Raw genomic sequence first — 53,047 nt, 5'->3', positions numbered from 1 at the left:
ACCGCCGCCGCGAACGGGGCGATCTTCGCCTCCGCGAGGGCACGCACCGACTCCCGGAGCATGTCGTGCTCCTCCGAGGGCCGATACAGGTCGAAATCAGTCGAACCCGCCACGCTCATTCACTCCCACGCTTGCTAACTACCGTTAAGTAACCCAAATGGTAGGGCGTGACCGGGCCCCGGACCAGGGCCCGACTATGCTCGGGCAGGCATTCCGCCCGACGTTCCCTGGAGACCCGCATGGCCCTCAAGATCACCGTGATCGGCACCGGCTACCTCGGCGCCACCCACGCCGCGGCCATGGCGGAGCTGGGCTTCGAGGTGCTCGGCCTGGACGTCGTCCCCGAGAAGATCGAGATGCTGTCCGCCGGACGCGTCCCGATGTACGAGCCCGGCCTGGAGGAGCTGCTCGCGAAGCACGTGGCCGGCATCGAGGGGTCGAGCGGCCGGCTGCGCTTCACCACCTCCTGGGAGGAGGTCGGCGCCTTCGGCGACGTGCACTTCGTCTGCGTGAACACCCCGCAGAAGCACGGCGAGTACGCCTGTGACATGAGCTACGTCGACGCCGCCTTCGCCTCCCTCGCCGGCGTCGTCCGCGACGGGGCCCTGGTCGTCGGCAAGTCGACCGTGCCGGTCGGCTCGGCCGAGCGCCTCGCCGCCCTGCTGCCCGAGGGCGTCGACCTCGCCTGGAACCCCGAGTTCCTGCGGGAGGGCTTCGCCGTCCAGGACACCCTGCACCCGGACCGGATCGTGATCGGCGTGCACGGCTCCGGCGAGCGGGCCGAGAAGACGCTCCGCGAGGTGTACGCGGTCCCCGTCGGCGAGGGCTCGCCGTTCGTGGTGACCGACTTCCCGACGGCCGAGCTCGTGAAGACGGCCGCCAACTCCTTCCTGGCCACGAAGATCTCCTTCATCAACGCGATGGCGGAGGTCTGCGAGGCCGCCGGCGGCGACGTCGCCAAGCTCGCGGAGGCCATCGGCCACGACGACCGGATCGGCGCCAAGTTCCTGCGCGCCGGCATCGGCTTCGGCGGCGGCTGCCTCCCCAAGGACATCCGGGCCTTCATGGCCCGCGCGGGCGAGCTGGGCGCCGACCAGGCCCTGACCTTCCTCCGCGAGATCGACTCGATCAACATGCGGCGGCGCGGTCAGATGGTCGAGATGGCCCGCGAGGCCCTCGGCGGCTCCACCTTCCTGGGCCGCCGGGTCGCCGTGCTCGGCGCCACCTTCAAGCCGGACTCGGACGACGTCCGCGACTCCCCCGCCCTGAACGTGGCCGGTCAGATACACCTCCAGGGCGGTCAGGTGACCGTCTACGACCCGAAGGGCATGGAGAACGCCCGCCGCGTCTTCCCGACCCTCGGCTACGCCTCCTCCGCCCTGGAGGCGGTGCGCGGGGCGGACGTGGTGCTGCACCTGACCGAGTGGCGCGAGTTCCGCGAGCTCGACCCGGCGGAGCTGGCCGGGGTCGTCTCGACGCGGGTGGTCCTCGACGGCCGCAACGCCCTCGACGGGGAGCGGTGGCGGGCGGCCGGCTGGACGTACCGGGCGATGGGCCGCCCGACCGCCTGACGGACGGGACGAGGAGGGGGCGCACCGCCGGGCGGTGCGCCCCCCTCCCGTACGCCTCAGGCCGCCGCCCGCCTGATCCGGTTCGTCCGGGAGAGGAACTCCGTCTCCCGCAGCGCCCGGCTGGCGTTGGCGTGGGCGAGGCCGACCAGTTCCTGCGCGGTCCAGCCCCGGCGGAGCAGCTCGGCGAAGAGCGGCACGTAGCCGACGGCCGGGGCGGTGGTGCCGGAGACGCCGACGCACTGCGGGCCCGCCCCCTCCCGTACCCGGTCGAGGGCGTCGGCGGTGGCCGCCGAGTCCTCGGTGACGGTGACCATGAGGACGGCGCCGTTCCCGCCGAGGAGACGCAGGACGTCGTCCGGCAGGGCCTCCGGGGCCGCCCTGGTCAGCAGGGCGGGGGCGCGGGTGACCGCGAGGGCGCTGCGGACCGTGTTCGGGTCGGCGCCGGAGAGGTCCACGGCCAGGCCGATGCGGTTCATCTCCCGTACGGCGTCGCGGGCGAAGCGGTCGAAGCAGGTGAGGCTCACGGCCCGGACGCCCAGGGCGTGGTAGGCCCGCAGGGTGGCGGCCGAGCCGCCGAGCGCCGTCCAGCCCACCGGGCCGAGCAGGGCGGCGACGCGGCCGCAGTTGCGGGCGTCGGCCAGCTCGGAGGAGGTGTACGCGAGGCGCAGGTCCTCGGGGCAGGTGGCGACGAGGGCGCGGACGGAGTCGATACGCCGCAGGGTCCCGACGACGCCCTCGTCCGCCTCGACGTGCAGGGACCAGAGCTGGGCCCCGGTCTCGCGGGCGCGGACGGGCGGCAGGTCCTCGGGGTCGAGGGACTCGGGGAGCTCGGTGTGCCCCTCGGTGACGGGCTGGGCGGCCAGCAGGGCGCGGGCCCGGGCCGTCTCGTCGAGCGGCGGGGAAGCCGCCCCGTCGAGCGGCGGGGACGGGTCCGGGGGCGTGGTCACGCCGGCGGCGGGAGGGACGGTGGAGAGGGTGGGATGGTCGTCTAGCAGTTCCGCCATGGTGCGACTCCGGACTCGGCGATGCAGTACCGCCCCGCCGAGCGCGGCGGGGCAGCACCGTCCACCGTGCCACCGGCCCCCTCGGGGGGCTCGGTGGGCTGGACCGTCCGGGTGAGGGGCCGGGGCCTGCCCGGCCCCGGTCCCGTCGGACGGGCCTACGGCGCGTCGAGCGTCTCGATCGTCGCGTTCGACGGGGCCGTGCGGGCCTTCAGGTCGCGGGAGACCGCTTCCGCGTCCCGCAGGGCGCGGACCGCGTTGGACCAGGTCAGCTTGGCCAGGTCCGGGCGGGACCAGCCGCGGTGCAGGAGCTCCGCGATCAGGTTCGGGTAGCCGGCGACGTCGTCGAGGCCGGCCGGGGTGAAGGCCGTGCCGTCGTAGTCGCCGCCGATGCCGATGTGGTCGATGCCGGCGGCCTCGCGCATGTGGTCGAGGTGGTCGGCGACCGTGGCGGCGGTGGCGATCGGGCGGGGGTTCGCCTCCTCGAAGGCGCGGTGCAGCCGCATCGCCTCGGCGGTGGTGTCGAGGTGGTCGAAGCCGTGCGCCCGGAGGTTGTCGTCCGCCCGCGCGGTCCACTCGACGGCCGCGGGGAGGATGAACTTGGGCACGAAGGTGGCCATCGCGACGCCGCCGTTCGCGGGCAGCCGCTCCAGGACGTCGTCCGGGACGTTCCGCGGGTGGTCGCAGACCGCGCGGGCCGAGGAGTGCGAGAAGATCACCGGCGCCGCCGTGGCGTCGAGGGCGTCCCGCATCGTCGTCGCGGCGACGTGCGAGAGGTCGACGAGCATGCCGGAGCGGTTCATCTCGCGGACGACCTGCCGGCCGAAGGCGGAGAGCCCGCCGACGCCGGGCTCGTCGGTCGCCGAGTCCGCCCAGTCGTTGTTGTCGTTGTGCGTGAGCGTCATGTAGCGCACGCCGAGGGCGTGCAGCGCGCGCAGGGTGGCGAGGGAGTTGTTGATCGAGTGGCCGCCCTCGGCGCCCTTGAGGGAGGCGATGCGGCCCTGCTTCCGGGCCGCCTCCATGTCGTCCGCCGTGAGGGCGGGGGCGAGGTCCGCGGCGTACCGGTCGAGGAGCTGGTCGACGACGTCGATCTGCTCCAGGGTCGCGCTGACCGCGTCGTCCCCGGCCAGCCGGCAGGGCACGTACACCGACCAGAACTGGGCGCCGACGCCGCCGGCCCGCAGCCGGGCGAGGTCGGTGTGGAGCGCGCCGGTCTGGTCCGCGCCGATGTCCATCCGGTCCAGGTCGTAGCGCACGTGCTCGCGCAGCGCCCACGGGAGGTCGTTGTGGCCGTCGACGACGGGGTGGCCCGCGAGCAGCTCGCGGGCCTCCTCCAGACGGTCGGCCGCGCTCACCTGGCGAAGCCGAAGGACTCCGCGCCCTCGACCTTGGCCCGCAGACGCTTGCCCTTCTCGGTGGCCTGGTCGTTGAGCTCCTGCTGGAACTCGGTCATCCGGGCGAGCAGCTCGGGGTCGTGCGCGGCGAGCATCCGGACCGCGAGCAGGCCCGCGTTGCGCGCGCCGGCGACGGAGACCGTGGCGACGGGGACGCCGGCCGGCATCTGCACGATGGAGAGCAGCGAGTCCATGCCGTCGAGGTACTTCAGCGGCACCGGCACGCCGATGACGGGCAGCGGGGTGACGGAGGCGAGCATGCCCGGGAGGTGGGCGGCGCCGCCGGCGCCCGCGATGATCGCCTTGAGCCCGCGGCCCGCGGCCTCCTCGCCGTACGCGATCATCTCGCGCGGCATCCGGTGCGCGGAGACGACGTCGACCTCGTACGGGATCTCGAACTCGTCCAGGGCCTGCGCCGCGGCCTCCATCACGGGCCAGTCGGAGTCGGACCCCATGACGATGCCAATGAGCGGATTACTCAACGATCGTTCCTCGCAGATAGCCGGCGGCGTGACGGGCGCGCTCCAGCACGTCGTCGAGGTCGTCGCCGTAGGTGTTGACGTGGCCCACCTTGCGACCGGGCTTCACGTCCTTGCCGTACATGTGGATCTTGAGCTGCGGGTCCCTGGCCATGCAGTGCAGGTACGCGGAGTACATGTCCGGGTAGTCGCCGCCCAGGACATTGCACATCACGGTCCACGGCGCGCGCGGGCGCGGATCGCCGAGGGGCAGGTCGAGAACCGCCCGGACGTGGTTGGCGAACTGCGAGGTGATCGCCCCGTCCTGGGTCCAGTGGCCGGAGTTGTGCGGGCGCATCGCCAGTTCGTTGACGAGGATGCGGCCGTCCTTGGTCTGGAACAGCTCGACGGCGAGGTGGCCGACGACGCCCAGCTCCTTGGCGATCCGGAGGGCCAGCTCCTGCGCCTGCCCCGCGAGCTCCTCGTCGAGGCCGGGCGCGGGCGCGATGACCGTGTCGCAGACGCCGTCGACCTGGCGGGACTCGACGACGGGGTAGGCGACGGCCTGGCCGTGCGGGGAGCGGACGATGTTCGCCGCGAGCTCGCGGACGAAGTCGACCTTCTCCTCGGCGAGGACCGGGACCCCGGCGCGGAAGGGGTCGTGGGCGTCCTCGGGCGTGCGGACGAACCAGACGCCCTTGCCGTCGTAACCGCCGCGCACGGTCTTCAGGATGATCGGGAAGCCGCCGACCTCGGCCGCGAAGGCCGCGGCGTCGGCCGGATCGGCGACGATGCGGTGCCGGGGGCTGGGCGCGCCGATCTCGTCGAGCTTCGCGCGCATCACCCCCTTGTCCTGCGCGTGCACGAGGGCCTCGCGGCCGGGGCGGATGACGACGCCGTCCGCCTCCAGGGCCGCCAGGTGCTCCGCGGGCACGTGCTCGTGATCGAAGGTGATCACGTCGCAGCCGCGCGCGAAGTCACGCAGCGTGTCCAGGTCGCGGTAGTCGCCGAGGACGACCTCGCTCACCACCTGGGCCGCGGAGTCCTGCGGGGTGTCGCTGAGGAGCTTGAACTTGATGCCGAGGGGGATACCCGCCTCGTGGGTCATACGGGCGAGCTGCCCGCCTCCGACCATGCCTACTACGGGGAACGTCACCCTCTTAGGGTATCCGCACCATCGGGGAACACTCGTCCGGCTGTGCTTTGGCACAACGTCCAGGGGGTAGGAGAGGCCTGGGAAACGGGTTGTCCACAGCTTTGCGAGCTACCCGGGCGGGTGACAGGGGCCCTGGTTAGCATGGATGGGTTGACGTCGCCCGGACGTCATCCGGACGGACGGACACAGCGATCACCATGAGTGAACCCGGCGCACTGCGTATGCGACTCGAGGGGCTCGTCCGCGAGGTCGCCAAGTTCGGAGCCGTGGGGGCCGTCGGCGTCCTGGTCGACCTCGGCGTCTTCAACCTCGTCCGTCACTTCTCGGAGCTTCCGGTCGTGCGGGCGAGCATCGTCGCCACCGTGGTGGCGATCGTGTTCAACTACCTCGGCTTCCGGTACTTCACCTACCGGGACCGGGACAAGAGCAGCCGCACCAAGGAGCTGGCGCTCTTCCTCCTCTTCAGCCTGGTCGGCCTGGTGATCCAGAACGGTCTGCTGTACGCGGCGACGTACGGCTTCGGCTGGGACACCCCGCTGCAGAGCAACTTCTTCAAGTTCTTCGGCATCGGCGTCGCGACCCTGTTCCGCTTCTGGTCGTACCGCACGTGGGTGTTCCGCGCGCTGCCGGCGAAGGAGGCCGTGCAGACCGCCGAATCGTTCCTGGACAAGGCCCCCCGGCAGGCCGTCCGCAGGCAGCCCGACCACGTCTGAGTCCGACCGGGCCTTCCGGCGGGGGCCTACCGCACGGGGCGCTCCTGCGGCTCCGCCGTGACGCTTCTGACCTCGCGGCTCAGGAAGAGCGCGAAGACCGGCGGCTGCTGCTGGAGCAGCTCCAGACGGCCGCCGTCCGCCTCCGCCAGGTCCCGGGCCACCGCCAGGCCGATCCCCGTCGAGCTCCGCCCGCTCACCGCCCGTTCGAAGATCCGCGCGCCGAGGTCGGCGGGGACGCCCGGGCCCTCGTCGGTGACCTCGATCACCGACTGGTTGCCGGTGACGCGGGTGCGCAGGGCGACCGTGCCGCCGCCGTGCATGAGCGAGTTCTCGATCAGCGCGGCGAGGACCTGGGCGACCGCGCCCGGGGTGCCGACCGCCCGCATGCCCTGCTTGCCGGAGTGCACGATGGCCCGTCCCGCGCTGCGGTAGGCCGGGCGCCACTCCTCGATCTGCTGCTTGACGACCTCGTCGAGGTCGAAGGCGACGGCGGAGCCGGTGCGCGGGTCCCGGGCGTTGGTGAGGAGCCGCTCGACGACGTCGGTGAGCCGCTCGACCTGCGTGAGCGCGATCGTCGCCTCCTCCCTGACCGTGCCGAGGTCGTCGGCCATGGAGACCTCCTCCAGGCGCATGGAGAGCGCGGTGAGGGGCGTGCGGAGCTGGTGGGAGGCGTCGGCGGCGAGCCGGCGCTCGGCGGTGAGCATCCGGGCGATGCGCTCGGCGGAGGCGTCGAGGACGTCCGCGACCCGGTCCAGCTCGGGCACCCCGTACCGCTTGTGCCGGGGCCGCGGGTCGCCGGAGCCGAGCCGCTCGGCGGTCTCGGCGAGGTCCGTGAGCGGGGACGCCAGCTTGTTCGCCTGCCGCACGGCGAGGAGGACGGCGGCGACGACCGCGAGCAGGGCCACCGCGCCGATGATCAGCAGGGTGCGGCCGACCTCGGCGGTCACCGCCGAGCGGGACTCCTCGACGACCACGGTCTCGCCGCGCTCGCCGCGGGCGGTGCCCCGGATGACCTCGCCGTCGGGACGGGTGCCGATCTCGATGGCGTCGCGGCCGGGGATGCCGATCCGGGCGTACCGCTTGGCGCCGCCCTGCTCGGCGAGGATGTCCGGGTTGACCGGCTCGCCGCCGATGAGCCGGCTGTCGACGATGGAGACGAGCCTCAGCGCCTCCGAGTCCACCCGCTCCTGGGCGCTGCTGGAGATCGTGCGGGTCTCGACGGCGACCAGGGAGACGCCGAAGACCGCGATGACGACGAGGACGACGGCGAGGGTGGAGTTGATCAGGCGGCGGCGCACGGGCCCTCCGGGGGCGGGGTCGGGGAGGGCGGGCTAACTCTTCTCGAAGCGGAAGCCGACTCCTCGGACCGTGGCGATGTAGCGGGGGTTCGCCGCGTCGTCGCCGAGCTTCTTGCGCAGCCAGGAGATGTGCATGTCGAGGGTCTTGGTGGAGGACCACCAGGTGGTGTCCCAGACCTCGCGCATCAGCTGGTCGCGGGTGACGACCCGGCCGGCGTCCCGGACCAGGACGCGGAGGAGGTCGAACTCCTTCGCGGTGAGCTGGAGCTCCTCGTCGCCCATCCAGGCCCGGTGCGACTCGACGTCGATCCGGACGCCGTGGGTCGCGGGGGCGACGGCGGGCTCGGTGGAGCCGCGCCGGAGCAGGGCCCGGACGCGGGCGAGGAGCTCGGCGAGCCGGAAGGGCTTGGTGACGTAGTCGTCGGCGCCCGCGTCGAGCCCGACGACGGTGTCGACCTCGTCCGCGCGGGCGGTGAGGACCAGGATCGGGACCGTGTGGCCCTCGGCGCGCAGCCGGCGGGCGACCTCCAGGCCGTCCATGCCGGGCAGGCCCAGGTCGAGCACGACCAGGTCGACCCCGCCCTGGAGGCCGGCGTCGAGGGCGGTGGGGCCGTCCTCGCGGACCTCGACCTCGTACCCCTCTCTCCGCAGGGCGCGGGCCAGCGGTTCCGAGATGGATGCGTCGTCCTCGGCGAGCAGTACACGGGTCATGGGGTGATGGTAGTCCGCACGGCGCCCGGGCCGGGGCGGGATCCACCGGGCCCGAACGACCCCTGGGGATCTTGTGGGCATCCAGCAGATGACCTTCGAAAGATCGCGTACGGTTCCCTGGTCACCTGTGATCCATCTCTCAAGTCCTTCCATATCCGACCCTGTCGTGTCGTATGGTGGCGATACGTCAGTAGCGGTAATCGGGGACCTTTGGCCAGCTTCGCGCGCCAAGGTCCTCTTTCTGCGTAGGGTCGGCGCGGCCGAGCCTGGAGACGGTGAATGACCTGTGGGCCGGGTCCCTGGACGTGTACACGCGTCTGTCGGGGCGTGGATCCCGGTGGAGTCACTCGACCCCGCCGGTGCCGGCCTCCCCCACCGGGCGCATCACGCTCACAAGGCGTGCGTCCCGACAGAGCAAGGATCGACATGGCGTCCAGCCTGACGACGGCTTCGAACGGAACCTCTGGTTCCGGGAAGACGTTCTTCGGCCACCCCCGTGGTCTGGCCACCCTCTTCATGACCGAGATGTGGGAGCGCTTCTCCTACTACGGCATGCGGGCCCTTCTCGTTCTGTACCTGGTCTCCGGCGGCGCGGACGCGGCGACCGGCAGCCAGGGTGGCGGCCTCGCCATGACGGCGGCCACGTCGACGGCCATCTACTCGGTGTACGTCTCGATGGTCTACCTGATGGCCATGCCCGGCGGCTGGTTCGGCGACCGCGTCTGGGGCGCCCGCAAGACCGTCACCATCGCCGGTTTCGTGATCATGGCCGGTCACGCCTCGCTGGCCATCCCCGGTCAGGCGATGTTCTTCGTCGGCCTGGCGCTGGTCGCCGCCGGCTCCGGTCTGCTCAAGGCCAACATCTCCACGATGGTCGGCCACCTCTACGACGGCCCGGACGACCCGCGCCGTGACGGCGGCTTCACGCTCTTCTACGTCGGCATCAACCTCGGCGCCTTCCTCGCCCCGCTGGTCATCGGCACCGTCGGCGAGAACTACAACTGGCACCTGGGCTTCCTGCTCGCGGCCGTCGGCATGGCCCTGGGCCTGGGCCAGTTCCTGTACGGCAGCCGCCACCTGAACGAGAAGAGCAGCGTCGTCCCGAACCCGCTCGACGCCGCGGAGCGCAAGGCGATCCTGGTGAAGGTGTGCCTCACGGTCGTCGCCGTCGCCGTCTTCTACGGCATCGTCGTCGCCGCCGGCGTGTACACCCTGAACTGGGCGCTGGTTCCGATCACCCTCGCCGGCCTGATCATCCCGATCGCCGTGATCGTCCGCATCAAGCGCGACAAGGACCTGACCCAGACCGAGCAGTCGAAGGTCTCCGGTTACATCTGGTTCTTCGTGGCCGCGGCCGTCTTCTGGATGATCTACGACCAGGGCGGCTCGACCCTGTCCCTCTTCGCGGACAGCAAGACCGCCGACCACATCGGTCCGCTCAGCTTCCCGGCCACCTGGTTCCAGTCGCTGAACCCGCTGTTCGTCATGGCGCTGGCCCCGGTCTTCGCCTGGCTGTGGCTGTGGCTCGCCCGCCGCAACCAGGAGCCGAGCACGATCGTGAAGTTCTCGCTGGGCCTCCTCGGCATCGGCATCTCGTTCTTCGTGTTCCTCGCCCCGATCGGCCTGGCCGGCGACGGCAAGGTCAGCCCGATGTGGCTGGTCGGCATCTACATGATCCAGACCATCGCCGAGCTGTGCCTGTCCCCGGTCGGCCTGTCGCTGACCACGAAGATGGCCCCGCAGAAGTACGCCTCGCAGATGCTGGGCGTCTTCTTCCTCGCCGTCACCGCCGGCGACTGCACCACGGGTCTGCTCTCCCTCGCGGGCGTGGACCTGAACGGCACGGGCATCATCGCCCTGGAGGCGGCGGCCGCCACCCTCGCCGCCTTCGCGATCTTCATGTACCGCAAGAAGGTCCGGGCGCTCATGGGCGACGTCCACTGACGTCACCCGCCCGCACGGAGGGCCCGTCGCACCGCACCGGTGCGACGGGCCCTCCGTCGTTCCTCACCGCCTGAGGCGCGCCCAGGGAGTGAAGGTGAAGACCGCGCCGCCGACGAGGACGATCGTGCCCGCGACGAGGGCGAGGGCGCGCAGGGCGCCGTCGTTCTCGGCGCCGGTGTGGGCGAGGCTGCCGCCGTCGGAGCCGCCGGACCCGGAGCCCGAGGCGGCGCTCGTGCCCGTCCCGCCGTCGGAGCCGCCGGAGGCGCCGCCGGCCTGCTTGCTGGTGTCCAGCGTCAGGGAGGCCTGGACGGCGCCCTTGACCTGGCAGGGGATGACGATCGGCGAGCCGCCGAGCGAGACGCTGATGGTGAGCGCCCCGGGGCTGAGGGTGGACCTGCCCGTCGCCCCCGGCGTGTAGGTGCCCTTCATGTCGGACAGGTCGACCGGCTTGCCCGCTTCGAGGGGGGCGGCGTTGGCGGGGCCGGTGACCTTCACCGTTCCGCTGTCGGCGCCGCCGAGCGCGACCGCCATGGACGGCTTGAGGGCGCCGGCGGGCAGGGCCGCCGGGCTGTTCATGACGCCCTTGGCGGTCTTGACCGTGAGGTCGTAGCCGTTGCCGTTCTTCCTGGCGTCGATCGTCACCTTGGAGGCGATCGAGGCGGGGCCGGGGGGCTGGCAGGAGAACTGGACCGCGACCTGCTTGCCGGGGAAGTCGGTCCGCCCGCCGGAGCCGCCGGAGCTTCCACCGGTGTCGCCTCCGGTGGCGGTGGCGCCACCCGCCGTCGAACCCGTACCGCCGGACGCCGAACCCGTACCACCGGACGTGGTGGTCGTACCGCCCGACGTGGTGGTCGAGCCGCCGGACGTCGTCGTACCGCCCGAGGTGGTCGTACCGCCCGAGGTCGAGGAGCCGCCCGAGGTCGTCGAACCACCGGACGTGGTGGTGCCGCCCGACGTCGTCGTACCGCCGCCGGAGGTCGAGGAGCCGTCCGTGACCTTGATCGTCGCGCCGACCGGCACCGTCTCCTTCGGGGAGCACTTGGTGTCCGTCGACAGGGGCTTGGAGACGTTGATCGTGTACTTGCCGGGCGTCAGCGTGATCTCGCCCGCCTTGTCCAGCTTCAGCTTCCCCTTCATGTCGGGCAGGACCATCGGGCTGTTCTTGGGGATCGGCGGGTTCTGCCGCGGCCCCTCCATCGCGACGGTGCCGCTCCCCGCGCCGCCCACCGTGAGGACGCCGGTCGGCTTCACGGTGTCCTTGTCGAGGTCGAGCACGTCGGGGTTCTTCGAGGCGGCCTGGACCGTCTTCCAGACGATCTCGACCTCGTCGCCGACCTTGGCCTCCGCCGGCGCGGTGATCAGCACCTTCGTCGTGCCCTGCACGGGCGGAAGGCCCGAGATCGACGGCGGGACGCACTCCGTCGCGTAACCCACCTCGGCGGCCTGGGCGGGACCGGCGGCGTACAGGATCCCCGCGCCGCCGAGCATCAGCGCGACTCCGGCCGCGCTCATCCTCCGTTGCGTACTCACACCTGTCCCTTCGTCGTCGGGCTGCTGCTCTCTGGCGCTGACGGTGCGGAGTCAGGGCTGAACCACGGCAGGGCCGCGGTCGTCTCCCCGTCCCCCGGTGCGGGGGCGGAAGCGGGTGTACGGGCCGGGGCGCGGCGCCGCGGGCGCGGCCCCGTCCGGGCCCGGGGGCCCGGGGCCCGGCCGGCCCCGGAAGCGGGCCGCGCGCGGTCGACCACGGCCATGCCGATCCGGAACAGCGCGGCGGGCACCACGACGGCGAGGAGCACCCAGAAGAGGGTCACGCCCCAGGGCCTGCCGACGCCCCAGGGCTGCTCGACGAGGACCTTGCCCCCGTACTTCACGGAGACCTGGTAGTCGCCGTGCGCGCCGGCGGTGAGCTCGGCGGGGAGGCGGATCAGGGCCTTCTCGCCGGGGGCGACGGTGCCGCGCCACTGGCGTTCCTCGTACTGCGGGGCGAAGACGCCGTGGCTGGTGCCGACCTGGAAGACGGGATCCTTGACGGGGGCCGGGCCGAGGTTGCCGACGGTGAAGACGACCTCGCGGCGCGGGGGCGCCCCGAACCAGACGAGGAGGCCGCTGGAGCCGTCGAGCCGGACGGCGGCGAGGACGGCGAGGCGGCCGTCGCCGGAGGGCTCCGGGAGCGGGGCGGTGCGGTGGCCGGCGACCGTGAACTCCTTGTCGACGGCGTCCTGTTGTCCGGTGACCCCGGCGACGTGCACCACGCAGGGGCAGGGCTTGGGCGGTTCGGCGACGGGGAGCTTCGTGCTGAACGCGCCCCTGGCGTCGACGGTGGCGGCCCGGCCCTCGGCGTTGGCGCAGGAGTTGGTGCCGCCGATGACGCCCTTGCCGGGGGCGCCCTGGCCGCAGATCAGGAGCATGAGCAGCGCGCCGGGTTTCCAGCCGCTGCCGCTGACGGTGATCTCGCCGCCCTTGCCGCCCTCCGCCTCGGAGAGCTCGACCACCGGTCCCGGGGCCGCCGTCGCCGCGGGGGCGGTGGGCAGCAGGACGAGGGCGAGGGCGGTGAGGAGGGCGGCGGCCGTACGGATCGTCCTCATGGTGCCTCCGGCGCCGGCTGGGTACGGGACTTTCCGCGCCGTCGCACCGCGTATCCGGCTCCGGCCGCCGCCGCGACGAGCAGTCCGGCCGCTGCCGACAGCGCCGGGCCCGAGGCGAAGGCGGCCTCGGCGCGGGCGGTGGCGGGGGCGGCGCCCGGTGCGGTGGCCGTCAGCCGGACGGTGACGGAGTCGAGGGCGGGCGGGTCGGGCCAGGGTTCGGTCCGGGTGGCCCGCTCGCCGGGGCGCAGGGTGAGCGGCAGGGGTCGGTCCGGCCGGTCGAGGAGGGTGCCGAGGAGGCCCTCGGCACGGACCGCGAGGCGTGGGGCGAGGACCGTGGTGCCGCGGTTGACCAGGGTGTAGCGGAGGTCGCCGGTGGCCCCGTCGACGTGGACGTCCTCGACGGTGAGCGCGGCGAGGCGCGGTCCGCTGACCCGTAGCCGCAGGTCGACGCGGACCTCCCGGTCGGCGGCCGCGGCCCGGACGGTGCCGCGGTGTTCGCCGGGCGGGGTGTCCGCGGTGACGGTCACGGCGAAGGGCACGTCGGCCCGGGTCCTGGCGGGCACGCGCACGGTGCGGGCGGCGAAGGACACCGGGGCGCCCTGGCCGGTGAGGCGGACGGTGAGGGGTGCGGCGCCGGGGTTGGTGACCGAGAGGGTGTCCTGGAGGACGCTGCCCGCCGGGCCCTCCAGATAGGCGTACGGCCGTCCGGCGGCGGGTGCCGCCGTCCACTCCCCGGCGCCGGGCGGCGCCGCCGCGACCGCGCCGAGGAGGGCGACGACGGCGGCCGTGAGCCCGGTGCGGGCGGCCGTCCGGTGCTCGGAGCGGTCCTCCGTACGCCGACGGGGGTGCGCCGCCGCCCGCCGTTCCCAGCGTGCCGCCGCCCGCCGCCCGGCGCGGTCCGCCGTCCGCATCAGCGTGCCGTGCGCCGCGTGAGCCAGAGGACTCCGGCGGCGCCGGTCAGCAGGACGGTGCCGCCGAGGGTGCCGAGCGCCAGGGCGGAGTCCAGCGGGCCGGTCTTGGGCAGCTGCTCGTCGGAGCCGCCGCCGTCACCGGCGGGCGGCGGGGTGTCGGAACCGCCGGAGACGCCCGTGACCTGGAGCTCCAGCGACGGCTTCGGGTTGTTCTTCGGTGTGCAGACGGCCGCGTCCATGCCGAGGGCGTGCACGGTGAGGGTGCCCGCCGTGAAGGTGACCTTGCCGTTCTTCTTCGGGGTGAACGTGCCGGTCAGCGTGCCGATCCTGATGGGGGTGTCGGGCGGGATGGCGGCCGTGTTCGGCGTTCCCGTGACCTTCACCGTGCCGCTCGCGTCCCCGCCGAGGACGAGTTCGGCGCGCGGGGTCATGACGCCCTTGGGGAGTTCGACCGGGCTGTCGGAGACCCCTTTGTCGAACGACATGGTGACCGTGTAGCCGCTGCCGCTCTTCACGGCCTTGATGTCGACGGGCGAGACGGCGCTCTTGGGCCCGATCTTCGTCTCGCAGGCGTAGTTCACGTCGACGACGACCGCGTGGGCGGCCGGCGCGCCGGCCAGCACGGTCGCGCCCGCCACCGCGGCCGCCGCCGTGAGCGCGGCGGCCGTTCTCCTCCGGTTCGGCACCTTGGACACCCCGAGCACCCCTCACCGCAACGTAACTGACGGTCTTTCAGATCGGCCGTCAAGGTACGCCCGGGGCCTTGAGGAGGGAAGGCAGGGGAACGGGCGAACTTGTGAAGGTCCTCGGCGGGGAGGAAGTCCTACGCGGGTGCGGCCAGTTCGGCCCAGACCGTCTTGCCGGGGGATCCCGGGGTGCGCTCGATGCCCCAGTCCAGGCAGAGCCGCTGCACGATGAACATGCCGTGCCCGCCCGGCCGCCCGGACCGGTGCGGGGTGCGCGGGGCGGGCTGCCCGGCGCCGCGGTCGGTGACTTCGAGGCGCAGCGTCCGGGACGTCCGCAGGACGCGCAGCCGCTCGGGCCCCTCGGCGTGCAGACAGGCGTTGGTGACGAGCTCGGAGACGACGAGCAGGACGTCCTCGGCGGCGGCCCTGCGGTCGGCGGTGGCGGCCGGCAGCCAGCCCCACTCGTGGAGCGCCGTCCGTGTGAAGTCGCGTGCGAGCGGCACGGTGCCGCTGGTCTCGCCGAGGGCAAGCGTACGGACGTCGGAAGCTTGGTCCATCAACGCTTCACCTCACCTATCGACGGGACGGAGGAGTGGGAATGTACGGGCGCCACGGAGCGTGGCCGAGCGGTCGTGCGGCGTGGCGGCTCAGTCCGGGAGGGCTGTGGCGAGCGTCTCATGGACGGTGAAGACGGCGTCCGCGCCCGTGATGTGGAACACGCGGGCCACGGCGGACGTCATCGCCACCAGATGGACGCCGCCGCCGGCGGCGTCCGCCCTCAGCCGGGCGCCGAGCAGCACGTTGAGCCCGGTCGAGTCGCAGAACTCCAGGCCGGAGCAGTCGACGACGAGCCGCGCGCTGCCCTCGTCGAGGGCCTCGTCCAGGGGCGTGCGCAGCAGGTCGGCGGTGTGGTGATCGAGCTCACCGACGGGCGTGAGGAGCGTGCTCCCCGCCACGTCCCGGACCTCGACCCGCAGTCGCGCGGGCGGCGCGCTGCCGATGTGCTGGCGGTCCATGGCCGTGCCTCTTTCGCTCTCGCGGATGCCGACTGACGTGCCTCGAACCCTACAAGCGGCACGCCCTCCAATGCACACGAGGTACTTCTCATATCGACACGAAAAGGATTATTGCCACTTGCAACGATCCGGGTCGACCCGGTAGGGCTAGAAGGGAACGTCCGACCCGGCCGGCTTTGGAGGCGCCGCAAACCGCAGCGAGAAGCACCAGAAGGAGACCCATGTCACCCCGGCTCGACGCCCCGCGTACCCCCGACGCGCCGTCGGCAACGCTCCCCCCGCACCCCGTCCCCCCTGTCGTCGAACTGCCCGACCGGCTGCACGACATGCCGCTCGACCGGATCGCCCCGGTCGACGCCCGTGCCCTGTCGAAGCAGCTCTTCGCCCGGCTCTCCGAGCTGGAGGAGGGCACCCATGAACACGCGTACGTCCGCAACACCCTCGTCGAACTCAACCTCGCCCTGGTCAGGTTCGCCGCCGCCCGCTTCGGCACCCGCAGCGAGCCCATGGAGGACATCGTCCAGGTCGGCACCATCGGCCTGATCAAGGCGATCGACCGCTTCGAACTGACCCGGGGCGTCGAGTTCCCGACCTTCGCGATGCCGACGATCATCGGCGAGATCAAGCGCTTCTTCCGCGACACCTCGTGGTCCGTGCACGTGCCCCGCAGACTCCAGGAGCTCCGGCTCGACCTCGCCAGGGCCGGTGACGCGCTCGCCCAGCGCCTCGACCGCGCCCCGACCGTCGCCGAACTCGCCGAGGAGCTCGGCATCGAGCAGCAGGAGGTCGTCGAGGGCATGGCCGCCAGCAACGCCTACACGGCGGCCTCGCTCGACGCGCAGCCCGACGAGGAGGACGGCGCCGGCGGCGAGGCCGCGCTCGCCGACCGGCTCGGCTACGAGGACCACGGCCTCACCGGCATCGAGTACATCGCCTCGCTCAAGCCGATGATCGCCTCGCTGCCCCTCCGCGAGCGGCAGATCCTCTCGCTCCGCTTCGTCTCCGGCCTCACCCAGTCGGAGATCGGCGCGGAACTCGGCATCTCGCAGATGCACGTGTCCCGGCTGCTCTCCCGCACCCTCGGCCGGCTGCGGCGCGGGCTGACGCTGGAGGAGTGACCCCCGCCACCGAGCCCTCCGAGACGGCCCCGGAAGGGCCCGCCCACGGTCCGAGGATCCTGGACGGGCCCTTCTCGCCGTCACGCCCGGCCCCGACCGGGCTACCAGCCGATCCGGGCGTCCCCGAGGACCTCGCAGCCGGCGCGGGCGGCGAGCTTCCGCGCGCGGGGGAGGCGGGCCCACTTGTCGAGGTGCAGGAAGACGGTGTGGTGCGGGGTCCACGCCCCGAGCCGGGGCCCGTCGCCGTGCAGGACGAGCTGCACGCCGTCGTACTTCCCGAAGCCGCGGTCGCCCGTCTCGGGATCGTCCGGCCACCGGCCGTGCCGGTCGACGCCGGCGGGGCCGTCCCCGAGGGACCGGACGAACCCGGGCCCCACGCTCGCCGCGGGCAGCTCGGCGGAGAGGCAGAGAGGGAGTGCGGCGCGGATCTCGTCGTCGCCCGCCGTGCCGAGGTCGAGGTCGGGGTACTCCCCCGCCGGGTCGTACGCGGTCTCCACCGGGTCGACCGCCGCGCCCGGCAACAGCCGCGCGATCCGCCGCGCCTCCCCGACGGTACGGACCTCGACGTCGACGTACACCTCGTCCTCGACGTCCTCGAGCAGCGCGACGAGCCGCCGCGCCCGCGCGTACGCCTCGTCGAGGTCGGCGGTCCTGAAGACGGCGTACGCCCGCGAGCTCCCCATGCGCCCCAGGCTCGCACGGAACACGGCGGGCGACCGACGGAATTCAGGTGCCCGCCCGCAGGGCCACCGCTACGGTTCAGGCCCCGACCCCGCGCAGAGAGAGCGAACCGCCATGACCGCCCCTCCCCGTCCGACGACGACCCTGTGGCGCCCCACCGGCCCCGTCGAACTGGAGCTCGTCCGCGAGTCGGGCTGGCGTGCGTGGCCGCCGCGGCTGCCGGAGCAGCCGATCTTCTATCCGGTGCTGAACGAGGAGTACGCGGTGAGGATCGCACGCGACTGGAACGTGAAGCACGACGGCTCCGGGTACGTCACCCGGTTCGAGGTCGACACGGAGTTCCTCCGCAGGTATCCGGTCCGGCGGGCGGGCGGACGGACGATTCTCGAACTGTGGGTTCCGGCGGAGGAGTTGGACGAGTTCAACGCGCACGTCGTGGGCGGGATCGAGGTCGTCCACGAGTTCCACTGACGGCCCCTCGGGGCGGTCCCCTCGGGGGCGGTCCCCTCGCCTCAGTCGCCGAAGGCCAGTCGGAGGCCGAAGGCCGTGATGACCGTGCCCGTGAGGCGGTCGAGGGTGCGGCGGGCCGTGGGGCGGCGGAGCCAGCCGGAGAGCAGGCGGGCGCCGGCGATCAGGGCGGCGGACCAGAGGAGGCCGAGGAGGATGTGCTCCGTGGTGAGGAGGAGGCCCATCGCCAGGTGGTTCGCCTCCGGCGGGAGGAACTGCGGGAGCACCGCCACGTAGAAGGCGCCCACCTTCGGGTTGAGCAGGTTCGTGAGGGTGCCCTGCCGCCAGCCCGCCGTGAAGGTGTCCGGGGTGGCCCGCTCCTGGGCCGCCTCCTGCGCCGGGTGTCCGCCGAACGTCTTCCGCAGCATCTGGACGCCCATCCACACCAGGTACGCCGCGCCCGCCCAGCGCAGCGCCTCGTACGCCAGGTGGGAGGCCGTGAGGAGCGCGGTCACGCCCAGGGAGGTGAGCGCGCCCCAGGCCAGGACGCCCGTCTGGATGCCGAGGACGACGCCCCAGGCCCGCGCGCGGTGGCCGAGGGCCGCCGTGCGCAGGACGAGGGCGGTGTCGAGGCCCGGCGTGAGGGTCAGGAGACCCACGACCAGGGCGAAGGACCAGAGGGCGGTGGTGGTCGTCATGGCACCTGAGGGTAGGGCCCGCCCGTCCCGCCCGTCCGGTCACGGCCGATCGGGACCCGCCCCGCCCGTCCGGGTACGGCCTCGCCGTCCCCGTTCAGACCGTCCGCGCGCCCTTCCGCCAGACCTCCGCGACCAGCGGCACGCCCGGACGGTAGGCCAGGTGGACGTGGGAGGGGGCGTCGAGGACGACGAGGTCCGCGCGGGCGCCGACGCCCAGCCGGCCGACGTCGGTGCGGCGCAGGGCCGCCGCGCCGCCGGCGGTGGCGGACCAGACCGCCTCGTCCGGCGTCATCAGCATGTCCCGGACCGCGAGGGCGATGCAGAACGGCATCGAGGACGTGAAGGACGAGCCGGGGTTGCAGTCCGTGGACAGGGCGACCGTCACGCCCACGTCGATGAGCCGGCGGGCGTCCGGCCACTCGGCGCGGGTGGAGAACTCGGCGCCGGGCAGCAGGGTCGCGACCGTGTTGCCCTGGGCGAGCGCGTCGATGTCGGCGTTCGTCAGGTGGGTGCAGTGGTCGGCGCTCGCCGCGTCCAGCTCGACCGCGAGCTGCACGCCGGGGCCGTACGAGAGCTGGTTGGCGTGGACGCGCGCCTGCAGGCCCTTCGCCATGCCGGCCTTGAGGATCGCGCGGGCCTGGTCGCCGTCGAAGGCGCCCTTCTCGCAGAAGACGTCCACCCAGCGGGCGTACGGGGCACAGGCGTCCAGCATCTCGCCGGTCACCAGCTTCACGTACCCGGCCGGGTCGTCGGCGTAGTCCGGCGACACGATGTGCGCGCCGAGGTAGGTGACCTCGTCGGTGTGCTCGGCGGCGATGCGCAGGGCGCGGGCCTCGTCCTCGACGGTGAGGCCGTAGCCGGACTTGGTCTCGAAGGTGGTGGTGCCCTGGCGCAGGGCCTCCCACATGTACGTGGCGACGTTCGCCGAGAGTTCGGCGTCGCTCGCCGCGCGGGTCGCCGCGACCGTCGTGCGGATGCCACCGGCCTTGTAGGGCTGGCCGGACATGCGGGCGTTGAACTCCGCCGTGCGGTCGCCCGCGAAGACGAGGTGCGAGTGGGAGTCGACGAAGCCGGGGATGACGGCGCGGCCCCGCGCGTCGACGGCCTCGTCCGCCGCCGGGGCCTGCGCCGCCGGGCCCGCCCAGGCGACGCGCTCGTCCTCCAGGACCAGGGCCGCGTCCTCGATCAGGCCCAAGGGGCCCTTGCCGAGGGTGGGGTCGTTCGTGACCAGGCTGCCGATGTTCGTGATCAGCGTCGTCGTCATGCGTTGCTCTCCGGTGGGGGCGGACGGTTGGGGTGCGGGCCGGCGGGCCGGTCGTGCCCACCCGTTCCGCCCCGCGGAACGCATGCCCACGACCGGCCGGCGCGCCTAGGGGGTGTCTTGCCGATCAGGCCGGATCAAGGAGCGGCGTCTGGTGCCGTGCATCGCAAGGCGGAGGAGGGAGGCAACGCGGAGCGTTGTCGACCGACGACAACGCGGCGAGGCGCGGCACCAGACGCCGCGAGCCCGGCCTGATCGGCAAGACACCCCCTAGTTCCTGAGCGTGGCGATCGCGGAGGCCAGGGCCTCGCTCACGTCCGGTACGGCGACGTGGGCGCCGTCCCGGACGATCGTCCGGCCGCCCACCACCACGTGGTGCACGTCCGACGCCGTCGCCGCGAAGACCGCCGTCTCCGCCGCCAGGCGCGGGACCGGTCCCGCGGTGCGGACCGAGTCCAGGGCGATCGTGGTGAAGTCGGCCAGGGCGCCGGTCTCCAGGGCGCCCGCGTCGGCCCAGCCGAGGGCCGCGTGGCCGTCGGCCGTCGCCGCGCGCAGCAGCGCGGCGGCCGTCCAGTGGCCCCGGGTGCGGGTGCGCAGGCGCTCGTTCAGCTCCATCGCCCGCGCCTCTTCGAGGAGGTCGATGACGGCGTGGCTGTCGCTGCCGAGGGAGAGCGGCGAGCCGGCGCGCTGGAGGGCGACCGCCGGACCGATGCCGTCGGCGAGGTCCCGTTCGGTGGTCGGGCACATGCAGGTGCCGGTGGACGTCGAGCCGATCAGCGCGATGTCCGTGTCCGTCATGTGCGTGTTGTGGACGCCCGTCGTGCGCGCGCCCAGGACGCCGTGCTCGGCCAGGAGCTGGGTCGGCGTCATGCCGTGGGCCGCCCGGCAGGCGTCGTTCTCCGCCGTCTGCTCCGAGAGGTGGACATGGAGGGGGGCGTTCCGCTCCTGTGCCCACCGGGCCACGGTCGACAGCTGGTCGGCCGGGACCGCCCGTACCGAGTGGATCGCCGCGCCGACGCGGACGCCCTCGCGCTCCTTCAGCGCCGAGACCCGCTCCGCCCACTTCTCCGCCGTGCCGTCGGTGAAGCGGAGCTGGTGCCGCTCGGGGGCGGCGCCGAAGCCGGAGGAGAGGTACGCGGTGTCGAGGAGGGTGATGCGGATGCCCGCCTCGGCGGCGGCGGCGATGAGCGCCTCGCCCATCGCGTTGGGGTCGGCGTACGGGGTGCCGCCGGGCGCGTGGTGCAGGTAGTGGAACTCGCCGACGGAGGTGACGCCGGCGAGGGCCATCTCCGCGTACACCGCGCGGGCGAGCGCGAAGTAGCTGTCGGGGGTGAGGCGCTGGGCGACGGAGTACATGACCTCGCGCCAGGTCCAGAAGGTCCCGGAGCCGACCTGGACGGTGCCGCGCAGGGCCCGGTGGAAGGCGTGGCTGTGGGCGTTGGCCAGGCCGGGGATCGTGAGGCCGCGGAGGACGACGGCGCCGGGCGGGGGCGTCTCCACCCCCGTGCGCACGGCTCCGACGCGGCCGTCCTCGGTCACCTCCAGGGCCACGCCCGGCTCGACGTTCGTGTCGAGCCAGGCGTGTTCCAGCCAGTACGTCGTCAGCGGCACGCCAGCTCCTCCAGTACGTCGGCGAGTGCGAGGACCCCGGCCACGCAGTCGTCCTCGGCCGCGAACTCGGCCGGGGAGTGCGAGACGCCGGTGGGGTTCCGTACGAACAGCATGGCGGTCGGGATCGACTCGGACAGGATGCCCGCGTCGTGTCCCGCGCCCGTGCCGAGGACCGGCACCTTGCCCGAGGTGCCGAGGATCCGGGAGAGCTCGTCGCGCAGGGCGTGCGAGAACTCCACGATCGGGGTGAACGACTCGCGGACGACGGCGAGGTCGATGCCGTGGCGGTCGGCGTACTCCCGGGCCGCCGCCTCGACGCCCGCGACGACCTTGTCGAGGGAGCCCTGGTCGGCGGCGCGGGCGTCGAGCCAGCCGCGGACCATCGACGGGATGGCGTTGACGCCGTTCGGCTCGACCGCGATCTTGCCGAAGGTGGCGACGGCGCCCGCGAGTTCGGCTTCGCGTCGGGCGGCGAGGACGGTCTCGGCGTAGGTGAGCATCGGGTCGCGGCGGTCGACGAGCCGGGTGGTGCCGGCGTGGTTGGCCTCACCGGCGAAGTCGTAACGCCAGCGGCCGTGCGGCCAGATGGAGGAGGCGATGCCGACGGCGTCCCCGGACAGGTCCAGGGCGCGGCCCTGCTCGACGTGGAGCTCGACGAAGGCGCCGACGCGGGCGAGCCGCTCGGGGTCCGCGCCGATGCCCGAGGGGTCGTACCCGGCCGCCTCCATGGCCTGCGGGAGGGTGGTCCCGTCGGCGTCGCGGAGCTCGTACGCCTGCTCCTTCGTCAACCGGCCGGCGGTGAGGCGGGAGCCGACGCAGGCGAGGCCGAAGCGGGCTCCTTCCTCGTCGCCGAAGTTGACGATGGCGAGGGGCCGCCTGAACGAGGCGCCGCGGGCGCGGAGTTCGTCGAGGGCGGCGAAGGCGGACACGACGCCGAGGGGGCCGTCGAAGGCGCCGCCGTCGGGGACGGAGTCCAGGTGGGAGCCGGTGACGACGGCGTCACCGGCCGTCGGGTCGCCGAGCCAGGCCCACTGGTTGCCGTTGCGGTCGGTCTCGACGTCGAGACGGCGGGCCTCGGCCTGCATCCGGAACCAGAGGCGGCAGTCGGCGTCGGCCTCGGTCCAGGCGTAGCGGCGGTAGCCACCGGAGGCGGCGCTGCGGCCGATGGGCCGCAGCGACCGCCACATGGCGTGGAAGCTGTCGCTCACGCGGAGGCCTCGTCCTCGGAGCCCTCGCGCATCGGGACGCGGACGCCCTTCTCGTCGGCGACGCGCTCGGCGATGTCGTAGCCGGCGTCGACGTGGCGGATGACGCCCATGCCGGGGTCGTTCGTCAGCACGCGGCGGATCTTCTCGCCGGCGAGCTTGGTGCCGTCGGCGACCGAGACCTGGCCGGCGTGGATGGAGCGGCCCATGCCGACGCCGCCGCCGTGGTGGATGGAGACCCAGGAGGCGCCGGAGGCGACGTTGACCATGGCGTTGAGCAGCGGCCAGTCGGCGATGGCGTCGGAGCCGTCGAGCATGGCCTCGGTCTCGCGGTACGGGGAGGCGACGGAGCCGCAGTCGAGGTGGTCGCGGCCGATCGCGAGGGGCGCGGCGAGGGTGCCGTCGGCGACCATGTCGTTGAACATGGAGCCCGCCTTGTCGCGCTCGCCCTGGCCGAGCCAGCAGATGCGGGCGGGGAGGCCCTGGAAGTGGACGCGCTCGCCGGCCATCTTGATCCAGCGGTGCAGGGACTCGTTCTCCGGGAAGAGGTCGAGGATCGCCTTGTCCGTCTTGTGGATGTCCGAGGCCTCGCCGGAGAGGGCGGCCCAGCGGAACGGGCCCTTGCCCTCGCAGAACAGCGGGCGGATGTAGGCGGGGACGAAGCCGGGGAAGGCGAAGGCGCGGTCGTAGCCGGCGAGCTGGGCCTCGCCGCGGATCGAGTTGCCGTAGTCGAAGACCTCGGCGCCGGCGTCCATGAAGCCGACCATGGCCTCGACGTGCTTGGCCATCGACTCGCGGGAGCGCTGGGTGAAGCCGGCCGGGTCCTTGGCGGCCGCGTCGGCCATGTCCTCGAAGGCGACGCCGACGGGGAGGTAGGAGAGCGGGTCGTGGGCCGAGGTCTGGTCGGTCACGATGTCGATGGGGGCGCCCTCGGCGAGCATCTGCGGGAGCAGCTCGGCGGCGTTGCCGAGGAGGCCGATGGAGAGCGGGCGGCGGGCGTCGCGGGCCTCGGTGGCGAGTTGGAGGGCGTGGGCAAGGTTGTCGGCCCTGACGTCCAGGTAGCGGTGCTCGATGCGGCGCTCGATGGCGCGCGGGTCGCAGTCGATGCAGATGGCGACGCCGTCGTTCATGGTGACGGCGAGGGGCTGGGCGCCGCCCATGCCGCCGAGGCCGGCGGTGAGGGTGATCGTCCCGGCGAGGGTGCCGCCGAACTTCTTCGCGGCGACGGCGGCGAAGGTCTCGTAGGTGCCCTGGAGGATGCCCTGGGTGCCGATGTAGATCCAGGAGCCGGCGGTCATCTGCCCGTACATGGTGAGACCGAGCTGCTCCAGGCGGCGGAACTCCTCCCAGTTGGCCCAGTCGCCGACCAGGTTGGAGTTGGCGAGGAGGACGCGGGGGGCCCACTCGTGGGTCTGCATGACGCCGACGGGGCGGCCGGACTGGACGAGCATCGTCTCGTCCTGCTTGAGGGTGCGCAGGGTGCGGACCATGGCGTCGAAGGAGCGCCAGTCGCGGGCGGCCTTGCCGGTGCCGCCGTAGACGACGAGCTTGTCGGGGTGCTCGGCGACCTCGGGGTCGAGGTTGTTCTGGAGCATCCGGAGGGCGGCTTCCTGCTGCCATCCCAGGGCGCTCAGTTCCGTACCGCGGGCTGCTCGCACGGGGCGGGGTCCTGACATGGGGGTGCCTCCTCGGAATGTCGTTCAGATATTCACATCTTGTCTCGCTGAATAGTTGTAGTCAACAGGGCGTACCGGCCAGTCGATGGACGAGGATGAGCCGCATGGCCTCCTCCCGTCGTGATCTCGCCGTCCGAGCCTCCGTCGACCAAGGACTCCTCTCCCCCGCCCAGCCGGTCGTCGCCCTTCTCGACACCGCCGGCATCCGCGCCTCCGCCACCGCCCTGACCAGCGCTTTCGCCGCCGTCACCGACGCGCCCGTGCTGCACGCCTTCGCCGTGAAGGCCGCCCCGCTCGTCCCCGTCCTGCGCCTGCTCCACGAGGCGGGACTCGGCGTCGAGGTCGCGAGCCCCGGCGAGCTGGCCCTCGCCCGCGCCGCCGGGATCCCGCCCACGCACACCGTCCTCGACTCCCCCGCCAAGACCCCGGCCGAGCTCCGCCAGGCCCTCGCGCTCGGGATCGCCGTCAACGCCGACAACCTCCAGGAGCTGGCCCGCCTCGACGCCCTCGTCGCCTCCGCCCCCACCGCCTCGCCGCTCGGCCTCCGGGTGAACCCGCAGGTCGGAGCCGGTTCCATCGACGCGCTCTCGACCGCGACCGCCACCTCCAAGTTCGGCGTGGCGCTCCGCGACGAGGGCGCCCGCGAGACCGTCGTCCGGGCCTTCCTGGACCGCCCCTGGCTGACCCGGCTGCACACCCACACCGGCTCCCAGGGCATCCCGCTCGCCCTCATGGCCCAGGGGGTCGGGGAGGCGTACGCGCTCGCCGAGGAGATCAACCGGGCGGCCGGGCGGCAGCAGATCGACACCCTCGACATCGGCGGCGGGCTGCCGGTGAACTTCGCCTCCGACGAGGAGACGCCGACGTACGCGGAGTACGCCCGGCTGCTCGCCGACACCGTCCCCGGCCTCCTCGACGGCCGCTACCGGCTCGTCACCGAGTTCGGGCGCTCCCTGCTCGCCAAGCACGGCACGGTCCTCGCCCGGGTGGAGTACACCAAGACCTCCGGCGGCCGCCCGATCGCCGTCACCCACGCGGGCGTGCAGCTGGCCGCCCGCACGGTCTACGCACCCGCCTCCTGGCCGCTGCGCGTCCTCGCGTACGACTCCCAGGGCCGCCCCCGCACCGGGGACGTCACCGTCCAGGACGTGGCGGGCCCCGCCTGCTTCGCCGGGGACCTGCTCGCCACGGGCCGCGCGCTGCCGCTGCTGCACCCGGGCGACGTCGTGGCGGTCCCGGACACCGGCGCGTACTACTTCGCCCACCACTACGCGTACAACAGCCTGCCCCGGCCCGGGATCCACGGCTTCACGGTCGACGGCGACGGGGCGGTGACGTTCACGACCGTGCGCGGGGCCCAGACGCTCGACGAGATCGTCGCCGAGGCGGGCGGGGACCGGGCGGACGCGCTGGTCCGGCAGCCCGTCGGGTAGGCCTCACCGGCGCCGCGAACGCCTCGGATTCGCACGACTGTTCCATGCCCTCTCGGCCAATTCGAGCCGGACCGCGGCATGTTCCGATGGAAAATGCCAGAACCCCTCCCCGAGGCCGGAACGTTCAGTAGCGTCACCGTCACTGCCGCACGTTCGCACGCCGCATCGGGAGGGGAATCCGCGTGCCCGGAATCGACGAGTGCCTCCTGGAGGCCATGGCCCTGCCCGGGGCCCGGGGCGCCTCCCTGGTCGACTGGACCAGCGGGCTCGCCCTCGGCACGGCGGGCGACTCCCCGGTCGGCGACCACGAGACGACGGCCGCCGAGACCGCCGAACTCGCCCGCTCCGCCGCCGAGTTCGACTCCTTCACGGCGGCGGACGGCGCCCCCGGGGCGGGCCCGCCCGTCGAGGACCTCATCGTCACCACCCGCGCCGGCTACCACGTCCTCCGCTTCGTCGAGACCTCCTTCGACAGCAGCGTCTTCCTCCACCTCTGGCTCGACCGCGACTCCGGCAACCTCGCCCTCGCCCGGCTCCGGCTCCGCGACCTCGCCGAGAGACTGGTCCTGGGATGAGCAGGACGGCCGTCTCCCCGATGCTGGTCCGGCTCGCCGCCGAGAAGGCCACCGGCGCCCTGCTGCGCGACCACGGCACGCTCTACCTCGTCGACGGCCGGGTCGTGCACGCCGAGTCGCCCGCGGCCCCCGGCGTCGACGTCCTCCTCACCACCGGCGGCCGACTGCCCCGCGAGGGCTGGGACGAGGCCGTCGACCGGGCCGGGGCACACCGCGCGGTCGGCCGCTTCCTCGTCGACAGCGGCCGGCTGCACGACGGCGAGCTGGAGATCTGCCACCTCGGCGCCGTCTTCGACGCGGCCTTCTTCGCCCTCTCCCCCACCAGCGGGCCGACCCGCTTCCGTTACGGGGTGGGGCACTGGTTCGGGACGGTGCGACCGGTCTCCGCCGAGGCAGTCGAGCGCGAGACCGTCCGCCGCCGCGAACTCCTCGACGCCGTCTGGCCGTACGCCGCCGTGGACACCGCCCCGGTCGTGCCGCGCCCGGCCTCCCCCGGCCAGACCGCGGGGGCGCGACAGCGGGCGCTGCTCGCCGCCGCCGACGGGGAGCGGACGCCGGCGGAGCTGGCCCGGCTGCTCGGCCGGCCCGCCTTCCACACGCTGCTCGACGTGCGGCGCCTGGCCGCCGCCGGGCTCGTCGAGACGCCGCTCGCCCCCGACCCCGTACCGCCACCACGGGCGCCCTTACCGGCCCCACCGGTGGCCGATCCCGACATCGCCCTGCTGCGCCGGCTCCGTGACGCCCTGGAGGCACACCTTTGACATCCTCCCCTCCCTGAAGGCGGGGATTCCTGGCTCACGTCGGCTGCGGACCGGCGGTCCGTCAGCTCTTACACGATCAGCACCAGCCGGGTTGAGACCAGCCCGGACCAGCATCACGTGTGCGGAGTTCTTGTCCCTGGGGGACACGGCTCCGCACACGGTGCAGGCGTAGGTACGTTCCGAGAGGGGAAGCGCGTGCTTGGTTCTCGCTCCGCACTGTGCGCAGTCCATCGTGGTGTGCGCGGGGTTGACGAGGTGCAGTTCACGGCCGTGCTTACGGGCCATGTGGATCAGGGCCTGCTTGGTCGCGCCGATCGCGGCGTCGGCCGCCTTACGGGCCAGCGTGGACTTGGCAAGGAACTTGGGGCGGAAGTCCTCCACCGCGAGTCGGTCGTGGTCACGGACGACGGACTTGGCCCATTTGCGGCTGGTGTCCTCACGCTGTCGCGTGACCTTCTTGTGCAGCCTGGCAGTCTGCCGTTTCGCCTCGCGGTAGCCCTTCGACTCGGCCTGACCGCGTGCGGGTTTCCGGCGGGCCATCTGCCGCTGGTAGCGGGCGAGTTTCCGTGCGGCCGTCCTGCCGTGCCGGGCGTGTGGGAGGTCATGGGGGTCGCTGGTGGTGGTCGCCGCCTCCCTGACGCCCCAGTCGATGCCGATGTCCCGCCCCGTGGCGGGCAGTGGCTCGATGGTCGCCGGCACGACGAAAGAGGCGTACCAGTGACCGAGGGTGTCACGGTAGACCCGGACCGAGGATGGCGACTCGGGCAGGTCACGCGACCACACCACGCCGAGGACGGTGCCGCCCGCGAGATGCAGGCGACCATCCTTGAGGCGGAATCCGCGCCGCGTGTAGTTCAGCGACGGGTCGGCGGCGTGCTTCCTCTTGTACTTCGGCATTCCCGCGCGCTGCTGCTGCGGCAGCCGGGCCTTGATGTCCTTGAGGGCTTTGGCCCGGGACTTGGCGAAGTCGTGGATGATCTGCTGCTGCGGGACCGAGCTGCCCTCGCGCAGCCACGCGTTCGCGGTACGGGCCTCGGTCAGCATCTTGTCCAGGCGGGCAGGGCCGCACTTCTCGCCGTCGGCATACGCCTTCTTCGAGCGGGCACAGCACTCGTTCCAGATCCACCGGCACCGCGCCCATTCCGCCACGAGGGCGGCGCGGGCAGTCGACGACACGCGCAGACGGTAGACGTACCGGGCGTACCCGACATCTCCACTCATCCTGCATGGTGTCGACATGGTGTCACGCTACCACCAAAGAGAGGGACAGAAGACACTACGGTGGAGTCATGGATGAAGAGAAACGCATTACCCTCCGCCTGCCCGCCGACCTCCACGCGTGGCTTGTCGCGCAGGCCAGCTCCGCCAGAAGGTCCCTCAACTCCGAGATCGTCTACCGACTGGAGGCCGAGCGCGACGCCGTCGCGGCAGAAGCCGACTCGCCCTGACAGCATCCCCGGACGTACCCGGTGATGAGGCGTGCCCTGCGCATGCGCGCCGAGAGGAGACAGCTCATGACGGCAGAAGCCGAGGTCCTCGGCGAGCTCAGACGGCTGCGGGCGCGACTGCCCCAGCTGACCGGAGCCCTGGCGGCCAGCGCCGACGGCCTCGTCCTCGCCCACGACACGGTGGACGGCGAGGCCGAGACCGTGGCCGCGCTGACCGCGGCGGCGCTCGGCGTCGGGCAGCGGCTGACCGACAGCACCGGGCAGGGCCGCTTCCGCGAGCTGCTCGTACGCGGCGAGGAGGGCTACGTGGCGACCTACGCGGCGGGCGCCTCGGCCGTCCTGACGCTGCTCGCCGAGCCCCGGATCAACGTGGGGCGGCTCCATCTGGAGGCCCGCAGGTCCAGCGCCCGGATAGGGGAGCTCGTCGACGGCGCGCTGGAACGCAGAGACCTGAACTGAACCGTCCGAACAGCACCGTCCGAACAGCACCGAGAAGGAAGAAGTACGACACCATGGCGAACACCGAGACCTCCCTCAAGGAAGCCGTCACGATCGAAGGCGCGATCGGCGCGGCCCTCGTCGACTACACCAGCGGCATGGCGCTCGGCACGATCGGCGGCGGCAACGACCTCGACCTGACCGTGGCGGCGGCGGGCAACACCGACGTCGTCCGGGCCAAGGTCCGGACGATGGAGATGCTGGGCCTCAACGAGGAGATCGAGGACATCCTCATCACCCTCGGCACCCAATACCACCTGATCCGGCTGCTCAAGGGGCGCGGCACCAACGGCCTCTTCCTCTACCTGGCGCTCGACAAGAACCGCGCGAACCTGGCGATGGCGCGCCACCAGCTGAAGAAGATCGAGGCCGAGCTGGAGGTCTGACCGCCGCCCGGACTCACTCGACGAACAGGCCCCGGGTCGCCGCCTTCGTGTCGAACTCCTCCAGGCGCGCCTGCGCGTCGGGGAGTTCGTCCGCCATCGCCTCCAGGAGGACCCGGCCGAGCAGCATCGGCGCGCAGGCCGTGTCGAAGGCGAGGCCGGTGCCGACGGCGGCGGGGATCAGCAGGTCGCTGTGGGCGGCGACGGGCGCGAAGGCCGACTCGGCGACGGTCACGACCGTGAGCCCGGCCTTCCGCGCGTACTCCAGGGCCTCGACAACCTCCCGGGGGTGCCGGGGCAGCGCGAAGCAGAGCAGGGCCGTGGCCCCGGCCCGTACGGCCGCGTCGACGCGGTCCGTGAGCATCGAGCCGCCCTCGTCGAGGAGCCGGACGTCCGGATGCACCTTGGCGGCGAAGTAGGCGAAGCCCCGCGCCTGCGAGGAGGCGGCCCGCAGCCCGAGCACGAGGAGCGGGCGGGAGCCGGCGAGGAGCCGGCCGGCCCGCTCCACGGGGGCGGGGTCGGCGAGGAGTCCGGCGAGGTGCTGGAGGTTCTCGATCTCGGCGAGGACGGCCTGCTGGTACTCGTTGAGGCCCGGGTTCTCCTCGACGGCCGCGGGCATGCTCTCCCGCAGGTGCTTGCGCAGCGCCGGGTAGCCGTCGAAGCCGAGGGCGACGGCGAAGCGGGTGACGGAGGGCTGGCTGACGCCGGCGAGTTCGGCGAGCTCGACGCTGGACAGGAACGGCACGTCACCGGCGCGCCGCACCATGCAGTGCGCGATCCGCCGCTGCGTCGGCGTCAGCCGGTGCCCCTCGAAGAGCGCCTGCAGCCGGCCGGCCGGGCTGTCGCTCATGCCGCCCCCTCTCACCTATTCACCCACGAAGCTCCTGCATAAGGATATGCACATCGGGCGCCGGGCGGCAGGGGTGCCGACCGGCGGCCGGCAGACAGCAGACAGCACGTGAACGGGCCCCCGCAAGCGGGGGCCCGTTCACGTGGGGCGCAGGGCGCCCAGGGGCGAGATTGCGCGGGGACCGCCGCACCCCCGTCACCGGGGGGCGGGACGACGGCGGTCCCCGCGGAGACGCGGACCCGGGTCAGGGCCGGTCTCCGCGTCCGCGGCGTCTGGCAGAAACCCGGGAGCCGCTCCGGAAGTCCGTGACGCCGACGACCACCAATGTGCCCGACTCGTGTTAAGCCGGTGCTGCGGCCACGTGTCGCCCTCGTACCGTTCGCGCGAACTGCCGACGCGCTACTTCGTGCCGCCGTTGGCCAGGAAGGCCAGCAGGTCCTGGCGGCTCACCACACCCGTCGGCTTGCCCTCGACCAGCACGATCGCCGCGTCGGCGGACTCTCCGAGGACGGACATCAGGTCGGCGACCGGCTCGCCCGAGCCGACCTGCGGCAGCGGCGCGCTCATGTGCTGCTCCAGCGGGTCCTCCAGGGAGGCCTTCTTGGTGAAGAGGTGGTCGAGGAGCTCGCGCTCGACGACCGAGCCGACGACCTCGGCCGCCATGACGTCGGGGTGGCCGGCGCCGGGCTTCACGATGGGCATCTGGGAGACGCCGTACTCGCGCAGCACCTCGATGGCCTGGCCGACCGTCTCGTCCGGGTGCATGTGGACGAGGGAGGGCATGACGCCCTCCTTGTGGCGCAGCACGTCGGCGACGGTGGCGGTGGAGGTGTCCTCCAGGAAGCCGTGGCCGGCCATCCACTCGTCGCTGAAGATCTTCGACATGTAGCCGCGGCCGGAGTCCGGGAGCAGCACGACGACGACGTCGTCGGGACCGAGCTCCTTGGCGACCTCCAGGGCCGCGACGACCGCCATGCCGCAGGAGCCGCCGACGAGGAGACCCTCCTCCTTGGCGAGGCGGCGGGTCATCTGGAAGGAGTCCTTGTCGGACACCGCGACGATGCGGTCCGTGACGTTGCGGTCGTACGCGGTGGGCCAGAAGTCCTCGCCGACGCCCTCGACCAGGTACGGACGGCCGGAACCGCCCGAGTAGACCGAGCCCTCCGGGTCCGCGCCGATGACCTTCACCTTCCCGCCGCTGACCTCCTTGAGGTAGTTGCCGGTGCCGGAGATCGTGCCGCCGGTGCCGACGCCCGCGACGAAGTGGGTGATCTTCCCGTCCGTCTGCTCCCAGAGCTCGGGACCGGTGGTCTCGTAGTGCGAGCGCGGGTTGTTCGGGTTCGAGTACTGGTCGGGCTTCCAGGCGCCCGGCGTCTCGCGGACGAGGCGGTCCGAGACGTTGTAGTACGAGTCGGGGTGCTCGGGGTCGACGGCCGTGGGGCAGACCACGACCTCGGCGCCGTAGGCCCGCAGCACGTTGATCTTGTCGAGCGACACCTTGTCGGGGCAGACGAAGATGCACTTGTAGCCCTTCTGCTGGGCCACGATCGCGAGGCCGACGCCGGTGTTGCCGGACGTGGGCTCGACGATCGTGCCGCCGGGCTTGAGCTCTCCGCTCTGCTCCGCCGCCTCGATCATGCGCAGGGCGATCCGGTCCTTGACCGAGCCTCCGGGGTTGAAGTACTCGACCTTGGCCAGAACGGTCGCCTGAATGCCCGCTGTGACGTTGTTGAGCTTCACCAGCGGGGTGTTGCCGACGAGGCTGATCATCGAGTCGTGGAATTGCACCGTAATCTCCGGGGTCTCCGTAATGGTGTGGCCAGCGTATGCGTAGTCGGAGCGGGTTACGGGGCAGTTAGACCCTGAACGGCTTGAAGGAGGTGACGGCCCCCATGTCGAGGGCGAGGGTGGCGCGGCGGATCGCGGCGGGTGCGGCGTACGGCGGCGGGAGCATCGGGCTGCTCGGTGTGGCGGCGGTGGGGGTCCTCCTGGCCGAGGCACAGCTGGCCAAGCGCACGGTCTACGGCGCCCCGGCACCGCTGCCGCCGGTGGCGGACGGCCTCTACGGCCGCGCCTTCGGCACGGAGGACCCGCTGCGGCTGGCCCTTCTGGGTGATTCCACGGCGGCGGGCCAGGGCGTCCGCCGCTCGGGCCAGACCCCGGGCGCCCTCCTCGCCTCCGGCCTCGCGGCGGTCGCGGAGCGCCCGGTGGTGCTGCGGAACGTGGCGCTCTCCGGCGCCCGCTCGGACGACCTGGAGCGCCAGGTGTCGCTGCTGCTCTCGCAGCCGCTGGGGCCGCCGGACGTGTGCGTGATCATGATCGGCGCGAACGACGTCACGCACCGCCTGCCGGCGACGGAATCCGTACGGCTGCTGGCCTCGGCCGTGCGGCGGCTGCGGACGGCGGGAGCGGAGGTGGTGGTCGGCACCTGCCCGGACCTGGGCACGATCGAGCCCGTCTACCAGCCGCTGCGCTGGCTGGCCCGGCGGGCGTCGCGGCAGCTGGCGGCGGCGCAGACGATCGTGGTGGTCGAGCAGGGCGGGCGGACGGTCTCGCTGGGGGACCTACTCGGTCCCGAGTTCGCGGCGAACCCGCGCGAGATGTTCGGGATCGACAGCTTCCACCCCTCGGCGGAGGGGTACGCGACGGCGGCGATGGCCGTCCTGCCGACGCTCTGCGCCGCGCTGGGCGTCTGGCCGGAAGCGGACCGGCTGGAGCCGGAGCGCCGGGAGAACATGCTGCCGGTGGCGAGGGCGGCGGCGGAGGCGGTACGGGAGGCGGGGACGGAGGTCACCGGGGCGCGGGCGCCGTGGGCCCTCCTGAAGCACCGCCGCCGCCGGCGCCTCCCGGTCCCCCCGGAACCTTCCCCGGAGGACGCCCAGACGTGACCCACCCCCGGACGGCGCCCCCGTCGCGGGCGCCCGCCGCCGGTGCGGCGCCCCCGGCCACCCCGTTGCGGGCTGCGCCCGCCGGGCGGTGCCCGCCCCTCGCGCCCCGTTGTGGGCAATCGTTCCGCTGGGGCGGAACGGGTGGGCACAACGGACCCGCGCCCTGCCGGCGCCCGAGGCTGTCGCGCCCTGACCCGCACCCCTAGGTGCACCACCGCTCGTGGTGCGGGTTCAGGCGCGGAACGCGGAGGCGCCGCTAAGGGCGCCGTCCCGTGTGCCCACCCGTCCCGCCCCAGCGGGACGACTGCCCACACGGCGGGTGGGCGGGAGAGCCCCCATCCGGGACGGTTGCACGCACGGGCAGCGGGTACCGTCCCGCAGGGCGCGGGGCTCGGCTGAGCGGGCGCTTAGAAAAGAGGCCCGCGTCACACCGTTCAGGCGGTGACCCGTGCGGTACGTACGGGTAACTTCCCTTTCAGTCCGCCCACTCCGCACCCTCATGGAGCCGTGATGCCCGAAGCCGTGATCGTCTCGACCGCCCGCTCGCCCATCGGCCGGGCCTTCAAGGGCTCCCTCAAGGACCTGCGGCCGGACGACCTCACCGCGACCATCGTCCAGGCCGCCCTGGCGAAGGTTCCGGAGCTGGACCCGCGCGACATCGACGACCTGATGCTCGGCTGCGGCCTCCCCGGCGGCGAGCAGGGCAACAACCTGGGCCGGATCGTCGCCGTGCAGATGGGCATGGACCACCTGCCGGGCTGCACGATCACCCGTTACTGCTCCTCCTCGCTGCAGACCTCCCGCATGGCGCTGCACGCGATCAAGGCGGGCGAGGGCGACGTCTTCATCTCGGCCGGTGTCGAGATGGTGTCCCGCTTCGTGAAGGGCAACTCGGACTCGCTGCCGGACACGCACAACCCGCTCTTCGCCGAGGCGGAGGCCCGTACGAAGGCCGTCGCGGAGTCCGAGGGCTCCACCTGGCACGACCCGCGCGAGGACGGCCTCGTCCCGGACGCGTACATCGCGATGGGCCAGACCGCGGAGAACCTGGCCCGCTGGAAGGGCATCAGCCGCCAGGAGATGGACGAGTTCGGCGTGCGGTCGCAGAACCTCGCCGAGCAGGCCATCAAGAACGGCTTCTGGGAGCGCGAGATCACCCCGGTGACGCTGCCGGACGGCACGGTCGTCTCCGCGGACGACGGCCCGCGCGCGGGCGTCACGCTGGAGGGCGTGCAGGGCCTCAAGCCGGTCTTCCGCCCCGACGGCCTGGTCACCGCCGGCAACTGCTGCCCGCTGAACGACGGCGCCGCCGCGCTCGTGATCATGTCCGACACCAAGGCCCGCGAGCTCGGTCTGACCCCGCTGGCCCGGATCGTCTCCACCGGCGTCTCCGGCCTCTCCCCCGAGATCATGGGCCTCGGCCCGGTCGAGGCCTCGAAGCAGGCCCTCAAGCGCGCCGGCCTGACGATCGGCGACATCGACCTCGCCGAGATCAACGAGGCCTTCGCCGCCCAGGTCATCCCGTCCTACCAGGACCTGGGCCTGGACCTGGACAAGGTGAACGTCAACGGTGGCGCCATCGCCGTCGGCCACCCCTTCGGCATGACCGGCGCCCGGATCACCGGCACGCTGATCAACAGCCTCCAGTTCCACGACAAGCAGTTCGGCCTGGAGACCATGTGCGTCGGCGGCGGCCAGGGCATGGCCATGGTCATCGAGCGCCTCAGCTAGTCACCACCGCCCGCTCTCCACGGCCCGAACCCGTCAACCGCACCGCGTCCGAGCCGTGACCGAATCTCCCCCAGGATGTGACCTACATCCCGGGGGAGTTCGTTTTCCCAGGTCAGAGCAGTTTCGGGACTAAACGCCCGGCAGAAATACCTGTCCAATTCGTGACGTAATGCACTGACAGCGGGCACCACCTCGGGACAAGCTGATGTAGAAGTCGGGGGATCGACTCGGAATCGGGAGTACGTCAGTGAGCGCCATGTCTCTTGCCCTGCTGCTGACCACGGCCGCTGCCACGGCCGTGGGCGCTGCTGCCCTGCACGCCGTCCACGGTCTCCGCAAGGAGGTCACCGCCCTCCGGGGCGAGCTGGTCGCCGGTCACGGCGGGACGGTTCCGGCCGCCCGCACCTCGCCCGCCGCCGAGATACGGGCCGCGGTCGCCGAGGCGCTGGCCGAGGAGCGCGAGCGCGAGCTGGCCGAGGCGCGGGCCTTCTGGGCCGCGCAGGAGGCCCGTGACGCGGCCGACGCCCCGTCCCTGCTGGGCGGTCTGGGCGGCCCGGCCGACGACGGCACCTTCTTCGTGCCGCGCCAGACCGACTTCGTGGGCCTGGAGGCGATGGCCCTGGAGGCCATGGAGGCGGAGGCCGCCGCGCTGGACGGCCCGGAGGCGCAGGACGCCTTCGACGAGTACCCCGAGGACTCGGCGGAGCTGGCCGCGGCCCGCCGCCGGCACCCCTCGCACCCGGACTTCGTGCCGGTGCAGACGCCCGTGGTCACCGACCACGAGCGGACGGTGGCCCGCCTGGAGGAGCTCGCGGACACCCGCACCGCGCTCACCGACGTCCGCCCGGGGCCGCTCGGCACCCTCGACGTGTACGTCTTCGCGGACGGCACCACCCTCTGTATGACCCCCGGTCACCGCGAGACCGCGGAGCGTCTCGCCGAGGCCCTGCGCGCGGGCCGCACCCCGGTCCTGCTCGGCGGGTCGGGCGTCTCGGGCGCCTTCGCCCTGACCTTCTCGTACGGCGACACCGACGAGGAGAACGTCTACATCCTCGCGGACCGCGTGATCGCCTCCCTGTAGGGCCCCGCCGCCCCCGGCGGCCGCCCTTCCCCGCAGGACCCCCGGCCGTCCCGCAAAGCCCGCCGAGGCCCGCCGGGGAGCCCTACAGCCCCGCGCGCTCCATCGCCTCCCGTACCAGCCTCACGGCCTCGTCCAGCTCTCCCTCGTGGGAGCCGGCCGGGGCCGTTCGCAGGACTTCGGCCAGATCGTTCCCGGCGACGGCGAGTTGGTCGCCCACCGCGAACAGGCCCGCGTCCGGCATGGTCCTCGGCTCCCGGTCGGGGTTCTCGGCGCGCTGGGCGCGCACCGCCAACTCGCGGGCGAGGGCCAGCCCTTCGGCCGCCGCGGCCTGCCGGAGGCGGCTCTGCGGGGCGGACCGCAGCCGGTCGGCGAACCGCTCCACGGCGGCGGTCAGTTCACTCGTATCGTGCACCCCGCGACCCTACGCGCCCGCCGGGCCCCCTTTCCAACGAGGCCGCCGTCACTTCACGTGCCGGCCGAGGAAGTCGCGGACGAGTCCGGCGATCTCCTCGCCGTGGGTCTCCAGGGCGAAGTGTCCGGCGTCCAGGAGGTGGATCTCGGCGTCGGGCAGGTCCCGGGCGAAGGCCTCCGCCCCGGCCGGTCCGAAGATCTCGTCGCCGCGCCCCCAGGCGGCGAGCAGCGGCGGCCGGTGGGTGCGGAAGTACTCCTGGAAGAGCGGGTAGCCGTCCAGGTTGAACTGGTAGTCCCAGAAGAGCTGGAGCTGGATCTCCTTGTTGCCGGGCCGGTCGAGGCCGGCCTGGTCCAGGGTCCAGGTCTCGGGCGGGACGTGGTCGAGCCGGTCGGCGGGCACGCCGTGGGTGTACTGCCAGCGGGTGGCCTCGGCGGTCAGCAGCTGCCGCACGTCGGCCTCGTGCGCCGCCCGGTCCCGGGCGTGGGCGAAGAGTAGGTCCCAGAAGGGGGTGAACCCCTCCGTGTAGGCGTTGCCGCTCTGGCTGACGATCGCGGTGACGCGTCCGGGGTGGCGGGAGGCGATCCGCAGGCCGATCGGCGCGCCGTAGTCCTGGATGTAGAGCGCGAACTTCTCCACGCCCAGCTGGTCGAGGAGCCCGAGGGTGACCTCGGTGAGCTTCTCGAAGCTGTACTCGAAGTCCTCGACGGCCGGTGCGGCGGAGGCGCCGAAGCCGATGTGGTCCGGGGCGATCAGGTGGTACTCGTCGGCGAGCTCGGCGATGAGCCCCCGGTACATGTGCGAGCTGGAGGGGAAGCCGTGCAGCAGGACGAGGGTGGGGTTCGCCGGGTCTCCGGCCTCCCGGTAGAAGACGTCGAGGCCGTCGACGGTGGTGGTGCGGGCGCGCAGGGCGAATGCGGACATGACTGACTCCCCGTTTCCGGTCTCCGGTCGAGAGAACGAGCGTTCTCCCGGTGCCCTGTAGACTACGAGAACGATGGTTCTCCACGCAAGGGGTGATCGGACGATGGATGCGGAGACGGCCGAGCTGAAGCTGCTCGACACCGCGGAGCGGCTCTTCGACGAGCGGGGGGTGCAGGCCGTCGGCATGGACACCCTCCGCGCCGCCTCGGGGGTCTCCCTGAAACGGCTCTACCAGCTCTTCCCGTCCAAGGACCTGCTGGTCGAGGCCGTCCTGCGGCGCCGCGACGAGGCCGTGCGGACAGGGCTCGCCGAGCACGGCGCGCGGACCGCGGAGGGGCCGTACGAGCGGGCGCTCGCGGTCTTCGACCGGCTGGCCGACTGGTTCGCGGAGCCCGGGTTCCGCGGCTGCACGTTCATCAACGCCTTCGGGGAGCTCGGCGGGGTCACCCCGGCGGTCGCCACGATCGCCCGCGACCACAAGGCGGCCCTGCGGGCGTACTTCGCCGAGCAGACGGACGCCCTCGGCGTCCCGTCCGTCCTCGCCGACCAGCTGGCCCTGCTCGCCAACGGCGCCATGGTCGTCGCGGGCATCACCGGCTCCCCGGAGCCGGCCGCCCAGGCGAAGGCGGCGGCCCGCGTCCTCCTCGACACGGCCCGCCCTGAGAACGCGGCCCGTCCCTGAGGACACGACCCGCCCCCGGGAACGCGAACTCCGCCGAGAGACACGCCCTGCCCCTGAGGACGCGGGAACGCCCCCGGGAACGCGGAAGGGCCCGCCCGGCGCGAAGCCGGACGGGCCCTTCCCCCCGAGTCGGGGGGTGCGTCAGTCGTCGCCCTGAAGGATCGACAGCAGACGCAGCATCTCCAGGTAGATCCACACCAGGGTCATGGTGAGACCGAAGGCGGCCAGCCAGGCCTCCTCGCGCGGCGCGCCGTAGGTGATGCCGTCCTCGACCTGCTTGAAGTCGAGGGCGAGGAACAGGGCGCCGAGGACGATGCCGATGATGCCGAAGACGATGCCGAGGCCGCCGCTGCGGAAGCCGAGGCCGTCACCGCCGCCGAAGACCGAGAACAGCAGGTTGACCGCCATGAGCAGCACGAAGCCCATCGCGGCGGCCATCACGAAGCCGTAGAAGCGGCGGGTGACGCGGATCCAGCCCATCTTGTAGGCGAGGAGCACGCCGGCGAAGACCGACATCGTGCCCAGGACCGCCTGGATGACCACGCCGTCGGCGATGTACGTCGAGACGGCGGCGGAGATCACTCCGAGGAAGACGCCCTCGAAGGCGGCGTAGCCCAGGATCAGCGCGGGCGACGGCCGGCGCTTGAAGGACTGCACCAGCGACAGGACCAGCGCGACCAGACCGGCGCCGACGGCGATGCCGTAGGACTTGCCGAGGTTCGCCGGGTCGACCGGCAGCAGCAGCCAGGACAGGACGGCGGTGACCACGACCGTGCCGAGCGTCATGGCCGTACGGCTCACGACGTCGTCGATCGTCATCACGTTGCCGCGGGCCTGCTGCGGGGCGCCGAGCTGGGTGTCCTGCGGGGCGTACGGGTTGGTCGCGTACGGGTTCGCGGCGCCCTGGGCGTAGGGGTTGCCCGTGGCGTACGGGTTGGTTCCCACGGCGGGGCCCCCGGCCTGCGGCTGCTGCGCGTTGAAGCCCGCGTAGCCCGCGTCGCGGCTGAACCCCCGTCGCGAGAAGACCGGGTTGCTGCTCCTCATCTCACTCCTCCATGGCAGGCCGCGCGGCGCGGCCTTGCGTCAAGGGTAATGCGTAGGCAAAAGAAAGACCCTAGTGCTCGGGGAGGATCTTTTCCCGTAAGTTTTCGATCTTCGTCGGCAGCGGACCTCCCCGTCCGGCCAGGCTCTTCCCGTCGAAGAACACCCCTACCCCGGGAGAGCCCCCTTGACCGCCGAGCCCCACGAGACCTGGACCCTGCGCCACGCCACCGCGTGGGTCTTCACCGCGAACGGGCACCTCACCAGGCCCGTGATCCTGGCCGGCGACGCCGGCGCCGAGCTCGCCGACCTCGCCGCGCGCGCGGACCACGCCTCGTACTCGCTGCTCGCCGAGCTGAAGGCGCGCGGCCACGACCTGGTCCTGCTCGGGCTGCCCGCCGACGGCTCCATGACCGGCGACGGCGGGATCGTGCAGAACACCGTGACGCGCGCGCTCGCGGAGCGCCTGGGCGACGCCCCGCTGACCGTCGGCGGCACCGGGCAGGGCGCCCTCGCCGCGCGCTACGCCCTGGCGGGCATGGAGTACCAGCGGATCGACCACCGAACGGGGGTCTTCTTCTCCCACGACGGCGCCGACCCGGAACTGGAGGACGAGGCCGAGCTGAGCCGCATGGGCGGGCGGCCCCGGATCCCGCGCTTCCTGCGGCTCGTCGGCGAGGGCGTGGTCGACGGCCTGGCCGGGGAGACCGCCGACGACACGATCACCGGCGGGACGGCGTCCCCGGGCGGCCCGCTCCTCCCCGAGGAGTACGGCTCCTGGCTGCTGGACCGGCTGCCGCAGTAGGCGAACCGTGGTGCCCGGAACCGGACTCGAACCGGTACGGCCCGAAGGCCAGCGAGGTTTAAGCTCGCCGTGTCTGCGTTCCACCATCCGGGCGTCGCCGCGAAGCTCCGCGTCGGCACATGAGCCTATCGGGGCGACTTCGCCCGATCAGCGGAACAGCGGCCCGATGTTGTCTTATTTTATTGACGCCTGAGGGTGCGTCAGTGCAGGTGAGGGCCCTTTCGACAAACTGTGACGGGGGTCGCAGGCGCAAAGCCGCACCCCCTGGAATGACGAAAAGTCGTCGCACTTCTGTCACGTCGGCTCGACGGCGTCCCTCAGGGGCGCCGTCATACCAAAGGAGGACGGGACACCCTCCCGGTCAGACTCCAGACTGCCCCCGGAACCGGCACAGGGACGGACGTCCCGCGCCGGAACGCTCGACACGATGGAGGGGTTCCCGAATCGCAGTCGCAGTGACAGGAGTCCTCCCGTGACCACCACCCCCACCGTGTCCCGCGCCACCGCGGTGGCCGCCCGCGCCACGGACCTCACGAAGGTCTACGGCCACGGCGAGACCCAGGTGGTCGCCCTCGACCACGTCACCGTCGACTTCCGGCAGGGCGAGTTCACCGCGATCATGGGCCCCTCGGGCTCCGGCAAGTCGACGCTCATGCACTGCGTCGCCGGCCTGGACTCCTTCTCCTCCGGCTCGGTCCGGATCGGCGAGACGGAGCTCTCCACCCTGAAGGACAAGCAGCTCACCCAGCTGCGCCGGGACAAGATCGGCTTCATCTTCCAGGCCTTCAACCTGCTGCCGACGCTGACGGCCCTGGAGAACATCACGCTGCCGATGGACATCGCGGGCCGCAAGGCCGACCAGCAGTGGGTCCAGCAGGTCATCGACATGCTCGGCCTCTCCGGCCGCCTCAAGCACCGCCCCACCGAGCTCTCCGGCGGCCAGCAGCAGCGCGTGGCCGTGGCCCGCGCCCTCGCCTCCCGCCCCGAGATCATCTTCGGCGACGAGCCCACCGGAAACCTGGACTCCCGCTCGGGCGCCGAGGTCCTCGGCTTCCTGCGCAACTCGGTGCGGGAGCTGGGCCAGACCGTCGTCATGGTCACCCACGACGCGGTGGCCGCCTCCTACGCGGACCGCGTGATCTTCCTCGCGGACGGCCGGATCGTCGACGAGATGCTGCGCCCGACGGCGGACGGCGTCCTCGACCGCATGAAGGCCTTCGACGCCAAGGGCCGTACGAGCTGACGCACCGGCGTCACCCCGTACCCGCCCCTCCTCCCAGGACTCCAGGACCCACCCATGTTCCGTACCGCCCTGCGCAACGTCCTCGCGCACAAGGCGCGGCTGCTGATGACCGTCCTCGCCGTAATGCTCGGCGTGGCCTTCGTCTCCGGCACCCTCGTCTTCACCGACACCCTCTCCCAGGCCTTCCGCAACCAGTCGGCGAAGAGCTACGACGACGTGGCCGTCGCCGTCAGCCTCCGGCCGAACCCGGAGGAGGCCGTCAAGAACCCCGGCCTCTCCCAGCGGACCGTCGACGAGGTCGCGAAGCTCGACGGCGTCACCGCCGTCGCCCCGCGCGTCGACGGCTTCGCCGGCGTGCCGGACAAGAACGGCAAGCTGATCGGCGTCGGCTGGTCCAACAAGGGCACCAACTTCGCCCCCGGCAAGGACGGCAAGGACCCGGCCCTCGCCTTCACCACCGGGACCGGCCCGGCCGCGGCCGACCAGATCGCCCTCGACAAGGACACCGCCGACAAGGGCGGCTACAAGGTCGGCGACCGGGTCCGGGTCGCCACCAACGGCCCGGTGAAGGAGTTCACCCTCTCCGGCGTCTTCACCACCGAGGACGGCGCCGTCAACGCGGGCGGCAGCCTCGTCGTCTTCGACGCCCCGGTCGCCCAGAAGCTCTACCTCAAGCCCGGCTACTACTCGGACATGAACGTCACGGCGGCCCCCGGCGCCGATGCCGAGAAGCTCCGCGACGAGGTCCTGAAGGTGGTCCCGAAGGCCGCCACCGCACAGACCGGCCAGGCCCTCGCCGACCAGCAGGCCGAGGACATCGAGGCCGGCCTCGGCGCCCTCAACCAGGTCCTCCTGGGCTTCGCCGGCATCGCGCTCTTCGTCGGGATCTTCCTGATCTCCAACACCTTCACGATGCTGGTCGCCCAGCGCACCAAGGAACTGGCCCTGATGCGCGCGGTCGGCGCCTCGCGCCGGCAGATCACCCGCTCCGTCCTGGCCGAGGCCGGCATCGTCGGCCTGCTCGCCTCCGCCGTCGGATACGTCCTCGGCATCGGGCTCGCCTCGGCCCTGCGCTCCGGCATGGCCGCCTTCGACATGAAGGTCCCGGACGGCGAGCTGGTCCTCGGCGCCACCCCGGCCGTGGCCGCCTTCGGCGTCGGCGTCGTCATCACCACGCTGGCCGCCTGGCTGCCCGGCCGCCGGGCCGCGAAGATCCCGCCGGTCGCCGCGATGAACAGCGTCCACGCGACGCCCAACGCCAAGTCGCTGGTCGTACGGAACTCGATCGGCGCCGCGATCACCGCGATCGGCGCCGTCCTCATCGTGCTCGGCGCGAACACCGGCGGCGACGAGGGCCGCATGACCATCGCGGGCGGCGCCTTCGCCACCCTCATCGGCGTCATCGTCCTCATCCCGTTCCTCGTCCGGCCCGTGATCGCCCTGATCCGTCCCCTCTTCGAGACGGTCTTCGGGATCTCCGGCAAGCTCGCCGGCCTCAACGCGGTCCGCAACCCGCGCCGCACCGGCGCCACCGGCTCCGCGCTCGCCATCGGCCTCACCCTGGTCACCGGCCTCTCGGTCATCGGCGTCAGCGCCGGCCAGGCCCTGGACAAGATGACCGTCGACCAGATCAAGGCCGACTACATGGTCACCATGGCCAGCGGCGGCGGCCTGTCGCACGAGGCCCTGACGGCCCTGGAGAAGGCCCCGGGCGTCACCGCCGTCTCCCCGCAGCAGGCGGGCGCCTTCGACCTCAAGGGCACGTACGTCTCCGCCTCCGGCGTCACCCCCGGCGACATCGGGAAGGTCCTCAAGGTGGAGGTCGTGAACGGCTCGCTGGCGTCCCTCGGCGAGGGGAAGATCGCCGTCGCGGAGAAGACCGCCACGAGCCGCGGCCTGAAGGTCGGCTCCGGCGTCCCGGTCGAGTACCTGGACAAGAAGAAGGGCACGCTGACCGTCGGCGCGATCTACCAGGACAGCGAGTTCCTCTCCCCCGTCCTCGTGGACGCGAAGATCCTCGACGCCCACGACCCGCAGCCGTACATCCCGCAGATCTTCGTCTCCACCGACGGCGGCCCGAGCGACGCGAACGAGCGGGCGCTGGCCAAGGCAATGGGCGACAACCCGGCCATCACCGTCCTCGACCAGAAGGACATCCGCGACACCTTCGGCGGGCAGATCAACCTCCTGCTGAACATCATGTACGGCCTGCTCGCGATGGCCCTGCTCATCGCCGTCCTCGGAGTCGTCAACACCCTCGCGATGTCCGTCTTCGAACGCCAGCAGGAGATCGGCATGATCCGGGCGATCGGTCTCGACCGGCGCCGGGTGAAGCGGATGGTCCGTCTGGAGGCCGTGGTCATCTCGGTGTTCGGCGCGGTCGTCGGCATCGGCCTCGGCACCTTCCTCGCCTGGGCCCTCGGCAAGACCTTCGAGAGCAGCCTGCCGGGTTACGCCCTGGTCGTGCCCTGGGACCGGATCGGCCTCTTCGTGGTCCTGGCGGCCCTGGTCGGCGTCCTCGCCTCCCTGTGGCCGGCCCGCAGCGCGGCGAAGCTGAACATGCTCTCCGCGATCAAGGCCGAATAGCCGGACCCGCACGGAGAAGAGGGCCGGACCCCCGAGCGGGGGTCCGGCCCTCCCCCGTTCACTCCTGCCAGACGCGCGGCCGCAGCGCCGTCCCGCTCCTTCCCGACTCCGGGGTCTTCACGGCGAGGAACTGGTTCACGCCGATCCGGTTGCGCTCGAAGGAGACCGCCGAGGCCGCCATGTAGAGCCGCCAGATGCGGGCCCGGCCGGGCGAGGTGAGCCGGACCGCCCGGTCCCAGCCGGCCTCCAGGTTGGCCACCCAGCGGCGCAGGGTCAGCGCGTAGTGCTCGCGGATCGCCTCCACGTCCCGGACCTCGAATCCGGCGTCCTCCAGGGTCGTCAGGGTGCTGCCCATGGGCGAGAGTTCGCCATCGGGGAAGACGTACGCGTCGATGAAGGCGTCGATCTCGTAGGCCTCCTCGTCGGGCTCGGGGCGCCGGGAGATCTGGTGGTTCAGGAGCCGTCCGCCGGGCTTGAGGAGGCCGTACAGGGTGTCGGCGTACTCCCGGTACTTCACGGAGCCGACGTGCTCGGCCATGCCGATCGAGGAGATCGCGTCGTACGGGCCGTCGGTGACGTCCCGGTAGTCCTGGACGCGGATCTCGATCAGGTCCGTGAGGCCCTCGTCGGCGATCCGCTTGCGGGCGTAGACGGCCTGTTCGCGGGAGAGGGTGACGCCGACGACCCTGGCGCCGTACTCGCGGGCGGCGTGGAGGGCCATGGAGCCCCAGCCGCAGCCCACGTCGAGGAGCCGGTCGCCCTCCTTGAGGTTCAGCTTGCGGGCGATGAGGTCCAGCTTGTCGCGCTGGGCGTCCTCCAGGGTGCCGTCCTCGGTCCAGTAGGCGCACGAGTAGACCATCGAGGGGCCGAGGACCAGCTCGTAGAACTCGTTGCCCACGTCGTAGTGGTGACTGATCGCCTGCTTGTCGCGGCGCTTGCTGTGCCGGCTGCCGCTGCGGCCGCGCATCTCCTCGGCCGGGGGCTTCGGCGGCGGAAAGGGGCCGGCGATGCGCAGCAGGGCGCGGGCGGCGGCGCGCAGCTTGGGGTCGCGTACGGAGTCCAGCAGGCCCCTGGTCTCCTCGCCGCGCTCCCACAGGAGGCCGGAGAGGCTGTCCAGGAGCGCGTAGAGGTCCCCCTCCACGTCGATCTCGCCCGCCACCCAGGCGCGGGCGAGGCCCAGTTCGCCCGGCTTCCAGATCAGCCTTCGCAGCGCCCGGCGGTCGCGGACGATCAGGACGGGACCACCGACGGGCCCGGCCTCGCTGCCGTCCCAGGCTCGCAGACGGACCGGGAGCGGCCCGCCGAGGAGTTCCTCGGCGAGGGTCGCCAGCCGCGACGCGGCGTCGGCCATGGTGCACACCTCCGTGATCTTCAAAGCCCCAGAAATGTTCGTCACCAAGGGAACACCGTCGGTAGGCGTCGCAGTCCCGAATCGGCGCAACGAGTCGGCAAAACACGCGAAGGGCCGTCCGCACCACGGATGGCGGACGGCCCTTTTACGGCCTTGCGTGTACTGCTGGTCCTGCTGGTACTTCCTGTACTGCTCGCGTACTGCGGGGTGTTGCTAGGCCTTGGCCTTCTCCTGCGCCGGGGCGGCCGGCGCGGGGGCGGGCTTGGCCGCCTCGTAGAACTCCTCGCGCGGCGTCTCCATGGCGCCGAGCGACACGACCTCGCGCTTGAGGAACATGCCGAGGGTCCAGTCGGCGAAGACGCGGATCTTGCGGTTGAAGGTCGGCATCGCCATGCCGTGGTAGCCACGGTGCATGTACCAGGCGAGACGGCCCTTGAGCTTGATCTTCATCTTGCCCATGACGATCATGGCGACGCCCTTGTGCAGACCGAGTCCGGCCACCGCGCCCTTGTTGGCGTGGCTGTACTCCTTCTGCGGGAAGCCGCGCATGCCGGCCACCACGTTGTCGCCGAGGACCTTGGCCTGGCGCAGGGCGTGCTGGGCGTTCGGCGGGCACCAGGCGCGCTCGCGCGGGACGCCGGCCTTGATCGCGGCCATGTCCGGGACCTGGGCGTTGTCGCCCGCGGCCCAGACGTAGTCCATGCCGTTGACCTGGAGCTTCTCGTTGCAGTCCACGTGGCCGCGGGGGCCGAGCGGCAGACCGAAGCGGGCGAGCGCCGGGTTCGGCTTCACGCCGGCGGTCCAGACGATGGTGCTGGAGTCGACCTCGAGGCCGTTCTTCAGCACGACGTGGCCGTCGACGCAGGAGTCCATGGAGGTCTCGAGGTAGATCTCGATCCCGCGGGACTCCAGGTGCTCCTTGCCGTACTGGCCGAGCTTGGGGCCGACCTCGGGAAGGATCTTGTCGGCCGCGTCGACCAGGATGAAGCGCATGTCCTCGCGCGACACGTTCTGGTAGTACTTCGCGGCGTCGCGGGCCATGTCCTCGACCTCGCCGATCGTCTCGGCACCGGCGAAGCCACCGCCGACGAAGACGAAGGTCAGGGCCTTGCGGCGGACCTCCTCGTCGGTGGTCGAGTCGGCCTTGTCGAGCTGCTCGAGGACGTGGTTGCGCAGGCCGATGGCCTCCTCGATGCCCTTCATGCCGATGCCCTGCTCGGCGAGGCCGGGGATCGGGAAGGTGCGCGAGACCGCGCCCATCGAGATGACCAGGTAGTCGAACGGCAGCTCGTACGCCTCGCCGACGAGCGGCGCGATCGTGGCGACCTTGCGGTCCTGGTCGATGGTGGTGACCCGGCCGGTGAGCACCTCGGCTCCGCGGACGACGCGTCGCAGCGGGACGACGACGTGACGCGGGGAGATGCTGCCGGCGGCGGCTTCGGGGAGGAAGGGCTGGTAGGTCATGTACGACCGCGGGTCGACGACCGTGACGGTCGCCTCCGCGTAGCGCATCTTCTTGAGGATGCGCCGAGCTGCGTACAGGCCTACGTACCCGCCGCCTACTACGAGGATCCTGGGACGCTCCGTGGTGCTCATGGGATCGAGTATCCACCCCTCCGGAGGGGGGTGCTCGTGCGCCCCTTCACAAGCTTCGGGGAGACCTCTGCTACACTCCGCCGCCCACGTGATCCACGTCATGGTCCTGCAAAGGAACCGGGGTGCACTGGCGAACGTTGTTCACCCCCCGTGAACTGGCCTGGAGAGCCTCCGTTAACGCTGAAGCGGAGCACTGCTTCACACGATGGAAACATCGAGCGAATCGGCCTCCGCACCTGCGAAAGGGCCCCGGGGTACCCCTCGGAGGGCCTAAAGACCTTCCTCGGGTGCCCACGGGGCCCTTTTCCTTGTGAAGAACTTCACGAACCTTTTCCGACGGGGTGTCGCCGGAGGGCTCGATAGGCGCCCACTATGCGACGGATAGGGCGATCCCATCGAGAATGTCGTGCTCGCTGACGACGACCTCGCGGGCCCCGACGCGCTCCACGATCTCCCGCAGGACGAGCGCCCCGGCGATGATCACGTCGACCCGGCCGGGATGGACGACGGGGATCGCGGCCCGCTCGTCGTGGGTGGAGGCGAGGAGCCGCTCGGTCACCTCGGCGACCTGCTCGGCGGAGATCCGGGAGTGGTGGACCTTCTCGGAGTCGTACTCGGGGAGCCCGAGGGCGATCGCGGCGACCGTGGTGACGGAGCCGGCGAGTCCGACGAGGGTCTCCGCCGTGTCGATCGGCACGGCCTCGGCGGCCAGGTCGAGCGCGGCACGGACGTCGGCGCGGATCGCGGCGACCTCCTCGGCGGTCGGCGGGTCGTGGCGGACGTGCCGCTCGGTGAGCCGGACGCAGCCGATGTCGACGGAGCGGGCGGCCTCGACGTGCTTGTTGCCGACCACGAACTCGGTGGAGCCGCCGCCGATGTCGACGACGAGGCGCCGGTCGTCCCCGTGCAGCTCGCCGGTGGCGCCGGTGAAGGAGAACTCGGCCTCCTGGTCGCCGGTGATGACCTCGGGCTCGACGCCCAGGATCTCCACGACCCCGTTCACGAAGTCCGCGCGGTTCTCGGCGTCGCGGGAGGCGGAGGTGGCGACGAAGCGGAGCCGCTCGGCGCCCAGTTCCCTGATGACCTCCGCGTACTCGCGGCAGGCCGCGAAGGTCCGCTCCAGGGCCTCGGGGGCGAGCCGGCCCGTCTTGTCGACGCCCTGGCCGAGCCGGACGATGGTCATCCGCCGGTCCAGCTCGATCAGCTCGCCGGTCTCCGGGTGGACGTCGGCGACGAGGAGGCGGATGGAGTTCGTACCGCAGTCGATTCCGGCGACCCGGGTCATTCCGAGGACTTCCCTTCGTCCGTGCACGGGTTCACGCAGGGGCCCTTCGCCCACCACTCCGGCAGCATCGCGAGCGCCTCGTCGCCGAACGGGTTCACGCCCGGGCCGGCGACCAGCGAGTGGCCGACGAGGACGTGCAGGCACTTGACCCGGTCCGGCATCCCGCCGGCGCTCGGGAAGCCCTCCAGGACCTCGATGGCGTCGCGGCGGGCGATGTAGTCCTCGTGCGCGGCCCGGTAGGCGGCGGCCAGCTCCGGGTCGGTGGCGAGCCGGGACTGCATCTCCTTCATGACCCCGTTGGCCTCCAGGGTGCCGATGGCCGAGGCCGCCCGGGGGCAGGTCAGGTAGTACGTGGTGGGGAACGGCGTGCCGTCGGGGAGCCGGGGCGCGGTCTCGACGACGTCCGGGTTGCCGCACGGGCAGCGGTGCGCGATGGCGCGCAGGCCGCGGGGCGGGCGGCCGAGCTGGAGCTCGAAGGCGGCGACGTCCGTGTCGGTGGGCTCGGTGCGTTCGGTCTGCGGAGGGGGCGTTTCCATGTCTGCCTTGCTCGTCAGGTCGTTACGGGCGGTCGGCGTGGTCGACGCCGTCCCAGAGGTTGTCGTACCAGGGGCGGTCGGCCGCTCCCTGGTCGGCGCGGGGCCGTCGCTCCGCGTCGGGGTCGTTCACGGTGAAGCCGGTCTCGCCGGGCATCACGTAGTGGAGGTGCTCGCGGGCGAGGCGGCGGACGTAGGCCGGGTCCTGGAGGCGGGCCTTCTCGTCCTTCAGCTCCTCGACCCGCCGGGCGGCCTCGGCGGCCTTGCGCTCCTGCTCGGCGATCTCGCCCTGCTGGGAGACGTAGCTCCGCATCGGATAGGCGAGCGCCACGACGAGGGAGCAGACCACGAGGGCGAGGAAGGCCGCGCGGCCGGTGAGCCGGGAGCGGCGGGCCTGACGGCGGGTCTGGGAGCGGTAGACACGGGCGGCGGTCTGCTCGCCGAGCAGTCTGATCCGGGTCGCGGTCGAGAACCGGTCCCGGTCCTTCGCGGCCATGTCGTGTCGCCTCCCCTGTTCACGCGTACGTCCCCGCACACGGTACGGGACCGAGTACGGGGACGTACGGATGAGCGTGGGTGTCAGCCCTTGAAGCGCGGGAACGCGCTGCGGCCGGCGTACACCGCGGCGTCGTCGAGGATCTCCTCGATGCGCAGCAGCTGGTTGTACTTGGCGACGCGGTCCGAGCGGGCCGGGGCGCCGGTCTTGATCTGACCGCAGTTCACGGCGACGGCGAGGTCGGCGATGGTGACGTCCTCGGTCTCGCCGGAGCGGTGGGACATCATGCACTTGAAGCCGTTGCGCTGGGCGAGCTCGACGGCGTCGAGGGTCTCGGTCAGCGAACCGATCTGGTTGACCTTGACCAGGAGGGCGTTGGCGGTGCCCTCCTCGATGCCGCGGGCCAGGCGCTCCGGGTTGGTGACGAAGAGGTCGTCGCCGACGATCTGGACCTTGTCGCCCAGCTTGTCGGTGATGACCTTCCAGCCGTCCCAGTCGTCCTCGAACAGCGGGTCCTCGATGGAGACCAGCGGGTACGCGGCGACCAGCTCGGCGTAGTACTCGGTCATCTCGGCGGCCGAGCGGGACTTGCCCTCGAACTCGTACGAGCCGTCCTTGTAGAACTCGGACGCGGCGACGTCGAGGGCGAGCGCGACGTCGGTGCCCGGGGTGTAGCCGGCCTCCTTGATGGCCTCGACGATGAGGTCGAGGGCGGCGCGGTTCGACTCCAGGTTCGGGGCGAAGCCGCCCTCGTCGCCGAGGCCGGTGGAGAGGCCCTTGCGCTTCAGGACGCCCTTGAGGGTGTGGTAGATCTCCGCACCCCAGCGGAGGGCCTCGGAGAAGGACTCCGCGCCGATCGGGGCGATCATGAACTCCTGGATGTCCACGTTGGAGTCCGCGTGCGAACCGCCGTTGAGGATGTTCATCATCGGAACGGGCAGCAGGTGCGCGTTCGGGCCGCCCAGGTAGCGGAAGAGCGGGAGGTCGCTGGCCTCGGAGGCGGCGTGCGCGACGGCGAGGGAGACGCCGAGGATGGCGTTGGCGCCGAGCGAGCCCTTGTTCTCGGTCGCGTCCAGGTCGAACATGGCCTGGTCGATCAGGCGCTGCTCAGTGGCGTCGTAGCCGACGAGCTCCGGGCCGATCTGCTCGATGACGGCGAGGACGGCCTTCTCGACACCCTTGCCCTGGTAACGGTTGGGGTCACCGTCGCGGAGCTCGATGGCCTCGAAGGCACCGGTGGAGGCACCGGACGGAACGGCAGCACGGCCGGTGCTGCCGTCGTCGAGGCCGACCTCGACCTCGACCGTGGGGTTGCCTCGGGAGTCCAGGATTTCCCGGGCTACGACGACGTCGATGGACGGCACGAGCATCTCCTTCTGGGATGTGACGCTGGATGTGACGCAAGGTCGGTGCAGGGTCGCTTGGCCTTGCGACAAGAGCCTAACCGGCTCGGGGGCTCCGGTCGGTCGGGCGCCCGCCCGCTGGGACGAAAAAGGACCCAAGGGCATGCATCCCGGGACGAAGGACCCCAGATCTACTGGACAGTAACCGCGGAGCCCCCGGAAACAGGGAACCCCGGTCCGGCGCGCACGGGGGAGAGGCACGCCGGACCGGGGTGGTCACCGCGGGAGGGTCGTCGGGGCCGCGTGAGCCGCCGGACTCACGCGGGCCGCCGGACTCACTTCAGGTGGAGCTGCTGACCCGGGTAGATGAGGTCGGCGTCCTGGACGACGTCCTTGTTCAGCTCGAAGAGCTTGGCCCAGCCGCCCTTGACGCCGTGCGCCTGGGCGATCTTGCTGAGGGTGTCGCCGGTGACGACCTTGTACTCGCCGTCGCCCTTCTTGACCTTCTCACCGGTCGGGGTGGTGACGGTCTTGGGGGCCTTGCGCTGCTCGCTGCGGGTGGTCGGCTGCTCGGCGCGACGCTCCTGCTGCTTCGGGGCGGCCTGCTGCGGGGCGGCCTGCTGGGGCTCGGCCTGCTGCTGCGGAGCGCTCTCGGCGGCGCCGCCGTCGTAGGAGGCACCGGAGAGGCCGACGCCGCAGCTCGGCCACGCGCCCTTGCCCTGGCCCGCGAGGACCTTCTCGGCGACGGCGATCTGCTGGGACTTCGACGCCAGGTCGGCGCGCGGGGCGTAGGCGGTGCCACCGAAGGCGGCCCAGGTGGAGTTGGTGAACTGCAGGCCGCCGTAGAAGCCGTTGCCGGTGTTGATGGCCCAGTTGCCGCCGGACTCGCACTGGGCGACGGCGTCCCACTCGGCGGAGGTGGCGGCCGAGGCGGTGCCCGCGGTCATCAGCGGGGCGGCGACGGCGATGCCGGTGACGCCGACGAGCGCGGCGACCTGGCCGGCCTTGGAGGGACGACGGTGTTTGCCCTTGGCGGAAAACAGCATGGGGATTCTCCTCACCGACGCCTGTGAGGTGAGCTGTCGGGTTCGGGCCGGAAAGTTGCCCGGCCGCGTGTCCTTGCACGCGGCTTCACCCCAAGCCGGTCGTCGGCCGTCTGTCTCAACGGCCGGGCCCGGCACTTACCTTGGGTCCCCCACTCCTGCCTTCGGCGCTTGCGCGACGACTGTTCCCATCGACCGACGGCAGGATTCGGCGTTTCGGTCGACGGGGCCCGCGGTGGCGAGCGATGAAGACCGTAGACACAGACCCGCCGGAAGTTCAAAGAGGCACATCGAGGAAAAATCGCCCCTGTTCGCCCTCCGGCGGGCGGTGTTTGCGCAGGTGAGAGGTGACGGAAGCAAAGTTTGCGGACGCGACACGCCAGTTGGGGCGAAGAGACTCATGTCTCACTTGCCCAGAACCGGACATAAGCCCTCGAACTAACCGGCCGCTGTCGTCGAACCCACCGTCAGGTCAAGGCTCTGACCAGGCAGGATGAGGTTCGGATCGGTGCCCACCGTCTGCCGGTTGGCGTCGTAGAGGGCGGTCCAGCCCCCGGGGAGTTCGTTCTCCTGCGCAATGCCAGACAGACTGTCGCCCGGACGCACGGTGTATTCACCCGAAGTGTTCTGACTGTCCGTTGTGCCCGAATCCTTCGCCTCGTCAGTGGCGGGCGTGGCCTCGACCTTTTCCCCCACCTTGTCCGCACTCGAAGCGTGTCGACCCGATTCGGGCGAGCTGTCCGCCTTGCCGGATTCCTCCGGGGCGGCCTCGCCGCGGTGCTTGCCGGTGCCGGGCGCGGTCGACGGGGCGTCAGTCTTCGGCGTGTCGGACGAATCCGGCGTACCGGGCGTAACGGACGCGTCGGGAGTGCCCGGGGCCGTCGGCGTGGCGGGCGCGGTGGACGTGGCCGGCGAGGTCGGCGTGGCGGAGGTCGCCGGAGCGGCCGGCGCGGAGGGGGTCGCGGACGCGGCGGACCGGCCCGCCTTCCCGGCGGCCGAGGGGGCCGCGGGCGTGCCGGCGGTGCGGTCGGACTCGGGCAGGGGGCCGGTGGGCGCCGTCGGGACGACGGTGGGGCCGGGGTTCACCCCGGTGGCCTTGCCGTCGTTGGTCAGGCCGGCGATCGGCGCGCAGGTGGCCCACTCGTCGCTGCCCTTGGCGAGCGCCTTCTCGGCCACCGCGATCTGCTGGGCGCGGCTGGCCAGGTCGGGGCTGGGCGCGTACGCGAGGCCGCCGTTCCGCTCCCAGCTGTCCTGGGTGAACTGGAGGCCGCCGTACATCCCGTTGCCGAAGTTGGCGCTCCACTGGCCACCGGACTCGCACTCGGCGACCCGGTCCCAGGTGGCGGCGTCGGCGGCGGAGGCGGATCCGGTGGCGAGCAACGGCAGTGCCATGGCGGATCCGGTCACGCCCGCGGCGACGACGATGGCGGGGGCCTGACGGGGGCGACGGTGTCGTCCGTTCCCGGAACGCATAGGAGCGCCTTTCGCGTGACGGCTGAGACTGCCGGGAAACGTAGCCGCATTCGAACGTCCGTCACAAGTCGATGGCGCCACGATCACACGAAGATCACATTTCTGATGGCGCATCAGTGGGCGGGACCGGTACGGAAGGGGAGAACTCCACCGGAAGCGTGCGCAAACCGCGCATGATGAGCCCACCGCGCCACCGGAGTTCGGCCGGATCGGCGGCGAGTCGCAGGTCCGGCAGCCGGGTCAGCAGGGTCGCGAGCGCCGTCTGTCCTTCGAGGCGGGCGAGCGGCGCGCCCAGGCAGTAGTGGATGCCGTGCCCGTAGCCGAGGTGCTGGTTGTCGCGCCGGGCGAGGTCGAGTGTGTCCGGCCCGTCGAACCGCTCCGGGTCCCGGTCGGCGGCGGCGAGCACCACGAGCACCGGGTCGCCCGCCGGGATCTCCTGCCCGCCGAT

The 53,047-nt window shown here is 72.2% G+C and carries 51 protein-coding genes, 1 tRNA gene, 1 pseudogene and 1 riboswitch (1 of these 54 only partly in view); of the genes and pseudogenes, 18 read left to right on the top strand and 35 right to left on the bottom strand.

The features are described 5' to 3' along the window. Positions 1-119: pseudogene (locus tag ACIGW4_RS22475) on the bottom strand (acyl-CoA dehydrogenase); the annotation flags it as partial. 120 nt (positions 120-239) lie between these two features. Between ACIGW4_RS22475 and ACIGW4_RS22470 the strand changes: the two are divergent. After that, positions 240-1,571, top strand: a complete 1,332-nt coding sequence (locus tag ACIGW4_RS22470) for a UDP-glucose/GDP-mannose dehydrogenase family protein (RefSeq protein ID WP_123459238.1) — start codon at positions 240-242, stop codon at positions 1,569-1,571. Between the two features lie 56 nt (positions 1,572-1,627). On the opposite strand, the gene ACIGW4_RS22465 is transcribed toward ACIGW4_RS22470, so the two are convergent. The 4 genes from ACIGW4_RS22465 to ACIGW4_RS22450 form a co-directional block, all read right to left on the bottom strand. Next, the gene (locus ACIGW4_RS22465) at positions 1,628-2,575 is read right to left on the bottom strand and encodes a membrane dipeptidase (RefSeq protein ID WP_399582477.1); all 948 of its coding nucleotides are present in this window, start codon (positions 2,573-2,575) and stop codon (positions 1,628-1,630) included. A gap of 155 nt (positions 2,576-2,730) precedes the next feature. Further along, a complete protein-coding gene (locus ACIGW4_RS22460; RefSeq protein ID WP_399582475.1) occupies positions 2,731-3,927 on the bottom strand; it encodes a dipeptidase in 1,197 nt (398 codons plus the stop codon). Beyond that, complete coding sequence (gene purE, locus ACIGW4_RS22455) at positions 3,924-4,421, bottom strand: 5-(carboxyamino)imidazole ribonucleotide mutase (protein ID WP_123459235.1); 498 nt, start codon at positions 4,419-4,421, stop codon at positions 3,924-3,926. The genes ACIGW4_RS22460 and purE overlap by 4 nt, the downstream gene beginning before the upstream one ends. 19 nt (positions 4,422-4,440) lie before the next feature. Further along, positions 4,441-5,559, bottom strand: a complete 1,119-nt coding sequence (locus ACIGW4_RS22450; RefSeq protein WP_260174867.1) for a 5-(carboxyamino)imidazole ribonucleotide synthase — start codon at positions 5,557-5,559, stop codon at positions 4,441-4,443. Positions 5,560-5,777: 218 nt separating this feature from the next. Here ACIGW4_RS22450 and ACIGW4_RS22445 point away from each other — a divergent pair, with 218 nt between their 5' ends. Next, a complete protein-coding gene (locus ACIGW4_RS22445) occupies positions 5,778-6,293 on the top strand; it encodes a GtrA family protein (RefSeq protein ID WP_123459233.1) in 516 nt (171 codons plus the stop codon). Between the two features lie 26 nt (positions 6,294-6,319). Here the strand turns inward: ACIGW4_RS22445 and ACIGW4_RS22440 are convergent, their stop codons facing one another. Together ACIGW4_RS22440 and ACIGW4_RS22435 are read right to left on the bottom strand one after the other, a co-directional pair. Beyond that, the gene (locus tag ACIGW4_RS22440) at positions 6,320-7,591 is read right to left on the bottom strand and encodes an ATP-binding protein (RefSeq protein ID WP_123459232.1); all 1,272 of its coding nucleotides are present in this window, start codon (positions 7,589-7,591) and stop codon (positions 6,320-6,322) included. A gap of 33 nt (positions 7,592-7,624) precedes the next feature. Continuing rightward, a complete protein-coding gene (locus tag ACIGW4_RS22435) occupies positions 7,625-8,302 on the bottom strand; it encodes a response regulator transcription factor (RefSeq protein WP_030690380.1) in 678 nt (225 codons plus the stop codon). Between the two features lie 426 nt (positions 8,303-8,728). Here ACIGW4_RS22435 and ACIGW4_RS22430 point away from each other — a divergent pair, with 426 nt between their 5' ends. Then, on the top strand, positions 8,729-10,246 hold the full coding sequence (locus ACIGW4_RS22430; protein WP_398714245.1) for a peptide MFS transporter: 1,518 nt from the start codon (positions 8,729-8,731) through the stop codon (positions 10,244-10,246). Between the two features lie 63 nt (positions 10,247-10,309). Here the strand turns inward: ACIGW4_RS22430 and ACIGW4_RS22425 are convergent, their stop codons facing one another. The 6 genes from ACIGW4_RS22425 to ACIGW4_RS22400 form a co-directional block, all read right to left on the bottom strand. Continuing rightward, the gene (locus tag ACIGW4_RS22425; protein ID WP_399582471.1) at positions 10,310-11,758 is read right to left on the bottom strand and encodes a hypothetical protein; all 1,449 of its coding nucleotides are present in this window, start codon (positions 11,756-11,758) and stop codon (positions 10,310-10,312) included. 14 nt (positions 11,759-11,772) lie between these two features. Continuing rightward, positions 11,773-12,831: a hypothetical protein gene (locus tag ACIGW4_RS22420; protein WP_399582469.1), complete on the bottom strand. Its 1,059-nt coding sequence runs from the start codon at positions 12,829-12,831 to the stop codon at positions 11,773-11,775. Further along, on the bottom strand, positions 12,828-13,742 hold the full coding sequence (locus ACIGW4_RS22415) for a hypothetical protein (RefSeq protein WP_398714249.1): 915 nt from the start codon (positions 13,740-13,742) through the stop codon (positions 12,828-12,830). The genes ACIGW4_RS22420 and ACIGW4_RS22415 overlap by 4 nt, the downstream gene beginning before the upstream one ends. Next, positions 13,742-14,428 carry a peptidase gene (locus ACIGW4_RS22410; RefSeq protein WP_398714268.1) on the bottom strand — a complete coding sequence of 229 codons (687 nt, stop codon included), beginning with the start codon at positions 14,426-14,428 and terminating at the stop codon, positions 13,742-13,744. The genes ACIGW4_RS22415 and ACIGW4_RS22410 overlap by 1 nt, the downstream gene beginning before the upstream one ends. Before the next feature lie 137 nt (positions 14,429-14,565). Then, positions 14,566-14,985, bottom strand: a complete 420-nt coding sequence (locus ACIGW4_RS22405) for an ATP-binding protein (RefSeq protein WP_123459227.1) — start codon at positions 14,983-14,985, stop codon at positions 14,566-14,568. Positions 14,986-15,075: 90 nt separating this feature from the next. Further along, positions 15,076-15,444: an STAS domain-containing protein gene (locus tag ACIGW4_RS22400; RefSeq protein WP_123459226.1), complete on the bottom strand. Its 369-nt coding sequence runs from the start codon at positions 15,442-15,444 to the stop codon at positions 15,076-15,078. 221 nt (positions 15,445-15,665) lie between these two features. Here ACIGW4_RS22400 and ACIGW4_RS22395 point away from each other — a divergent pair, with 221 nt between their 5' ends. Then, positions 15,666-16,562: an RNA polymerase sigma factor SigF gene (locus ACIGW4_RS22395; RefSeq protein WP_123459225.1), complete on the top strand. Its 897-nt coding sequence runs from the start codon at positions 15,666-15,668 to the stop codon at positions 16,560-16,562. A 101-nt stretch (positions 16,563-16,663) separates the two neighbouring features. On the opposite strand, the gene ACIGW4_RS22390 is transcribed toward ACIGW4_RS22395, so the two are convergent. Further along, positions 16,664-17,245, bottom strand: coding sequence for a hypothetical protein (locus tag ACIGW4_RS22390; protein WP_399582467.1), 582 nt, complete (start codon positions 17,243-17,245; stop codon positions 16,664-16,666). Between the two features lie 112 nt (positions 17,246-17,357). Here ACIGW4_RS22390 and ACIGW4_RS22385 point away from each other — a divergent pair, with 112 nt between their 5' ends. Next, entirely contained in the window at positions 17,358-17,714 is a 357-nt protein-coding gene (locus ACIGW4_RS22385) for a hypothetical protein (protein WP_398714254.1), read from the top strand. A 41-nt stretch (positions 17,715-17,755) separates the two neighbouring features. Here ACIGW4_RS22385 and ACIGW4_RS22380 read toward each other — a convergent pair whose 3' ends face one another. The 5 genes from ACIGW4_RS22380 to hutU form a co-directional block, all read right to left on the bottom strand. After that, the gene (locus ACIGW4_RS22380; protein WP_123459222.1) at positions 17,756-18,388 is read right to left on the bottom strand and encodes a LysE family translocator; all 633 of its coding nucleotides are present in this window, start codon (positions 18,386-18,388) and stop codon (positions 17,756-17,758) included. Between the two features lie 94 nt (positions 18,389-18,482). Next, positions 18,483-19,652, bottom strand: a complete 1,170-nt coding sequence (hutI, locus tag ACIGW4_RS22375; RefSeq protein WP_398714257.1) for an imidazolonepropionase — start codon at positions 19,650-19,652, stop codon at positions 18,483-18,485. A 267-nt stretch (positions 19,653-19,919) separates the two neighbouring features. Then, complete coding sequence (locus ACIGW4_RS22370) at positions 19,920-21,260, bottom strand: formimidoylglutamate deiminase (RefSeq protein WP_123459219.1); 1,341 nt, start codon at positions 21,258-21,260, stop codon at positions 19,920-19,922. Beyond that, positions 21,251-22,447: an allantoate amidohydrolase gene (locus tag ACIGW4_RS22365; RefSeq protein WP_359587912.1), complete on the bottom strand. Its 1,197-nt coding sequence runs from the start codon at positions 22,445-22,447 to the stop codon at positions 21,251-21,253. Before ACIGW4_RS22365 ends, ACIGW4_RS22370 begins: the two co-directional genes overlap by 10 nt. 17 nt (positions 22,448-22,464) lie before the next feature. Beyond that, positions 22,465-24,141, bottom strand: coding sequence for a urocanate hydratase (gene hutU / locus ACIGW4_RS22360; protein WP_123459218.1), 1,677 nt, complete (start codon positions 24,139-24,141; stop codon positions 22,465-22,467). A gap of 95 nt (positions 24,142-24,236) precedes the next feature. Between hutU and ACIGW4_RS22355 the strand changes: the two genes are divergently transcribed. The 3 genes from ACIGW4_RS22355 to ACIGW4_RS22345 all read left to right on the top strand — a co-directional run bounded on the left by ACIGW4_RS22355 (position 24,237) and on the right by ACIGW4_RS22345 (position 26,910). Beyond that, positions 24,237-25,574: a diaminopimelate decarboxylase gene (locus ACIGW4_RS22355; RefSeq protein ID WP_359587892.1), complete on the top strand. Its 1,338-nt coding sequence runs from the start codon at positions 24,237-24,239 to the stop codon at positions 25,572-25,574. Between the two features lie 182 nt (positions 25,575-25,756). Further along, positions 25,757-26,149 carry a hypothetical protein gene (locus ACIGW4_RS22350; protein WP_359587891.1) on the top strand — a complete coding sequence of 131 codons (393 nt, stop codon included), beginning with the start codon at positions 25,757-25,759 and terminating at the stop codon, positions 26,147-26,149. Beyond that, positions 26,146-26,910 carry a transcriptional regulator gene (locus ACIGW4_RS22345; protein ID WP_123459215.1) on the top strand — a complete coding sequence of 255 codons (765 nt, stop codon included), beginning with the start codon at positions 26,146-26,148 and terminating at the stop codon, positions 26,908-26,910. Before ACIGW4_RS22350 ends, ACIGW4_RS22345 begins: the two co-directional genes overlap by 4 nt. Here ACIGW4_RS22345 and ACIGW4_RS22340 read toward each other — a convergent pair. Then, positions 26,833-28,131: an RNA-guided endonuclease InsQ/TnpB family protein gene (locus ACIGW4_RS22340; protein ID WP_399582464.1), complete on the bottom strand. Its 1,299-nt coding sequence runs from the start codon at positions 28,129-28,131 to the stop codon at positions 26,833-26,835. The two genes, ACIGW4_RS22345 and ACIGW4_RS22340, sit on opposite strands and share 78 nt — an antisense overlap. 68 nt (positions 28,132-28,199) lie before the next feature. Here ACIGW4_RS22340 and ACIGW4_RS22335 point away from each other — a divergent pair, with 68 nt between their 5' ends. From ACIGW4_RS22335 to ACIGW4_RS22325, 3 genes are all read left to right on the top strand, one after another. After that, the gene (locus tag ACIGW4_RS22335; RefSeq protein ID WP_399582462.1) at positions 28,200-28,358 is read left to right on the top strand and encodes a toxin-antitoxin system HicB family antitoxin; all 159 of its coding nucleotides are present in this window, start codon (positions 28,200-28,202) and stop codon (positions 28,356-28,358) included. A gap of 66 nt (positions 28,359-28,424) precedes the next feature. Next, the gene (locus tag ACIGW4_RS22330; protein WP_123459214.1) at positions 28,425-28,817 is read left to right on the top strand and encodes a roadblock/LC7 domain-containing protein; all 393 of its coding nucleotides are present in this window, start codon (positions 28,425-28,427) and stop codon (positions 28,815-28,817) included. A 53-nt stretch (positions 28,818-28,870) separates the two neighbouring features. Beyond that, the gene (locus tag ACIGW4_RS22325) at positions 28,871-29,242 is read left to right on the top strand and encodes a hypothetical protein (protein WP_398714263.1); all 372 of its coding nucleotides are present in this window, start codon (positions 28,871-28,873) and stop codon (positions 29,240-29,242) included. 13 nt (positions 29,243-29,255) lie between these two features. On the opposite strand, the gene ACIGW4_RS22320 is transcribed toward ACIGW4_RS22325, so the two are convergent. Together ACIGW4_RS22320 and ACIGW4_RS22315 are read right to left on the bottom strand one after the other, a co-directional pair. Then, positions 29,256-30,089 carry a MurR/RpiR family transcriptional regulator gene (locus ACIGW4_RS22320; RefSeq protein WP_123459212.1) on the bottom strand — a complete coding sequence of 278 codons (834 nt, stop codon included), beginning with the start codon at positions 30,087-30,089 and terminating at the stop codon, positions 29,256-29,258. Positions 30,090-30,488: 399 nt separating this feature from the next. Next, the gene (locus ACIGW4_RS22315; protein WP_123459211.1) at positions 30,489-31,877 is read right to left on the bottom strand and encodes a cystathionine beta-synthase; all 1,389 of its coding nucleotides are present in this window, start codon (positions 31,875-31,877) and stop codon (positions 30,489-30,491) included. Positions 31,878-31,981: 104 nt separating this feature from the next. On the opposite strand from ACIGW4_RS22315, the gene ACIGW4_RS22310 reads away from it, so the two are divergent. The 3 genes from ACIGW4_RS22310 to ACIGW4_RS22300 all read left to right on the top strand — a co-directional run bounded on the left by ACIGW4_RS22310 (position 31,982) and on the right by ACIGW4_RS22300 (position 35,789). Beyond that, positions 31,982-32,977: an SGNH/GDSL hydrolase family protein gene (locus ACIGW4_RS22310; protein WP_399582460.1), complete on the top strand. Its 996-nt coding sequence runs from the start codon at positions 31,982-31,984 to the stop codon at positions 32,975-32,977. A 510-nt stretch (positions 32,978-33,487) separates the two neighbouring features. Then, complete coding sequence (locus ACIGW4_RS22305) at positions 33,488-34,708, top strand: acetyl-CoA C-acetyltransferase (RefSeq protein WP_123459209.1); 1,221 nt, start codon at positions 33,488-33,490, stop codon at positions 34,706-34,708. Positions 34,709-34,955: 247 nt separating this feature from the next. Beyond that, entirely contained in the window at positions 34,956-35,789 is an 834-nt protein-coding gene (locus ACIGW4_RS22300; RefSeq protein ID WP_123459208.1) for a hypothetical protein, read from the top strand. 82 nt (positions 35,790-35,871) lie between these two features. On the opposite strand, the gene ACIGW4_RS22295 is transcribed toward ACIGW4_RS22300, so the two are convergent. Both ACIGW4_RS22295 and ACIGW4_RS22290 read right to left on the bottom strand, forming a co-directional pair. After that, positions 35,872-36,201, bottom strand: coding sequence for a hypothetical protein (locus tag ACIGW4_RS22295; protein ID WP_123459207.1), 330 nt, complete (start codon positions 36,199-36,201; stop codon positions 35,872-35,874). 48 nt (positions 36,202-36,249) lie between these two features. Continuing rightward, positions 36,250-37,122 (bottom strand): alpha/beta fold hydrolase, encoded by an 873-nt coding sequence (locus ACIGW4_RS22290; protein ID WP_399582458.1) that lies wholly within the window; start codon positions 37,120-37,122, stop codon positions 36,250-36,252. 103 nt (positions 37,123-37,225) lie between these two features. On the opposite strand from ACIGW4_RS22290, the gene ACIGW4_RS22285 reads away from it, so the two are divergent. After that, positions 37,226-37,804: a TetR/AcrR family transcriptional regulator gene (locus tag ACIGW4_RS22285; protein WP_399582457.1), complete on the top strand. Its 579-nt coding sequence runs from the start codon at positions 37,226-37,228 to the stop codon at positions 37,802-37,804. Between the two features lie 141 nt (positions 37,805-37,945). Here ACIGW4_RS22285 and ACIGW4_RS22280 read toward each other — a convergent pair whose 3' ends face one another. Continuing rightward, positions 37,946-38,848, bottom strand: a complete 903-nt coding sequence (locus tag ACIGW4_RS22280) for a Bax inhibitor-1/YccA family protein (RefSeq protein WP_123459204.1) — start codon at positions 38,846-38,848, stop codon at positions 37,946-37,948. A 184-nt stretch (positions 38,849-39,032) separates the two neighbouring features. On the opposite strand from ACIGW4_RS22280, the gene ACIGW4_RS22275 reads away from it, so the two are divergent. Next, positions 39,033-39,650 (top strand): hypothetical protein, encoded by a 618-nt coding sequence (locus ACIGW4_RS22275; protein WP_399582454.1) that lies wholly within the window; start codon positions 39,033-39,035, stop codon positions 39,648-39,650. Positions 39,651-39,658: 8 nt separating this feature from the next. On the opposite strand, the gene ACIGW4_RS22270 is transcribed toward ACIGW4_RS22275, so the two are convergent. Continuing rightward, positions 39,659-39,743, bottom strand: a tRNA-Leu gene (locus tag ACIGW4_RS22270). A 379-nt stretch (positions 39,744-40,122) separates the two neighbouring features. Between ACIGW4_RS22270 and ACIGW4_RS22265 the strand changes: the two genes are divergently transcribed. Beyond that, positions 40,123-40,893: an ABC transporter ATP-binding protein gene (locus ACIGW4_RS22265; protein WP_030690353.1), complete on the top strand. Its 771-nt coding sequence runs from the start codon at positions 40,123-40,125 to the stop codon at positions 40,891-40,893. A gap of 54 nt (positions 40,894-40,947) precedes the next feature. Further along, positions 40,948-43,479 (top strand): ABC transporter permease, encoded by a 2,532-nt coding sequence (locus tag ACIGW4_RS22260; protein ID WP_123459202.1) that lies wholly within the window; start codon positions 40,948-40,950, stop codon positions 43,477-43,479. A gap of 58 nt (positions 43,480-43,537) precedes the next feature. Here the strand turns inward: ACIGW4_RS22260 and ACIGW4_RS22255 are convergent, their stop codons facing one another. The 9 genes from ACIGW4_RS22255 to ACIGW4_RS22215 form a co-directional block, all read right to left on the bottom strand. Then, positions 43,538-44,830 carry a cyclopropane-fatty-acyl-phospholipid synthase family protein gene (locus ACIGW4_RS22255; protein WP_123459293.1) on the bottom strand — a complete coding sequence of 431 codons (1,293 nt, stop codon included), beginning with the start codon at positions 44,828-44,830 and terminating at the stop codon, positions 43,538-43,540. A 213-nt stretch (positions 44,831-45,043) separates the two neighbouring features. After that, entirely contained in the window at positions 45,044-46,426 is a 1,383-nt protein-coding gene (locus ACIGW4_RS22250; protein WP_123459201.1) for an NAD(P)/FAD-dependent oxidoreductase, read from the bottom strand. A 370-nt stretch (positions 46,427-46,796) separates the two neighbouring features. After that, positions 46,797-47,711 carry a Ppx/GppA phosphatase family protein gene (locus ACIGW4_RS22245; RefSeq protein ID WP_359587887.1) on the bottom strand — a complete coding sequence of 305 codons (915 nt, stop codon included), beginning with the start codon at positions 47,709-47,711 and terminating at the stop codon, positions 46,797-46,799. Beyond that, entirely contained in the window at positions 47,708-48,247 is a 540-nt protein-coding gene (locus ACIGW4_RS22240) for a DUF501 domain-containing protein (protein WP_123459199.1), read from the bottom strand. Before ACIGW4_RS22240 ends, ACIGW4_RS22245 begins: the two co-directional genes overlap by 4 nt. A 22-nt stretch (positions 48,248-48,269) precedes the next feature. Further along, the gene (locus ACIGW4_RS22235) at positions 48,270-48,740 is read right to left on the bottom strand and encodes a septum formation initiator family protein (RefSeq protein ID WP_123459198.1); all 471 of its coding nucleotides are present in this window, start codon (positions 48,738-48,740) and stop codon (positions 48,270-48,272) included. 83 nt (positions 48,741-48,823) lie between these two features. After that, positions 48,824-50,110 carry a phosphopyruvate hydratase gene (gene eno / locus ACIGW4_RS22230; protein ID WP_359587882.1) on the bottom strand — a complete coding sequence of 429 codons (1,287 nt, stop codon included), beginning with the start codon at positions 50,108-50,110 and terminating at the stop codon, positions 48,824-48,826. A 308-nt stretch (positions 50,111-50,418) separates the two neighbouring features. Beyond that, positions 50,419-51,129: a transglycosylase family protein gene (locus ACIGW4_RS22225; protein WP_123459195.1), complete on the bottom strand. Its 711-nt coding sequence runs from the start codon at positions 51,127-51,129 to the stop codon at positions 50,419-50,421. A gap of 3 nt (positions 51,130-51,132) precedes the next feature. Beyond that, a riboswitch (cyclic di-AMP (ydaO/yuaA leader) is annotated at positions 51,133-51,306 on the bottom strand. Between the two features lie 258 nt (positions 51,307-51,564). Further along, positions 51,565-52,518: a transglycosylase family protein gene (locus ACIGW4_RS22220; protein WP_398712283.1), complete on the bottom strand. Its 954-nt coding sequence runs from the start codon at positions 52,516-52,518 to the stop codon at positions 51,565-51,567. A gap of 175 nt (positions 52,519-52,693) precedes the next feature. Continuing rightward, on the bottom strand, positions 52,694-53,047 hold the 3' portion of the coding sequence (locus ACIGW4_RS22215; protein WP_359587879.1) for a cytochrome P450. Its footprint extends 942 nt past the window's final position; 354 of the gene's 1,296 nt are visible here — the last part of the coding sequence; its start codon lies beyond the right edge, outside the window — the gene reads right to left on this strand; the stop codon is at positions 52,694-52,696.

Source organism: Streptomyces sp. NPDC053513, from assembly GCF_044544765.1.
Taxonomy (GTDB): Bacteria; Actinomycetota; Actinomycetes; order Streptomycetales; family Streptomycetaceae; genus Streptomyces; species Streptomyces litmocidini.
This window is presented reverse-complemented; position numbering and strand designations above follow the sequence as displayed.

Coding starts and splice junctions, on each gene's coding strand:
- ACIGW4_RS22335 (WP_399582462.1), top strand. CDS start 28,200: ATGGATGAAGAGAAACGCATTACCCTCCGCCTGCCCGCCGACCTCCAC.
- ACIGW4_RS22220 (WP_398712283.1), bottom strand. CDS start 52,518: ATGGCACTGCCGTTGCTCGCCACCGGATCCGCCTCCGCCGCCGACGCC.
- ACIGW4_RS22345 (WP_123459215.1), top strand. CDS start 26,146: ATGAGCAGGACGGCCGTCTCCCCGATGCTGGTCCGGCTCGCCGCCGAG.
- ACIGW4_RS22425 (WP_399582471.1), bottom strand. CDS start 11,758: ATGAGCGCGGCCGGAGTCGCGCTGATGCTCGGCGGCGCGGGGATCCTG.
- ACIGW4_RS22405 (WP_123459227.1), bottom strand. CDS start 14,985: ATGGACCAAGCTTCCGACGTCCGTACGCTTGCCCTCGGCGAGACCAGC.
- ACIGW4_RS22415 (WP_398714249.1), bottom strand. CDS start 13,742: ATGCGGACGGCGGACCGCGCCGGGCGGCGGGCGGCGGCACGCTGGGAA.
- purE (WP_123459235.1), bottom strand. CDS start 4,421: ATGGGGTCCGACTCCGACTGGCCCGTGATGGAGGCCGCGGCGCAGGCC.
- ACIGW4_RS22365 (WP_359587912.1), bottom strand. CDS start 22,447: ATGTGGCGGTCGCTGCGGCCCATCGGCCGCAGCGCCGCCTCCGGTGGC.
- hutI (WP_398714257.1), bottom strand. CDS start 19,652: ATGACGACGACGCTGATCACGAACATCGGCAGCCTGGTCACGAACGAC.
- ACIGW4_RS22305 (WP_123459209.1), top strand. CDS start 33,488: ATGCCCGAAGCCGTGATCGTCTCGACCGCCCGCTCGCCCATCGGCCGG.
- ACIGW4_RS22310 (WP_399582460.1), top strand. CDS start 31,982: ATGTCGAGGGCGAGGGTGGCGCGGCGGATCGCGGCGGGTGCGGCGTAC.
- ACIGW4_RS22240 (WP_123459199.1), bottom strand. CDS start 48,247: ATGGAAACGCCCCCTCCGCAGACCGAACGCACCGAGCCCACCGACACG.
- ACIGW4_RS22325 (WP_398714263.1), top strand. CDS start 28,871: ATGGCGAACACCGAGACCTCCCTCAAGGAAGCCGTCACGATCGAAGGC.
- ACIGW4_RS22280 (WP_123459204.1), bottom strand. CDS start 38,848: ATGAGGAGCAGCAACCCGGTCTTCTCGCGACGGGGGTTCAGCCGCGAC.
- ACIGW4_RS22330 (WP_123459214.1), top strand. CDS start 28,425: ATGACGGCAGAAGCCGAGGTCCTCGGCGAGCTCAGACGGCTGCGGGCG.
- ACIGW4_RS22245 (WP_359587887.1), bottom strand. CDS start 47,711: ATGACCCGGGTCGCCGGAATCGACTGCGGTACGAACTCCATCCGCCTC.
- eno (WP_359587882.1), bottom strand. CDS start 50,110: ATGCTCGTGCCGTCCATCGACGTCGTCGTAGCCCGGGAAATCCTGGAC.
- ACIGW4_RS22470 (WP_123459238.1), top strand. CDS start 240: ATGGCCCTCAAGATCACCGTGATCGGCACCGGCTACCTCGGCGCCACC.
- ACIGW4_RS22450 (WP_260174867.1), bottom strand. CDS start 5,559: ATGGTCGGAGGCGGGCAGCTCGCCCGTATGACCCACGAGGCGGGTATC.
- ACIGW4_RS22380 (WP_123459222.1), bottom strand. CDS start 18,388: ATGACGACCACCACCGCCCTCTGGTCCTTCGCCCTGGTCGTGGGTCTC.
- ACIGW4_RS22320 (WP_123459212.1), bottom strand. CDS start 30,089: ATGAGCGACAGCCCGGCCGGCCGGCTGCAGGCGCTCTTCGAGGGGCAC.
- ACIGW4_RS22395 (WP_123459225.1), top strand. CDS start 15,666: ATGTCACCCCGGCTCGACGCCCCGCGTACCCCCGACGCGCCGTCGGCA.
- ACIGW4_RS22250 (WP_123459201.1), bottom strand. CDS start 46,426: ATGAGCACCACGGAGCGTCCCAGGATCCTCGTAGTAGGCGGCGGGTAC.
- ACIGW4_RS22430 (WP_398714245.1), top strand. CDS start 8,729: ATGGCGTCCAGCCTGACGACGGCTTCGAACGGAACCTCTGGTTCCGGG.
- ACIGW4_RS22465 (WP_399582477.1), bottom strand. CDS start 2,575: ATGGCGGAACTGCTAGACGACCATCCCACCCTCTCCACCGTCCCTCCC.
- ACIGW4_RS22385 (WP_398714254.1), top strand. CDS start 17,358: ATGACCGCCCCTCCCCGTCCGACGACGACCCTGTGGCGCCCCACCGGC.
- ACIGW4_RS22260 (WP_123459202.1), top strand. CDS start 40,948: ATGTTCCGTACCGCCCTGCGCAACGTCCTCGCGCACAAGGCGCGGCTG.
- ACIGW4_RS22355 (WP_359587892.1), top strand. CDS start 24,237: ATGAGCCGCATGGCCTCCTCCCGTCGTGATCTCGCCGTCCGAGCCTCC.
- ACIGW4_RS22390 (WP_399582467.1), bottom strand. CDS start 17,245: ATGGGGAGCTCGCGGGCGTACGCCGTCTTCAGGACCGCCGACCTCGAC.
- ACIGW4_RS22235 (WP_123459198.1), bottom strand. CDS start 48,740: ATGGCCGCGAAGGACCGGGACCGGTTCTCGACCGCGACCCGGATCAGA.
- ACIGW4_RS22225 (WP_123459195.1), bottom strand. CDS start 51,129: ATGCTGTTTTCCGCCAAGGGCAAACACCGTCGTCCCTCCAAGGCCGGC.
- ACIGW4_RS22285 (WP_399582457.1), top strand. CDS start 37,226: ATGGATGCGGAGACGGCCGAGCTGAAGCTGCTCGACACCGCGGAGCGG.
- ACIGW4_RS22340 (WP_399582464.1), bottom strand. CDS start 28,131: ATGAGTGGAGATGTCGGGTACGCCCGGTACGTCTACCGTCTGCGCGTG.
- ACIGW4_RS22420 (WP_399582469.1), bottom strand. CDS start 12,831: ATGAGGACGATCCGTACGGCCGCCGCCCTCCTCACCGCCCTCGCCCTC.
- ACIGW4_RS22400 (WP_123459226.1), bottom strand. CDS start 15,444: ATGGACCGCCAGCACATCGGCAGCGCGCCGCCCGCGCGACTGCGGGTC.
- ACIGW4_RS22445 (WP_123459233.1), top strand. CDS start 5,778: ATGAGTGAACCCGGCGCACTGCGTATGCGACTCGAGGGGCTCGTCCGC.
- ACIGW4_RS22255 (WP_123459293.1), bottom strand. CDS start 44,830: ATGGCCGACGCCGCGTCGCGGCTGGCGACCCTCGCCGAGGAACTCCTC.
- hutU (WP_123459218.1), bottom strand. CDS start 24,141: ATGTCAGGACCCCGCCCCGTGCGAGCAGCCCGCGGTACGGAACTGAGC.
- ACIGW4_RS22290 (WP_399582458.1), bottom strand. CDS start 37,122: ATGTCCGCATTCGCCCTGCGCGCCCGCACCACCACCGTCGACGGCCTC.
- ACIGW4_RS22435 (WP_030690380.1), bottom strand. CDS start 8,302: ATGACCCGTGTACTGCTCGCCGAGGACGACGCATCCATCTCGGAACCG.